Consider the following 57671-nt stretch of genomic DNA (forward strand, 5'->3'; position numbering starts at 1 on the left):
GTAGACGAGCGGCAGCTTGACGGTGACGGCAGTGCCCTCGCCCAGCCTGCTTTGTACCGTCAATTCGCCGAGATGCAACGCCACGAGGCTCTTCACGATCGAAAGCCCGAGACCGGTGCCTTCGTGACGGCGCTGATAGGTCTTGCCGGCCTGGAAGAACGGCGCGCCGATGCGGTTGAGGTCGTCGGGAGCGATGCCGACCCCGGTATCGCTGATGCATAGCGTCAGCTGCGAACCGGAAACCGCAGCTGCCACGTGAACCTGACCGCCGCGCTCGGTGAATTTGATGGCATTGGCGACAAGGTTGAGCACGATTTGCTTGAAGGCCCTGGGATCCCCGGTCATGATCGGCAGGTCCTGCGGCGCGTCGGTGACGAGGTCGATACCGCTTTCCCGCGCCTTCAGCGCCAGCAGATTGCAGCAATGGAGCAGCGAGGCGCGCGGCGCGAACGGCTCCGATGCAATCTCGAAATTTCCCGATTCCATCTTCGACATGTCCAGGATGCCGTTGACGACCGAGAGCAGATGCTGCCCGGAATCGTTGATGAGCTGAGCGTATTCCTTGCGCTGGGCCGCGCCCAGCATCAGGGCCTGCTCCTGCGCGATCATCTCGGAGAAGCCGATGATGGCATTGAGCGGCGTGCGCAGCTCGTGGCTCATGGTGGCGAGGAAACGCGTCTTGGCGGCATCGGCAGCTTCCGCCGCGCTGCGCGCCTGATCCAGTGCCTGCTCGAAAAGCTTCCGATCGGTGACGTCGCGCATCACGGCGACGACCTCGGCCTCGTGGGTGGAATCACGACCGATACCCTGACGGCCCGGATCCCGTTCGAGCGGGCGGCAGCGCATCTCGACCCAGATGAAATCGACCTGACCGCGCTCGGAGTCGCCAGGCTCCCGCCGCAGCCGGAACTCGACGCTGCGCACGTCGCCGCGTGCCGCGTCGGACAGAGCCGTGAGATAGGCCGGCCGATCGGCGACATGGACGCGGTCGAAGAGGCCGTGGCCGAGCAGCCCTGCCACCTGCGTGCCGAGCATGGACTCCGCCGCCGGCGAGATGAACTGTACCGCGCCGCTGCGCTGATGGCGCGAGATCACATCGCTCATGTTCCGCGCCAGCAGGCGGTAACGCTCTTCCTCGCGTGACAAGAGCGCCACTCCGGTGCGCGCGAGCGACTCCGCGCCAAAGGCGAGGCCCGCGGCATAAAAGGTTGCAGACGCAACGCCGAAGGCCATCAGCACGGCGCGCTCGGCAGCGCTCGGCTCGGCCACCGGCAGCCAGCCGAATTGGCTGATCAGGATCAGCATGCCGGCGCAGGACAGCGCGAGCACCGAGGCAAAGGCAACGACGCGACGCGAGGCCGACAGCGCAGCTTCGAGGGGAACCACGATGAGCCAGACCGCGGCGAATGATTCGATGCCGCCCGTCGTGACCGCAACCGCCATGATCAGGCCGGCGAGCGCCAGCGAAGACAGCACATGCGCGCCCTCAAAGCGGCCGGTGCGCGACAAGAACCAGGACAGCGTGATTGGCGCGATCAGCCAGGCAAAGGCGGCGACCTCGATCGCACCGGGTGCGCCGCGCATGGCGAGATAGAGCGGGAATGCGGCGAAGGCTGCGAGGCTGCCGAGCAGCCGCGGCGCCATGAAGGCACGATGGCGCGCTCGCATCAGCGCATCGTAGCGCGCGGAGGGATGCAGCAGCGCATCGAGACAATCGCGGATGATACTCAAAACTGTCACGGGTCTCGCGCTTCGACTCAATCGTCTCTTGGAAGACGCGCCGGAACGCCTCCTTGTCGTTGAGCCACCGTGTCAGAGCGACCTTAAACGAGTGCTAAGGCGCCACCGCATGTGGCCGGACATCGCCCCATCGCGTAGCTTTTTAGACGATTTGGAGATGTCTTCATTAGGGATGGTGAACACAGGGTTTCACCTCGCCGCGCATGGTTTCGAATTGGTGGATGCGGGGCTGCCACGGCAAATCACGGGCGCGAACGTCAATCGAAAATTTACGACACCGCCGATTGCGAAGAATTCTGCGTAAATTTTCCGCGAATTAAGCTCAAGGCAATCACTTGCGATTTATCGAGGCTTGCTAGGTCCGGCCTCCGCGGGAGATCGCCGCGGGCGGACTCTAACAGACAGGTCGCAGGATGCGCTTTCTGCTTCGCATCACATTCTGGCTCGGGCTGGTGCTTGTGCTCCTGCCGCGGGACAAGACGCCCGAATCGGAGAAGCTGCCGCAGATCGGCGCCGCCGACGCGGTGCAGGCTGCGACCGCGGCCGTCTCCGACATGACCCAGTTCTGCAAGCGCCAGCCGGCGGCCTGCGAGGTCGGCGGACAGGCCGCGACCATCATCGGCCAGCGAGCCCAGGACGGCGCGAAGAAGATCTACCAGATCATCAACGACAAGAAAGAGCAGATCACGAACGAGAAGAACGAGAAGACCGACAAGAAGGCGCCCGACCATACCGGCTCAATCGCGATGGCCGGCGAAGGCGACATTGCTGCGAGCGAGGCGCCGCGCGACACCCTCAGCCAGGACGACCTCGCGCTGGAATGGCGCGGACCCGAAGCTGCGAATTAGCACCCAACCCTATCGATTTCACGGCTCCGCGTCCCTATATTGGCTGGAATGGAACTATTGGCCAGCATGACGACAATCGACGAAATCAGGGACAATTTCGAGCTTCTTGACGAGTGGGACGACCGCTATCGGTATGTCATCGAACTCGGCCGCACCCTGGAACCGATGTCGGAGGCGGAACACTCCGCCGCCAACAAGGTGCAGGGCTGCGTCAGCCAAGTCTGGCTGCAGAAGCTGGTCGACCGCAGCAACGGCGAACTAACCCTGAAATATCGCGGCGACAGCGACGCCCATATCGTGCGCGGGCTGGTCGCGATCGTGCTCGCGCTCTATTCGGGCCGAACGCCGCAGCAAATCCTCGATACCGATGCGATCGCGGTGTTCAACGAGTTCGGTTTCCGCGATCATCTGACGCCGCAGCGCTCCAACGGCCTGCGCTCGATGGTCGAGCGCATCAAGACCGACGCGAAAGAGGCACTCGCGGAAGCGTCGTAGAAATTTACTTCCGCTTCCGCTGCTGCTGCCCCAAACCCATCTGCTTGGCCAGCTGCGAGCGCGCCACCGCATAGTTCGGGGCGACCATCGGGTAGTCGGCGGGCAGGCCCCATTTCTCGCGGTATTGCTCCGGCGTCATGTTGTACTGCGTGCGCAGATGGCGCTTCAGCGACTTGAAGCGCTTGCCGTCCTCCAAACAGACCAGATAGTCGGGCGCGATCGACTTCTTCAGCGAGACGGCCGGCTTGGCCGGCTCTAGCGGCGCGGTCTCGGTACGGCCTGACGACACCCGCACCAGCGCGCCATGCACCTGGCTGATCAGGTTCGGAATCTCGGTCGCGGGCGTCGGATTGTTGCTGAGATAGGCCGACACGATGCTCGCGGTCAGCTCGATGAAATTCTTCGCTCCCGCGTCCGACATGCATCCATCCCTTCTCCGGCCTGCGTCTCACCGGATTGACGATGCCAAAGTATTCCGTGTCAAGAATACATTGGGCTGAAACAGGACAACTGACGACGATGCCGTGATTACTGGGAACGGCGTTGCTCTACTTGAGCCGGGCGACCTCAACCGCGCTGATCGAGATGGGCGCGGAGTTCGTCGATCGAGGCAAATCGCATCATCCCTTCCGGCATCTGCGCCTCGATCGAGCCGTCGGAATAAAGTGAATAGGCCATGCCGTCGACGACGCCGGATTTGAGGACCGTCACGGGTGCGGGCTCGACAGGCGGCGGCGGTTCGGGCGCAGGAGTCGGGGCGGCTTCCGCAAAGGTCGAAGGCGAGCGCGGCGGCGGGCGGCGCGAGCCGCCTGGCGGCTCCGGCGGGCGTGTGCGGTCCGGCTTCGGCCAGGCAACATCAAAGCTCGCGGGCGGACTGTCAGCGGCTCCGCTCGACTCCTCGGGCGGCAGCGCACTTTCAGTGCCTTTCGTCTCTGCGCGCTCACGCTCCTTGCGTGAGGTCGAGGCGAACAGCAGGTTGCGCCGACGCGGCGCTTCAGGCGCGGCGGGCGGCGTAGCGGCTTCCGGCTCCTGCGGTCCCTCGGCGCGCGGCCGCTCGCGCGCAGCAGCTTCGCTCTGCCAGGGTGGCGGGCTTGCCGGCGGCGGCGCAGGCTCGCCCCTCGCAGCAGCGACCGGCTCGGGCGCGAGGCCGTCAGGCAGGGCCAGGCCGGGCAGCACGGGCCTGACCCGAACCTCGGACGGCGCGATCGCACCAGCCAGCCGGCGCGCGATACCCTTCAGCTCGAGCAGCACCAGATGCATGCCGACCAGTAACATTCCGGAGCAGACGCCAATGGTGCCGGCGATTATGAGGGTCCCGCCGAGGCTGAATTCCCTGATGGTCAGGCCGGAAATGATCGCAAGGAGACCCGCCAGGACGGCGCAAATCCCCACGATCAACAATGCCAAGTTCATCGAACTCACCCCCGGGGGCCGCGCATCCACACGCGACAACCGCTACGCCACGATACCGTCATACGATGTTCCACGCCAACGGCGAATTGAGGGCCGTGTTCCCAAGGGGAAGGAAATCAGGGACTTATTCACATTCCCTTCAGCTCCGGCTCACTACTGCTATGGCTGCTCTCAGGCAGGCGGAATTGCTGCATCGCATCAGGAATTTAGCCATAATGGCCAATTACTTGGTAATGGAACTGCGCTATAGGGAATCCGGGGAGCAGGCCCGCGCGCACCAGTTGGGCCTAGAGGGGATTCCGGGGCACCGATAGCCATGACATCGATCACGACCTCGGCGATCGAGACGCCCCTGCGGCGCTCGGTCGAACGGACTTGCGACGATCTCGCCATGCTGGTGCTGGCTGCGGTTGCCGTCATTGCAGGCCTGACCTTCCGAGACTACGGGCTCGGCTGGGACGATTACACCCACGCTGAATATGCGGACTTGCTGCTGCGCATGTTCGGTTCCGGCTTCAAGGATACCGCGGCGCTCTCCTTCGCCAATCTCTACATGTATGGCGGCGGCTTCGACATGGTCGCGGCCCTGCTCCACAAGGTCATCCCACTCGAGTTGTTCGAGACGCGACGCCTGGTCGGCGCCATCGTCGGCGTGATCGGGCTTGCCGTGACGTGGCGGCTCGGCCGCCGGATCGGGGGTCCCCTTGCCGGTCTGGCCTCTCTCCTGCTGCTCGCGCTCTGCCCGATCTTCTATGGCCACATGTTCATGAACCCGAAGGATGCGCCCTTCGCGGTGTCCATGATCATCCTGATGCTGGGGCTCGTCCGCCTCGCCGAGGAGTATCCGCAGCCATCGCCGCGCACGATCCTGATCGTCGGCTTGGGCGCAGGCCTGTCGCTCGGTTGCCGCGTTCTCGGCGGGCTCGCGCTTGTCTACGCCATCATTGGCTTCATACCGCTGTTCCTTGAGGAATTGCGCAACGAGGGCTTTCGCGAGTCTGTCCGCCGCTTCGCCCATGTCATCTACGTGCTGCTGCCCGGCCTCGTGCTCGGCTACCTCGTAATGGGGCTGATCTGGCCGTGGTCGATCATGGAGCCCGCCAATCCTTTCGAGGCGCTGACCTACTTCTCGCACTTTTTCGAGAAACCCTGGAAGGAGATGTTCGACGGCGCGATCGTGTCCGTGCCCGACATGCCCTGGTCCTATCTGCCCACGCTGTTCGCACTCCAGTTGCCCGAGGTGATGCTGGTGCTGATGGCGGGCGCCGTAGTCGGCACCTTCGCCATGCTCCTGCACCGCAAGGTCCCCGCGCGGCGCAAGACCATCCTCCTGATGCTGACGCTCGCCGCGACCCTGCCGCTCGTGATCGCCATGGTGAAGCGGCCGGCGCTCTACAACGGCATTCGCCATTTCGTCTTCGTGATCCCGCCGATGGCTGTGCTCGGGGGTGTCGCCTTCGCCTGGACGATGGAGCGCCTGCGCGCCAATCACCGCACATGGCAGCCGGTCGTACTCGCGACCTTCTGCTTCGGCCTGGCGCTCCCGCTCGCCGAGATGATCCGGCTGCACCCTTATCAGTACACCCACTTCAATCACATCGCAGGCACCGTCCGCGGCGCGGACAACCGTTTCATGCTGGACTATTGGGGCCTCGCGCTGAAGCAGGCCTCCGACGAACTGCGCGAACAGCTCGTCGAGCGCCAGGAAGTGCCGCCCAGCAGTCGCAAATGGAAAGTCGCGGTCTGCGGTCCGCAGCGCCCGGCCCAGGTCGCGCTCGGCCCCGACTTCACCATCGGCTGGGACTCCAACGCGGCCGATTTCGCCATGACGCTCGGCGAGTTCTACTGCAAGGGCCTCACGGCGCCCGTCATGGTCGAGATCAAGCGCGACGACGTGGTGTTCGCCCGCGTCTATGACATCCGCGGCCGCAGCATTTCCAGCCTCCTGTCGATCCCGGCGCCGTAGCAGTTTTCTCCGGGCCGTATCGCTTCCGCCTTCACTCTTCGAGCTACGGCGGACAAGCATGCGGGCTGCGCGCGACAGCCAAGCTCCCCGCGCCTTGCCGCAAACTTCGACCAAGACTACGCTTCGCTCCGCAACAACGAAGTTCGGAGAGACCAGCCATGTCGCCAGCAGAAGCCCGTCTGAGGGAAGTGCCGTCCAACATGACGGAGGCGGAGTGGCAGCAACGGGTCAACCTCGCCGCCTGCTATCGCCTCGTCGCGCTGTACGGCTGGGACGATCTGGTCGACACCCACATCTCCGCGCGCGTGCCCGGCCCCGAGCATCACTTCCTGATCAATCCCTACGGGCTGATGTTCGAGGAGATCACTGCTTCCAGCCTCGTCAAGGTCGACCTGCACGGCAACCAGCTCTCCGAGAGCGAATACAGCATCAACCCGGCCGGCTTCACCATCCATTCGGCGATTCACGAGGTGCGTGAGGACGCCATCTGCGTGCTGCATCTCCACACCCTCGACGGCACCGCGGTGTCGAGCAGCGCGGAGGGCCTGTTGCCGCTGAACCAGACCGCGCAACTGGTCACCCACGACCTCGCCTATCACGACTATGAAGGCATCGCGCTCGATCACGACGAGCGGCCGCGGCTCCAGAAGGATCTCGGCGACCACAACCACATGCTCCTGCGCAACCACGGCACCCTCACGGTCGGCCGCTCGGTCGCCTCCGCTTTCGAACGCATGTATCATCTCGAGCGCGCCTGCTCGATGCAGGTGCGCACCCGCGCGCTGGGCACGCCGGTCTACCCGGTCGATGGCACCGCGATCGACAAGAACACCGAATTGCTGTCGAACCGCGACCGCGCCGAGCTGCGCGCGACCAACCTGGTATGGCCGCCCTTGCTGCGCAAGCTCGACCGCGTCAACCCCGGCTACAGGTCTTGAGATATCCGTGACCTGGTGTAGAATAGCTCCAACGAACCTCTACGCCTTTTGGAATGAAACGCCGCCCAATCCCGGGCGGCGTTTTTATCTGGCAGCCAATCCGCTCGTCGTGCGCGGGCTTGACCCGCGCATCCATTGCAGAATGATCTGGCCTGATGGATTGCCGGGTCAAGCCCGGCAATGACGCCGCTGATGCCGACCTCTTACTTCACCTCCGCGAGCGCCGCGAGAATGCGGGCCCAGGAGCGGATGCCCTTCTGGAAGCTCCGCAGGTCGTATTTCTCGTTCGGTGAATGGATATTGTCATCGTCGAGACCAAAACCCACCAGCAGCGAGTCGAGGCCCAACGTGCGCTTGAAGTCGGCGACGATCGGGATCGACGCACCTGAGCCCATCAGCACCGTCTCCTTGCCCCATTCCTCCGTCAGTGCCTTGCTGGCGGCGGCGAGCGGCTTCATGCTCCAGTCGAGGGCGACAGCGGGCGCGGCGGAATGGTCGCCGAACTCGACCTTGCAGTCGCCGGGAATCCGCGAAGTCACATAATCGCGGAAGGCCTTGCGGATCTTCTGCGGGTCCTGGCCCTGCACGAGGCGGAACGAGACCTTCGCCGAGGCATGCGAGGGGATCACCGTCTTGGAGCCCTCGCCGATATAGCCGCCCCAAATCCCGTTGACGTCGCAGGTCGGACGCGTGGACGCCTGCTCGATCAGGAGCCGGCCCTTCTCGCCGGCGGGAAGCGACAAGCCGACGGGCTTGAGGAACGTGTCGGGCGTGAATTCGAGCTTCTTCCACTGTGCCAGGATGTCAGCGGGCGTGTCCTTCACTCCATCATAGAAGCCTGGAATGGTGATACGGTTGTCATCGTCGAACAGGCCGCCGAGAATCTTCGTAAGCACCCGGATCGGGTTCATCGCGGTGCCGCCGAACACGCCGGAATGCAAGTCGCGATTGGCAGCGGTAATCTTCAGCTCCTCGTAAAGCAGGCCACGCAGCGAAGTCGTGATCGCCGGCGTGCTGGGATCCCACATGCCGGTGTCGCAGACCAGCACGTAGTCTGCTTTGAATTCGTCCTTGTTGGCTTCGATGAAAGGCACGAAGTTCTTCGAGCCGACCTCCTCCTCGCCCTCGATCAGGAAAGTGACGTCGATCGGCAGCGAGCCCGTGACCTTCTTCCAGGCGCGGCAAGCCTCGACGAACGTCATCACCTGCCCCTTGTCGTCCTCAGCGCCGCGCGCGACGATGATCTTGCGGCCATCGGCATGATCCGCGACGGCGGGCTCGAACGGCGGACGGTGCCACAGATCGAGCGGATCAACCGGCTGAACGTCGTAATGGCCGTAAAACAGCACGTGCGGCCGCCCGCCCGCTCCGGTCTTGCCGACTACGGCGGGATGGCCCGCGGTCGGCCGTACCTCGGCGGCTACACCGAGGCTGGCAATGTCCTTGGCGAGATGCTCGGCCGCAGCCTTGCAATCGTCCGCGAAGGCCGGGTCGGCCGAGATCGACTTGATCCGCAACAAGGCGAACAGGCGCTCCAGACTGTTGTCGAAATCCTTGTCGATGTGGTCGAGCACGGATTGGAGCTGCGTGTTGGACATTGGCGTGTTCCTGATTGCGGGGTCTCGATATGTCTGCGCTTTTAACGCCGGCGCCGCGCCAGGACCAGTCACGACACGACGCAGCAGACCAGCGAACGCCGGAGGACCCCTGACGCGGCCTGTGAGTGCGCCGAAAGCAGCCGGCTGCCACGGGTCGAGCGCCGGCTCTAGCGGCCTCTCAGCTTCGCCGCAGCAATCCGCCAAGCGCACCGCGGACCAGCGTGCGGCCGATCGAGCCGCCGAGCTGGCCGCCGACCGACTTGCCGATGTTGGCAGCCATCCCGCCGATCACCTGGTTGGTGACCGATCGCGTCACGTCCCGCGCAATGACCTGGCCGGTCGAAAGACGGCCGCGCTTGACGTTGGTGCCGAAGATGGTGCCGACGATCGAGCCGATCTGACCCAGGATACCGCCGCCCCCGCCTGCCGGACCATTCGCCGTGGCCGCCGTGGCGGCGATGCGCTGCTGGAGCATCTCGTAGGCGGACTCGGAATCGACGGCGCTGTCATATCTGCCCTTCACCGGACTTGCAGCCATGATCGCCTGACGCTCGTCCGGCGTGATCGTTCCGATGCGGGCCGACGGCGGCCGGATCATCACCCGCTCGACCATCGACGGCGTGCCGTTGCCCTCGAGGAAGGACACCAGCGCCTCGCCCTTGCCAAGCTCCGTGATCACCTTGGCAGTGTCGAGCTTCGGATTGGGCCGGAAGGTCTGCGCCGCAGCGGCGACGGCCTTCTGGTCGCGCGGGGTGAAGGCGCGCAACGCGTGCTGCACCCGGTTGCCCAATTGTCCGAGCACGCGGTCGGGCACATCGATCGGGTTTTGCGTCACGAAGTAGACTCCGACGCCCTTGGAGCGGATCAGGCGGACCACCTGCTCGATCTTGTCCAAGAGCGCCTTGGGCGCATCGTTGAACAACAGGTGCGCCTCGTCGAAGAAGAACACCAGCTTCGGCTTGGCCAGATCGCCGGCTTCGGGCAGCTCCTCGAAGAGCTCCGACAACATCCAGAGCAGGAATGTCGCGTAAAGCCTGGGGTTCTGGAGCAGCTTGTCTGCGACCAGGATGTTGACCATGCCGCGGCCGTCGCGGTCGGTCCTCATGAAGTCCTTCAGCATCAACGCCGGCTCGCCGAAGAACTTGGTGCCACCCTGGTTCTCCAGCACGAGGAGCTGGCGCTGGATGGTACCGACGGTCGCCTTGGTGACGTTGCCGAACCCCTGAGCGGCCTTGCGGATCGGTTCGAGCGGATCCTCCTCAGCGTCCGCACCCTTCTTTCCGCTGCCCGGCACGATGGCATCGAGCAGCGCACGCAGATCCTTCATGTCGATCAAGGTGAGGCCGTTGTCGTCGGCGACGCGGAAGGCGACGTTGAGAACGCCTTCCTGCACATCATTGAGGTCGAGCATGCGCGCGAGCAGGAGCGGCCCCATTTCCGTGACGGTCGCGCGCACGGGGTGGCCCTGCTCTCCGAACACGTCCCAGAACACGGTCGAGAATTGATCCGGCTGAAACCTCAGTCCCATTTCGGTGGCGCGCTTGAGGATGAAGTCCTTTGCTTCGCCGATCTGACAGATGCCGGAGAGGTCGCCCTTGATATCCGCAGCGAAGACCGGAACACCGGCGCGCGCAAATCCTTCCGCCATCACTTGCAGCGACACGGTCTTGCCGGTTCCGGTTGCACCCGTGACGAGGCCGTGGCGATTGGCGAGCGCCAGCGTCAGCCAAGCCTGCTCGTCTCCCTTGCCGACGAAGATCTTGTCGTCGGTATCGCCGAGCTTGCTGTCCTGTGCGGTCATTATTCTCTCTGATCTCTCTGCCGAGCTCGCCTATTGAAACTCGGATGCTCCAGTTCCGCAGTTTAGCGCATATCGGGCACCAATTTAAACCGTCCAACGCGGCCCAAGGATGCGAGATCGCCGGACACGAGCGGACGACATCAGCCGAAAGTAGGACCAACGCGTTCGCAACGCGGCAATTTTTCGCCGATTCGATCTCGCCTCTTGCACGGCTGCAACACTTTTCGCGCGTTCGAAGATGAATCGCGCGGTGCGTGCGTTCATCGCTTGAATTTCACATTGCACCGGCTCAAGATCATCTTCGAAGTAAAACTCCGGCATGTAAACCGGTGAGGGGCGGGCCTTATGGACGAACTGATCGGACGGCTGGCGACAAACGCCAGCATAGATGGTGCTGTGGCCGAAAAGACCGTCGGCATTATCCTGGGCTTCCTCCGCAGCGAGGGCCCTTCCGACAGCGTGCAGGCCCTGATCGACCAGATCCCCGGAGCGGAAGCTGCGATCGAGGCGTCCAGGAGCGGCGGCGGCCTGTCGCGGCTGATGGGCGGCGGCTTGATGGCGGTCGGCACGCGCCTGATGGGCCTGGGCCTTGGCATGTCCGACATTCAGAAAGTCGCCCGTGAACTTTTCCGCTACGGCCGAGACAAAATCGGAGCGGATCAGATGGGCAAGATCATCGCGGGGACGCCGGGCCTCAGCCAGTTCGCCTGAGCGACGCTTTTCACATCGAGTATCATGACATATCCGATCTCAGAGATTGAGGGCCTGCCGGCCTTTGCCGCCACCAAGCTGAAGGCGCAAGGAATCCGCACCACCGATGCGCTGCTCGAGGCGGCCTCCACCGTGAAGGGCCGCAAGGCGCTTTCCGCCAAGACCGGCATCAGCGAGCAGCAATTGCTGGAATGGGCCAACGTCTCCGACTACATGCGCATCCCCGGCATGGGCAAGGCCAAGGTCGGCCTGGTCCGCGCCGCAGGCGTCACCACCGTGCGCGAACTCGCCTATCGAAATCCAGCGAGGTTGGCGCAGAGCATGCGCGAGGCCAACGAGAAAAAGAAGCTCGTCCGTGTCCTCCCCTCCGAGAAGTCGGTCGGCGACATCATCGCGAAGGCCAAGAAGCTGCCGCCGAAGATCACGTACTAGCGCGGAATGGCTTTACGTTGAATCGATCGCCGCGGGTGGTTCAGCTCTCCCGCCTGCGGGAGAGGTCGGTGCAAAGCGCCGGGAGAGGGAGTGCACCTCCGTCCCTGCGAGCAAGCCTCAGCCCATCATGCGTTAGCGGGGTTGTTCCGATCCCATCTTGTCCAACGGCCGTGCGTTCCTTCTCCGCATCCCGCGGGAACGTCCGGCCACGGCCGAACGGCCTCCACTCCCGTCTTGACTCCCCCTGCCCGACCGCGCAAAGCGGGCCGCATGAATGCCTCGCCCTCTCCTTCCGTCCCGCCGGCCGGCTCGGCAGGGTTAGATGTGCTGCGGACGCTGCTCGAACGACCGCTTCCTGCGGTGATGGGCGTGCTCAACATCACCCCCGACTCCTTCTCCGACGGCGGCAAGTTCATCGCGCCCGAGCAGGCTCTCGCACGGGCCCGGGCCATGATCGATGCCGGCGCCGACATCATCGATGTCGGCGCGGAGTCCACCCGACCGTACAAGGGCGCCCGGCCGGTCACCGCAGAAGACGAACTGGCGCGATTGAAGCCGGTGCTATCCGGCGTGGCGGCACTCGGTGTGCCCGTCTCGATCGACAGCATGAAGGCCGAGGTGGTGGCGTTTGCGCTCGACCAGGGCGCGGCCATCGCCAACGACGTCTGGGGCCTGCAACGCGACGCCGAGATGGCGCCGCTGATCGCCGCAAGGGGCGTCCCCGTCATCGTCATGCACAACCGCGACAGCGTCGATCCCGCCATCGACATCGTCGCGGACATGAAGACATTCTTCGATCGCTCGCTCGCTATCGCCGCACAGGCCGGCATCGCGCGTGACAAGATCGTGCTCGATCCCGGCATCGGCTTCGGCAAGACCGCCGAGCAGAGCATGACCGCGCTGGCGCGCTTGCGCGAACTCGACACTTTCGGCCTGCCCATCCTGGTCGGCGCCTCGCGCAAGCGCTTCATCGCCTCGGTGTCGCCGTCGGAACCGCCGGAGCGGCTCGCCGGTTCGATCGCGGCACATCTGATCGCCGCGCAGCGCGGCGCCAAGATCATCCGGACCCATGACGTCGGCGAAACCCTGCAGGCGCTGCGGGTGGCGCATGCCATCGAGAGCAAGCCATGACCGATACGATCTTCGTCAAAGGCCTGTCGATCCATGCCCGCCATGGCGTGATGGATCATGAGACGGAAGTCGGGCAGCGTTTCGTCATCGATCTCGAACTCCATACCGACCTGTCGGAGCCGTCGCGCAGCGACCGGCTCGCGGACACGGTGTCCTACGCCGACGTCGTGGCGACGACCACTGCGGCGTTCAAGAACACCAATTACAAGCTCCTGGAGCGCGCGGCGGGCGCGGTGGCCGATGCCATCCTGTCAAATTTCCCGCGCATCCGCGCCGTGAAGATCACGGTGCACAAGCCGCATGCGCCGATCGCCGCGATTTTCGACGATGTCGGCGTCATGCTGACACGCGCGCGGCATCCCTGACCATGGCAAGCGTGCTGATCGCGCTGGGCGGTAATGTCGGCGATGTCCGCGCGACGTTCCAGAAGGCGATCGCCCACATCTGCGGCATGGCGCAAGTCGCTCTGATCGCGCGCTCCTCGGACTATGCCACCCCGCCCTGGGGCGACGCCGAGCAGGAGTCCTTCATCAATGCCTGCATCGAGATCGAGACCGGTCTCGATCCACACGCGCTACTGTTCGTGCTTCAGAAAGTCGAGCAGAAGTTCGGCCGCACGCGGGACAAGGAGCGGCGCTGGGGGCCGCGTACGCTCGATCTCGACATGATCGCCTATGACGATGTCAGCTTGCAGAAGCCCGACCTGACGCTGCCGCATCCGCGCCTGTTCGAGCGCGCCTTCGTGCTCGTGCCGCTGGCCGAAATCGCGGCGGACCGCGTCATCTCGGGCATTCGTGTGCGTGACGGCCTCGCCAGCGTCTCGGCGCAAGGCATTGAGCAGCTTCCGGATACCGGTTAACCAAAAACAACCGTTTGCAGGGACGGCCTGCCGTGGCAATTTCGCCCGCGAACAACGAGACGTTTGGGAGCCCCTCGCCGCATGACCTCCGTGACTGACGACCTGCCGCTGGCGGCGGATTTTCCCAAGGCCACCGTTGAGGACTGGCGCAAGCTCGTTGACGGCGTGCTGAAGGGCGCGCCATTCGAGAAGCTGGTCGGCAAGACCTATGACGGCATCAAGATCGATCCGCTCTATCCGCGCGCCAAGGGCGTCGCTCCCGTCGTGGGGCGACCGGCCGCCGCTGCCTGGCAAATCATCCAGCGGATCGACCATCCCGATGCGGCGCTCGCGAATGCGCAAGCGTTGCAGGATCTGGAGAACGGCGCGACCGGGCTCGCGCTGGTGTTCGCCGGCGCCAATGCTGCGCGCGGTTTCGGCCTGGAACCCTCGGCCGAGGCGATCGCAAAGGTTCTGAAGGACGTTCATCTCGATGCCGGCATTGGCCTCGAGCTCGAGATCGGACCGCAATCGCGGATGGCCGCGATCCATGTCGCGGAATATGTGAAGAGCAAGGGGCTCGATCCCGCGGCCTGCAACATCCGCTTCGGCTTCGACCCGTTCGCGGCCGCGGCGGTGTGGGGCCACAGCCCCTACACGTGGGATGAGATCGCCCCCGCCGTCACCGATGCGATCAAGGGCCTTGCCGCGCTCGGCTTTGACGGACCGTTCGCGTCCGCCGACGGGCGCGTGATCCATGATGCCGGGGGCTCCGAGGTGCAGGAACTCGCCTTCGTGCTCGCCTGCGGGGTTGCTTATCTGCGTGCGATCGAAGGCGCCGGCATTCCGCTCGAGCAGGCGCAGGGCATGGTTTATGCGCGGCTCGCCGCCGATGCCGACCAATTCCTCACGATGGCTAAACTCCGCGCGCTTCGGCTGCTGTGGGCGCGCATCGAGCAAGCCTGCGGGCTCACGCCCAAGCCGCTGTTCATTGCCGCCGATACGGCCTGGCGCATGCTGACGCAGCGCGACCCTTACGTGAACATGCTGCGCGCGACCATCGCGACATTCGCCGCCGGGCTCGCCGGCGCCAATGCGATCACCGTGCTGCCGCACACTCTGGCGCTCGGCCTGCCTGATCCGTTCGCGCGGCGCGTGGCGCGCAATACGCAACTTCTGCTGCTGGAAGAAAGCAACCTTGCCAAGGTCAGTGACCCGGCGGCAGGCGCAGGCGGCATCGAGACGCTGACGGCGCAGCTGTGCGACGCCGCCTGGACACTGTTCCAGGAGAGCGAGACGGCCGGCGGCGCCTTCGCGGCGCTTCAGCAGGGCGTGTTCCAGAGCAAGGTGGCGGCCGCGCGAAAGGCCCGGGACGCCAACATCGCAAAACGCCGCGACGTGCTGACCGGCGCCAGCGAGTTTCCAAATCTGCAAGAGAGTGAAGCCACCATCCTGGAAGCGACACCGGTCACGCTCGCCCCCTACGGCGAGCAGAAGTACAAGTTCGATGCGCTGCCGCCGATCCGGCTCGCGGAACCGTTCGAGGCGCTGCGCGACAAATCCGACGCGGCGTTGAAGGCGCGGGGCGCGCGGCCAAAGGTGTTCCTGGCCAATCTCGGCACGCCGGCCGACTTCACGGCGCGCGCGACCTTCGCCAAGAGCCTCTTCGAAGCCGGCGGCATTCAGGCGGTGGACAGCGAGGGTTTTGCCGATCCGGCCAAACTGGCAGCCGCTTTCAAGGCCTCGGGCGCGCAGCTTGCCTGCCTCTGTTCCAGCGACAAGGTCTACGCCGATCAGGCGGAACCTGCCGCCTGCGCCCTGCAAACCGCAGGCAGCAGACATATCTACCTGGCGGGCCGCCCGACAGATGCCGAGGCGGCGCTGCGGGCCGCCGGCGTCACGGGTTATGTCTTCGCCGGAGGCGATGCGCTTGCCACGCTGCAGGACGCCTACCAACGGATGGAGCAGGCATGACCGAAACCAGCAAACCCGTTCTCACCGGCGGCTGCCAATGCGGCGCCGTGCGCTTTGCAGTCATGACGGCGCCGACCAGGATTTCAATCTGTCACTGCCGGATGTGCCAGAAGGCGGCCGGTGCGCCATTCGCCTCCTTTGCCGACATCAACAAGAACGATTTTGCCTGGACCAGAGGACAGCCCTCGTTCTTCCGCTCCTCCACGATCGCCGAACGCGGCTTCTGCCCTGCCTGCGGCACGCCACTGAGCTTCGGCCGCATCGACGGCGACCGCATCGAGATCATGACCGGCGCCTTCGACCGGCCTGACCGCGTGGTGCCGACGCGGCAGTTCGGCACCGAATCCCGCCTCGGCTGGGTGGTCGGCATCGCCAATCTGCCGAGCCAGACCACACAGCAGAATTACGGACCGGAGAAGATGGCGACCATCGTCAGCCATCAGCATCCGGACCATGATTGAGCGCCCTATGATATGGTTGAAGCCATGAGCCGCATTCCCAATTTCGCCGATGTCGCTTTCGAGCGAGCTGCCACGGCCGTCCCCATCGGAAACGCCGAGCCCTGGCTGACGCCGGAGGGCATTCTGGTGAAGCCTGCCTATGGCGAGGCCGATCTCGCCGGACTCGATTTTCTCGAAACGTATCCCGGCATCGCGCCCTATCTGCGCGGCCCCTACCCGACCATGTATGTCAACCAGCCCTGGACGATCAGGCAATATGCCGGCTTCTCCACGGCCGAGGATTCCAACGCGTTCTACCGCCGCAATCTCGCGGCGGGCCAGAAAGGCCTTTCGGTCGCCTTCGATCTCGCCACCCATCGCGGCTATGACAGCGACCATCCGCGTGTCGGCGGTGACGTCGGCATGGCCGGCGTCGCCATCGATTCCATCTACGACATGCGCACGCTGTTCGCTGGGATCCCGCTCGACCAGATGAGCGTGTCCATGACCATGAACGGCGCGGTGCTGCCGATCCTCGCGCTCTACGTCGCCGCCGCCGAGGAACAGGGCGTGCCGCCGGAAAAGCTCTCAGGCACCATTCAGAACGACATTCTGAAAGAGTTCATGGTGCGAAACACCTACATCTATCCGCCTGCGCCCTCGATGCGGATCATCTCGGACATCTTCGCCTACACCTCGCAGAAGATGCCGAAGTACAATTCGATCTCGATCTCCGGCTATCATATGCAGGAGGCCGGCGCGACGCAGGACCTGGAGCTTGCCTACACGCTCGCCGACGGCGTCGAATATTTGCGAGCCGGCCTTGCCGCCGGCTTGGACGTGGATCGCTTCGCGCCGCGGCTGTCGTTCTTCTGGGCGATCGGCATGAACTTCTTCATGGAGGTCGCCAAGCTGCGCGCCGCGCGCCTGCTCTGGGCGAAGCTGCTCAAGCCGTTTAATCCGAAGGACCCGCGCTCGCTCTCGCTGCGCACGCATTCGCAGACCTCGGGCTGGTCGCTGACCGCGCAGGACGTCTTCAACAACGTCATGCGCACGACAGTTGAGGCCATGGCGGCGACGCAGGGCCACACCCAGTCGCTGCACACCAACGCACTCGACGAGGCACTGGCGCTGCCGACCGACTTCTCCGCGCGCATCGCCCGCAACACCCAGCTCTTCCTGCAGCAGGAGAGCGGCACCACCCGCGTCATCGATCCCTGGGGCGGCTCCTATTATGTCGAGCGGCTGACGCGCGACCTCGCCGCCAAGGCCTGGGGCCACATCCAGGAGGTCGAGGAACTCGGCGGCATGGCGAAGGCCATCGAGGCCGGCGTGCCGAAGCTGCGCATCGAGGAGGCCTCGGCAAAGACCCAGGCGCGCATCGACGCCGGCAGGCAGGCGGTGATCGGCGTCAACAAATACAAGCCGACCGACGAGGTCCCGATCGAGATCCTGAAGGTCGACAACACCAATGTCCGCCGGCTTCAGATCGACAAGCTCAAGCGGCTCAAGTCCGAGCGCAACCAGAAGGACGTCGACGCCGCGCTCGCCGCGCTGACGCGCTCGGCCGGCGAAGGCAACGGCAACCTGCTCGCGCTTGCGATCGACGCAGCACGCGCGAAGGCGACCGTCGGCGAAATCTCTGACGCATTGGAGAAAGTGTTCGGCCGCCACCGCGCCGAAATCAAATCCATCACAGGCGTCTACAAGCGGGAGGCGTCCAGCATGGGCAACCAGGTCGAGAAGGTTCAGGCGCTGATCGATGCCTTCGAGGAGGCCGAGGGTCGTCGCCCGCGCATCCTGGTCGCCAAGATCGGCCAGGACGGCCACGACCGCGGACAGAAGGTGATTGCGTCGGCTTTCGCCGATATCGGCTTCGACGTCGACATCGGGCCGCTGTTTGCCACCGCCGATGAAGCCGCGCGGCAGGCGGTCGAGAACGATGTCCACATTCTCGGCGTCTCCTCCCTCGCCGCCGCCCATCTCACCGCCGTGCCGGAATTGAAGGCCGCGCTGAAGAAGCAGGGCCGCGACGACATCATGATCATCGTCGGCGGCGTGGTGCCGCCGCAGGATTACGACGCGCTTTATGCCGCAGGAGCCGAGGCCATCTTCCCACCAGGGACCGTCATCGCTGACGCGGCGGAGGAGTTGATCCGCAAGCTGAATGCCCGGCTCGGCCATAGCGAGGCGGCGGAGTAGCCGTCGCCCTCGAGCGTCCGGCAAGAAGGATTTGCGTCATGTTTCCCGCGCCAACGTTCATGCGCGCCGTCGCTGCAGCCGCCGTTTGCTGCGCGCTCTCCGGCTCCGCCCACGCCGCCGATCCCAAACCCGCCGACGTCGTCAAGACCAGGAGCATCGAGGCGCGGGTTTTCCTCGACGACAGGATCAAGGCGGATGCGGCGCTCGCAGCGAATTGCCTCGCCGAAGGCAGGAAATGGCTCGACAAGAGTGCGGCCGAGGCAGCAGCCTCGCGCAAGGAGGATCCGCAGTTCTTCAAGGACGGTGGCTGGGACTTCGAGCGCAAATATGAAATCCGCTCCGTCGTTGCCGACCGCTACATCAGCGTCCTCCGCAACGACCACATGAACACGCGCGGCGCGCATCCCAATTCCGACGTGAACACCATTCTGTGGGACAAGGCCGACAACAAGCGCATCTCCATCCGCCCGTTCTTTGCCGAGACAGCGGACAACGGAGCCACCATGAAGGCGATGGTGAAGGCCGTAATTGCCTCGCTCAAGGCCGAAAAGGAAAAGCGGGGCACCAGCGAGACCGCGACTGACGAGTGGTTCAAGGAGGTCGCGCCGAGCCTGCTCAAGATCGGCGCGGTGACGCTGGCGCCTTCGACCGAAGCTGGCAAAAGCTCCGGCCTGACCTTCCACTACCCACCCTATGCTGTCGGATCCTACGCCGAAGGCGAATATGTCGCGTTCGTGCCGTGGGAGACGCTGAAGCCTTATCTCACCGCGGAAGGCACCCGCATCTTCGGCGGCAGGCGCCCGAAGGGTGACGCGGACGGGCGATGAACGATGGCTAGCTGGATCGCGGGCGCGTCCGAGCCAGTCTCCGCGCCAGCGAGTCCGTCCAATCGGGAATCCAGGAGGCAAACAACGCCTGCCAGCGATCGGCATCCGCGGGTTCGGTATCGAGGGCGACCGACCATTCGATCAAGGTGCGATCGCCGGCAATGATCGGGCGCAGGCGCATGGTGCCTTGGTAACGCACCGGCGCCGGACTCCGGCCGCCGTCGTTTTCCGGATATGGCAGCGCTTCGAGACCGGCATAGGTCAAGCTATGCTGCCGGTCCGAGTGATCGACAAGGCGCTGGCGAATCCAGCTTCCGAGATAACAGAAGCGCCTGATCGCACCCACTTCGTCGCCGCGCTTGTCGTCCTCGATGACGCTCTCGCTCACGCCGTCGATATAGGCGGGATAATTGTTGAAGTCGCGGATCAGCGACCAGACTTGGTCCAGCGGGTGGTCCAGCACGGCGCTGAAATAGGCTTGGGTCATCGGTGGCTTGCCTTTGGTTTCGGTTACGCACCGAGTTTGGTTTCTTGCGCGGGCAAAACCCACCCGGTTTCCGAAGGCCGGGTTGGATGCCCAACTTTCACATGCAGCACGCGATCTCGTTGGTAGCGCTATCTTGCGGCGGCTCTGCAAAGCCGACTAGAATGACGCCATCGACAAGAGCGCCCGGCATCACGGGCGCCGCTGGGAGGCATTCAAATGTCCAAGATTTCGCGCCGCACCTTTGCGGCTTCCTCGGCCGCCGTCGCGGCATCCGCCGCTTTCGGCTTCAAGCCTGCGCTCGCACAGGCCTATCCGGCCCGGCCGGTCACGGTGATCGTGCCCTGGGGCGCCGGCGGAGGCACCGACGCCACCGCGCGCATTGTCGCAGCGCTGCTCGAAAAGGATCTCGGTCAGCCCTTCAATGTGGTCAACCGCACCGGCGGTTCCGGCGTGGTCGGCCATAGCGCGATCGCGACCGCCCAGCCCGACGGCTACACCATCGGCATGCTCACCGTCGAAATCTCGATGATGCACTGGCAGGGCCTCACGGACTTGACGCCCAAGAGCTACACCCCGCTGGCCCTCATGAACGAGGACCCGCCGGGCATCCAGGTCTCCTCCTCCTCGCCGTACAAGACGGTCAAGGAACTTGCCGACGCCATCAAGGCGGCGCCTCCCGGCAAGTTCAAGGCGTCGGGCACCGGCCAGGGCGGCATCTGGCATCTGGCCCTGGTCGGCTGGATGCAGGCGATGGGTCTGCCCGCCAATCAAGTGGCTTGGGTGCCCTCGAACGGCGCGGCACCCGCGATGCAGGACCTCGCCGCCGGCGGCCTCGACCTCACCACATGTTCGGTGCCCGAGGCGCGCGCCATCATCGAGGCCGGCAAAGCCAGGAGCCTCGCCATCATGGCACCGGCCCGCAACCCGATCTTCAAGGACGTGCCGACACTGAAGGAGGCGATGGGCATCGACTACGCGACGGGCGCCTGGCGCGGCATTGCCGGGCCAAAGAACCTGCCGCCGGAGATTGCAACCAAGCTCACAGCGGCGCTGAAGAAGGTCTACGATTCCGCCGAGTACAAAGACTTCATGAGCAATCGCGGCTTTGGCACCGTATGGGGCGATGCCGCTCATTTCGCCGGCTTCATGGACAAGGGCGATGCCCAGATGGGCGAGGCGATGAAGGCGGCGGGCCTGAGCAAGGCGTGATCTGGCATCGCGACGCTCTGATCGCCCCTCCCCGCCGGCGGGAAGAGCGAGTGCGCTTGCCAGAATTCTGACAGGACTTTTCTCATGCGTCTTCCCGACTCCGTCACGGGATCGTTTCTCGTCGTGCTCGGCGTGGCCGCCGCCTATGGCGGCTACATCTTGCCGCCGGTGCCGGGCCAGCCGGTCGGCCCGAACGTATTTCCACTGGTGATCGGCTGCGGTCTTGCACTGTGTGGGCTCGCGATCGCGTTCGGCATTGGCCATTCCTTCGAAGAGGAGGAAGAGTTGGTCCCGTTCGAGGACGGCCAGGCGGCCGCACCGCCGCCGCAAGGCAAGCTCTACGGCCTGCGCGCGTTGTTGCCGCCAGCGTTGCTGCTGTTCTACGTCTTTGCCGCGGACCGGCTCGGTTTCATCATCACCGCGGCAATCATTGTCTACATCACGTCGACCGCGCTCGGGGCGAAATGGAAGCTGGCGCTGCCGCTCGCGGCGCTCTCGCCCTTCGCCATCCACCTCATCTTCGGCAAGCTGCTGCGCGTGCCGCTGCCGGCCGGCCTGCTGCCGACGCCCTGGTGATTGATGTTGAAGACCCTGATTGATGCGTTCGCGCTGATCTCCACCTGGGAGGTCATCATCTCCATATTCGCGGCCTCGGTGTACGGGCTGGTGATCGGCTCGCTGCCGGGCCTGTCGGCGACGATGGCGACCGCCCTGCTCGTCCCCGTCACCTTCTACCTGTCCCCGATTGCGGCGATCGCAACCATCGTGGCAGCCTCGTCGATGGCGATCTTCTCCGGCGACATTCCCGGCGCGCTGCTCCGCATCCCCGGCACGCCCGCTTCTGCCGCCTATGCAGACGAGGCCTATGCCATGACGCGCAAGGGCCAGGCCGAGCTCGCGCTAGGCGCCGGTGTCTGGTTCTCCGCGGTCGGCGGCATCGCCGGCGTGCTGTCGCTGATGATCCTGGCGCCGCCGCTCGCCGAGATCGCGCTGTCGTTCTCGACCTTCGAATATTTCTGGCTGGCGCTGCTCGGCCTGATGTGCGCCACCCTGGTGGCGCGCTCCTCGCCGGTGAAGGCGATTGCCGGCATGTTCATCGGCTTGCTCGTGGCCTGCATCGGCATCGAGAATCCCGGCGGCATTCCGCGCTTCACCTTCGGCCTGACCGATCTGTTCGGCGGCATCGAGCCGATCCCGGCGCTGGTCGGGGTGTTTGCAGTCGCGCAGGTGATGCGCGCAATGCTGGCGCCCGAGCCGCCACCGCTGCCGCGACGAAAATTCGGAAGCATCCTGGCCGGCCAATGGAGGCTCACGAAGCTGTATCACTGGCAGATGACGCGCGGGAACATCGTCGGCATCATCATCGGCGTGCTGCCGGGCGCCGGCGCCGACATGGCCGCCTGGGTCTCCTACGCGATGTCGAAGCGGTTCTCAAAGGAGCCGGAGAAGTTCGGCACCGGCCATGTCGAGGGCCTGGTCGAGGCCGGCGCCAGCAACAACGCCAGCATCGCCTCGGGCTGGGTGCCTTCGCTGCTGTTCGGCATCCCCGGGGACACCATCGCGGCGATCGCGATCGGCGTGCTCTACATGAAGGGTCTCAATCCGGGCCCGACGCTGTTCACCGAGAAAGCGTCGAGCATGTACGCGATCTATCTGATGTTCATCATCGCCAACATCATGATGATCCCGCTCGGCATCGCCATGATCCGCGTCGCAGCCTACATCCTGCTGGCGCCGCGCGCGGCCATCATGCCGGTCATCATGCTGTGCTGCGCGGTCGGCTCGTTCGCGATCGGCAACAACATGTTCGGCGTCGTCACCGTCGCCGCCTTCGGCGTGATCGGCTACGTCATGGAGACGAACGGCTATCCCGTCGCGGCCATGGTGCTCGGCATCGTCATGGGAACGATGGTCGAGCAGTCTTTCGTGACCTCGCTGATCAAGTCCGATGGCAGCATCCTGCCGTTCTTCGAGCGCCCGGTCGCCGCGATCCTCGCCGCCATGGCGATCGGCGCGCTGCTCTGGCCGGTGATGGTGTGGGTATGGCGCAAGGTGAAGCGGCCACAGGCCGCGGCGGCAACATCCCGGTGATTCCAGGCCAGCAGCCCTCGCCTGCCCCGCCGGGGCGTTGTAAAGCAGGGCATGATCGAGAAGAAGGCTTCGCTGGACATCAAGACCCTTGCCCGCGACTTGCGCGCCGGCAGCCGTGCTGCCCTTGCCCGCGCCATCACGCTTGTTGAGAGCCGGCGCGGCGATCATCAGGCACTCGCACGTGAGCTGGTGCAGATGCTGTTGCCCGACACCGGCAAGGCATTCCGCGTCGGTATCACCGGCTCGCCCGGCGTCGGCAAATCCACCACGATCGATGCACTCGGGATGTATCTGATCGCACAGGGCCACAAGGTCGCGGTGCTCGCGGTCGATCCGTCCTCGGCGCGCAGCGGCGGCTCGATCCTCGGCGACAAAACGCGGATGGCACGGCTGTCGGCGTCCGCGGATGCCTTCATTCGCCCCTCGCCGTCGTCTGGCACGCTCGGCGGTGTCGCCGCCAAGACGCGCGAGGCCATGCTGCTCTGCGAGGCCGCCGGCTTTGACGTCGTGCTGGTCGAAACCGTCGGCATCGGCCAGTCCGAGACGGCGGTCTGCGACATGACGGACTTTTTCCTCGCACTCATGCTGCCGGGTGGCGGCGACGAACTTCAGGGTATCAAGAAGGGCCTCGTCGAACTCGCCGACATGATCGCGATCAACAAGGCCGACGGCGACAACCTCAAGCGCGCCAAGATCACCGCGGCCGACTATCGCAGCGCGCTGCATATTCTCGCCCCGAGGTCCGAGCATTGGCATCCCCCGGTCGAGACCTATTCGGCACTCACCGGCGATGGCATCGCAACGATATGGCAAAAGGTCCTCGATCACCGGAAAGCGATGAACGCGTCCGGTGATTTCGCCGCGCGGCGGCGCGATCAGCAGGTGAAGTGGATGTGGTCAATGCTGGAGCAGCGCATGCTGGCGCGGCTGCGCAGCGAGGCATCGGTGCGAACGAAAGTCCGGAAGATCGAAGCCGAGGTTGCCGACGGCCACCTCACCCCCGCCCTCGCAGCCGAGCGGATTCTGGAGTTGCTGCAATGACCGGCCTGCGCATTCTCCTCACCGGCTTCGGCCCCTTCCCCGGCGCGCCCTATAATCCGACCGAGCCGCTCGTGGCGCGGCTGACCCGGCTGCGCCGGCCGGCGCTCGACGATGTCGCGATCTCGAGCCACATCTTCCCGGTGACTTACGCCGCAGTCGACCGGCAATTGCCTGAGGTGCTCGCGGAGGTGAAGCCGGATGCGCTGCTGATGTTCGGCCTCGCCGCACGGACGCCTTACCTGCGCATCGAGACTCGTGCGCGCAACGCCGTTACCATGCTCTGGCCCGACGCCGCCAACACCCGCTCGAGCAAGCGCGGGATCGCCGGCCACGCCGACGCGATGACGTTCGGGCCGCATACGGCGAGGCTGCTGCGCGCGGCGTGCCTCACCGGCATCGACGCGCGCGCCTCGCGCGATGCCGGCGCCTATCTCTGCAATTACCTGAGCTGGCGCGCAATCGAACGCGTCAGGGCTGGCGGGCCACAGCTTGCGGCGTTCATCCATATTCCCCTGCTTGCGCGCGGCGGCGCGGTACGGCGCAAAGGAGCGCCACGCATCACGCTGGAGGAACTGGTGGACGCAGGGGAAGCCATGCTGATGGAGACGGTTCGGCTGGCAAGGAAGACACGCAGCCCGCTTGCGTAAACATTTAACCCTACCGCGAACAATTCTCACGATCCCCGCCGCCCTGCGCTACCTAGTCGGCGCGGACACCCTCCCGCGTCCGCCGGAGGACGCGTCATGGACCTCAATCGCCGTCATCTCATCGGAGCCTCGACTGTCGGCGTCGCCGGCGCTCTGACCATGCCTGCCGACGCTGCGCGCGCCGCGCCGCTGACGTCGCTGCTCGGCCGCGACGCCACGCAATACGGCGTGCGGCCCGGCAGCAACGAGGACCAGACGCGCGCGTTGCAGCGCGCCATTGACGAGGCCGCGCGGACGCAAATGCCGCTCGCCTTGCCTCCGGGCATCTACCGCAGCGGATCTCTGCGCCTGCCGAACGGCGCACAACTGATCGGCGTGCGCGGCGCGACCAGGCTGGTCTTCACCGGCGGGGCCTCGATGATCCAGAGCGACGGCTCCGATGCGATCGGCCTCACCGGTATCACCTTCGACGGCGGCAACATCCCGCTGGCGACGCGGCGCGGGTTGATCCATGTACTCGGCGGGCGCGACGTTCGCATCGCCGATTGCGAGATCACCGGTTCGGGCGGCAACGGCATCTGGCTCGAGCAGGTCGCGGGCGACATCTCCGGTAACATCTTCACCAGTATCGCGGTGACGGCGGTGGTCTCATTCGACGCCAGGGGCCTCAGCGTTTCCCGCAACACTATTCTCGGCACAAACGACAACGGCATCGAGATCCTGCGCACGGCGATCGGCGATGACGGCACGCTGGTTGCCGATAACCGCATCGAGAACATCAAGGCCGGTCCGGGCGGCTCCGGCCAGTACGGCAATGCCATCAACGCCTTCCGCGCCGGCAACGTGATCGTGCGTGGCAACCGCATCAGGAACTGCGATTACTCGGCTGTGCGCGGCAATTCGGCCTCGAACATTCACATCACAGGCAACAGTGTCAGCGACGTGCGCGAGGTGGCCCTCTACTCCGAGTTCGCGTTCGAAGCCGCGGTGATCGCCAACAACATTGTAGACGGCGCAGCCGTCGGCGTATCCGTCTGCAATTTCAACGAAGGCGGCCGCATCGCGGTGGTCCAGGGCAACATCATCCGCAACCTGATCCCGAAGCGGCCGATCGGCACTGCGCCGGACGACGACGCCGGTGTCGGCATCTACATCGAAGCGGATTCATCTGTGACCGGCAATGTGATCGAGAATGCGCCGTCCTACGGCATCGTCGCCGGCTGGGGAAAGTATCTGCGCGACGTTGCGATCACGGGCAACGTGATCCGCAAGGCGCTGGCGGGTGTCGGCGTCTCCATCGTGCCGGGCGCCGGCACCGCGCTCGTGAACAACAACATGATCTCGGAGACCCCGCGGGGCGCCGTCGTCGGTCTCGATCACGCGCGTGCCGTGACACCGGATCTGTCGGCCGACGGCGCACAGCGATTCGCCCAGGTGGTGCTCGGCGGCAATGCGGTGCGAAGGTAGGCATGGCTGACGGACGGGCCGTTCATCCTTCGAGGCTCACTCCGCGGTGCTCTGCAGCCGCGAAGTTCGAGCCTCAGTGATGACAGGGGAGAGCCCCTCTCCCGCCGCCCTAGAACGCGTTCCTGAGCAGCGGGTACTTCGCTTCCAGGCCGTCGAGGCTGAAGGTGAATTCGACCACGCGCTCGGGGGCCGCGACGATCTCCTCGGCCGGCGGGGCGAATTGCGGCAGCAGCGCTGCCATAGCCGCAGGGGCGGCCTTCGGCAGCTGCGCGGCGGGCGCTGCTGCCGGCGGCCTCACTTCCGGCGCGGTGAACGGCGCCATGGCGGCAGGCGCGAGCGGCGACCGTATGGCAGGTGCGGTGAGCGCAGGCTTCGCAGCGGGAGCCTTGAGCGGTGGCATCTCGGGGGGCGCGGTGAACGAGGCCGCTGCGGCAGGCGCAGATGCGACACGCGGCGCGATCGGAGCTTCGGCCATCTCGGCCAGAATGTCCGGCTTCGGATCGAGCCTGACCGGCACGGCGGTTTCGAGAGCAATGTGGACGGCCTTGGGCTGCATGATCTGCCCCTGTTGCGCCCGAGGAAACACGCGCGGCATCGTCGCGGGCGACCAGCCGAATGCAGGCGTTACGCTCGCAGCCGCCTCGGCGACATCCCCGCCAGTCGCAAGCGCGCGCCAAGTCTGGACGGCACGCTTGGCTTCCTGGATGTTTTCGAGAAACGCGATCTCAGAATGATAACGGCGCCAGCGCCCGGTCTCGAACATCTCGGAGAGATGTTGCAGGCGCTGCTCGGCAAGAGCGCACCAGCGCGCCGCGATGTCGCGGCCTGCGACCGCGTCGCGAATAAACTCTTGGCGATGTGTCATGAACCAGCCCGTCGTGAGAAATTACGGACGCGGGGACGCAACGCACACGAATCAATTTAGACGCGACATGAATATTTTGTGGAAAAGTTTTGACTTGTCCAGCAACGACACGAGCTCCGTCATCAAACACCGTAGTCGTGCGGATTTTTCCTAGGGTGTCGGAGTCAAGCTTCGCACAAGCATACCGGAGTTGCGGCGCGTCGGGCGAACCTCAGCGACCGACGCCCTACCGCTCCTCAGCCGACAGAACGAATGCGAGGCCTGTCAAAATGGGATGCCAAAAGAAAAGACCCGTCCGGGGGGACAACCGGACGGGTCGAGCCATATGGGCGCTTGGGGTGGATGGGCGCTCGCGCCTGATATGACTGATGGGGAGGGATGACCGCTCCCACATAATTTGGTCGTGGCAGCTGGCTGAACGTTCAATGCAGGGTTCGCTTTTTTGAGCTCGGCCGGGCGCGCATCTTTGTCGCAGCCGCTATCGAGTGGCCGGCCTATCCATCTGAGAAATCGCGGATTTATCGTCCGAGCTCGACAGCGAGGGCTGCTCGATCGCACGGCTGCCGGGCGCATCGCGACGCTTGTCGGCGTCTTCACGTTTTGTTGTACCGGACGCGGCCGCGACCGGCGTCGCGCTGTTGGCGGGAACGGCCATGACCGCGGCAAATGCGTCGGTCTGACCGTCGCCGAAAAGCTCGTCGCGCCCGGGTGAGCCGAGGTCACGCGCGGTCTTCGCCAGCGTCATGCGCAGCGCTTCCGGCTTCAAGGCATGGTTGCGCTCGAGCAGCAGCGCGGCGACGCCGGAGACATAGGCGGCTGAGAATGAGGTCCCCGACGTCATCTGGTATTTGCCGTCCGGTGCCGGCAGGAAGATGTCGACGCCAGGGGCTGCGACCGCGATGTAGTTACCGCGATTGGAGGCGGAGAACAGCTTGTCCTGCTGATCCGTCGCGCTGACCGCGATCACATTGGGATTCGCGGCCGGATACAGCGGCGGAGATTTCGCACCGGCATTGCCGGCGGCCGCGACCAGCACGAGACCTCGCGCGGCCGTCGCGGCGATTGCGCGCTCGATCACAGCGTCCTTCGGACCGGCGAAGCTCATATTGACGATCTGCGCACCGTGCTCGGCGGCGTAGTTCAGCGAGCGCAGGATGATGTAGGACGAACTCTCGGTGCCGCCGTTGGCGCCGCCGAAGGCCCGGATGGCGATGATGCGCGCCTCGGGCGCGCTGCCCATCAGACGGGCGTGCGCCGCGATCGCCCCGGCGATGCCGGTGCCGTGGACGTGCGGCCCCTCGGCACTGCCGAGCGCGTCGAAATTGTCGGCGATGGAATTGGCGAGTTCGGGATGCCTGGTGTCGATCCCGGAATCGATCACGGCAATTGTGACATTGGCGCCTTGCGCCAGCGTATGCGCCTGCGGCAGCCGAAGCTTTGTCAGCGCATATTGCGCAGGATCTCCCTCGGTCGTCCGCGACGATTTCTGGTCCTGGAGCGCATATCGGAAGTTCGGCTGGAGCGAGCGCACGCTGGCGTCCGCGGCGAATTCGCGCCGCACCGTCTCGTACGGCCGGCCGTCAGTGATACGGAACAGGCCGAACGTCGCCCCGATCAGCGGGAAATTTTCGGAAGCGACGCGGGTCAGGCCGTGGCGACGCGCCAGCTCGTCGGCCTCGGTCGTCGACAGCGCACCGTCGATCTCGGCGACGAATTCGCCGGCAATGCTGCGAGAGGTGACCACGGCCGGCGTGTTGTTGCCACGCCCCTTGCCGGCGCTCTTCTTGGCTGATTTGCCCGCGCCCTCGCCGCCTGCATTCGACTGGCCAGAGCATTCGCCGTCGGCCGCGCGATGGGGAGCGGTACAGGCCGGATAGAGGTTCGGCGAGTAGCGCGCATGGGGCAGCACCGGCGTCGTCGGCCGTACGCGCGACGTCGTGGCATTGGGAATGGTCGCCATCGTTCGCGGGCCGCGATCGACGCTGACGGCACGCGCAGCCACATTCGGGCTGACCCGCGGGGCAATGCTCGGAGAAATGGTCGGCGTGCGCGAGGGAACGCTGATCGTTGGCGTTCGCATGATCGCCTGCGCCTGCGCCACGTCGAAGCCGAGGCAGGCGGCGACCAGAAGCGCGGCTCCGACCGACGAACCGTAGGCCACGGCGCGTACCTTCGTCTTGGACTGGCCCGTCATCGGCTTGAGCGGCGCGCCTAGGGTGCCGCGACGGCGAGGTTGACGAACTTCTCTCGCTGCATCCTGCCGAGCAGCGAAGCGAGCTCGTCCTGGTTCATCGCCTTGTCGAACTGGAGGCGGAACATGCCGCCCTTCGCGTCGCCGATGATCGAAGCCTGGTAGCTGTCGAGCAGTGCGGTGATGTCGGCGACGCGCGCCTCCGGCGTGAAGCGTACCAGCGCGCGCGCCGGCGCGGCCGCGCTGCCGAGCTCGCGCGTGACCGGCGCGCTGGTCGAGAGCGAGGCCGTCTGGAAGGTCGCCGGCTGGTTCTTCATCAGCACCGCGCCGATGATCCCGGCCTGCAGCACGAGCGCGACTGCGCCGAGGCTCGCCGACCAGGCCAGCGTGCGCGGCGACAGGCTCGCGAAGAAGACGGCGATGCGCGCCGAGAGCGGCAGCGAGCCGGCCGCCCGTGCCGGCTCGGCATCGATCGCGGCGAACAGCTTCTGCATTGCGCGCGCCGACGGCGCACCCAGGCTCTCGTTCAGATGGATGGTTTCTTCATACTCGCCGCGGATCGCGGCATATTGTTTGGCAAGTTCGGGATCGCGCGCCAGCGCTTCCTCGACACGGCGGGAATCGCGCGGATTCAGCGTGCCAGCCGCGTGCCACGGCAGCATCAGTTCAATCTCACTGGGCTCTTGCTCCAGCATCTTCTTGCTCAATGCCATCATGGCCAGCCTCGCTCAACGCCGGCTGCCTTCAGCAGTTCGGCCAGTTTCTTGCGCGCATAGAACAAGCGCGTCTTCACAGTGTTCTCCGGTATTCCGACGATTTCGGCCACCTCTTCCACGGACTTCTCGTGGTAGTAGACGAGATCGACGATTTCCCGGTGCTCCGGCGAGAGGCCCGTCAGACACTCCCGCAACGCCTCACTGGTATCCTTCTTCTGCACCACCGTTTCCGGATCGTCGGACGTATCCTCGATCGCGTTGGCGGCTTCTTCGTCCAACTCGAAATCCTTCCTGCGCCGGAGCGCAGACAGGGCCTTGAATCGGGTGATTGCCAGCAGCCAGGTTGAAACGGCGGATCGGCCCTCGAACTTGCCGGCCTGACGCCAGACGTCGAGAAACACCTCGCTGATGAGGTCTTCCGCCGCCTGCTCGTCACGCACGAGCCTCAGTCCGAACCTGTAAACCCTGACATGGTGCCGCCCGTACAGCACCTGCATGGCGAGCCGGTCACCTTGAGCGATCCTGGCGATGAGGATCTCGTCCGAAGCCGCCTGTGTCACACTCAATGGCCGTCTCGCAAAGTTGGTCGGGTCGATGCGGCGGACGGTTCGACCGGGGGTGCAAAATTGTTCAGACTACCGCAGTCATACGGAGAACAGTGTGAGCTAGGCCACATACGCGCTCTTCTTGTGCCACCCGCGTCGATCAACGCCGCCGGTCAGAATAGGTAATATGATACCGAGTTATTTCCCTGCAGAATGCCTGGGCACAGGCCACCCGGCTCGTCCGGTTCCATAGCACTCTGCACCACGTTTGTCGCACCAACCCGTGATTTGGCTCGACCGCATCGCACACTTTGATCGCCCGTGGATTCTCGCGCTGGCTGATCAGCTTGTTCGGTGCTGCGTTTCGGATTCGGTTTCAAAGGATACCAAACCTAAAGGCTTGGCACGTAGATTCTTGCGCTGACATCCACCACTGGCGGGACCATGAGCACGGCCGCGACGTCCTTTCCCGAGAGGAATGCCGCAGAGGTCGCGGATCTCGTCCTCGCGCCCGAGTCCGCGGCCCCTGAAGTCAGGGCCCGCCGGGCCCGGCAGCGCCGCCAGATGTATATCGGGCAGGTCGCGAGCTATTCGCTGGGCGCCTCGGTCCTGCTGCTCTACGCCTATGACGGCACGATCTCCATGGGCGTCCCGTCGCTGTTCTGGCTCGGCGGTCTGCTGATCATTGGAACGTTCACGGTGTTATCGGAAGCCGGTTTCGGTGACCGTTTCGAGGATCATTACCTCACCGTCTACCAGATCTCGGCGCATATGGCGCTGCAACTGGTGTTCCTGCTCGCGGTGCCGACCGTGGGGGTCGCCTTCCTCGCGGTGTTGTTCCTGATTTTCGCGTTTGGCACGCTGCGCATGACGTCGAGCCAGGCGGTGCTCACCTGGGGGCTTGCCACCTGCGGGCTTGCCTTGGTTTTCTTGGGATCTGACCTGCCGATCGGACTGCCAGTCACGACCCGGCTGCAGAGAGCCGCCTCGATGCTCTGCTTCGCGCTGGTGATCGGCCAGTGCGCTTTCCTCGGCCTGTTCGGCGCCACCCTGCGCAAGATACTGTACCGGCGCAGCATTGAACTGAAGGCCGCCTATCAGCGCATCGAGGAATTGGCCGAACTCGATGAGCTTACCGGCTGCTATAACCGGCGCTGCATCATGCGGCTTCTCGAACTCGAGATCGAGAAGTCGCGGCAGGCATCCACGCCCTTCGCGATCGCGCTGATCGATCTCGACTGGTTCAAGCGCATCAACGACGCCCTTGGCCATCCGGTCGGCGACGAGGTGCTGCGCACTTTCGCGATCACCATTTTTGCCAACATCCGCCCGACTGACAGCTTCGGCCGCTACGGCGGAGAGGAATTTCTGCTGCTGCTGCCGGGTACCGACGGTGAGGTCGCCTCGCGCATGCTCGAGCGGTTGCGCGGCATCGTCGCCGACCTCGACTGGAGCGCATTTTCCCCGGGTATGCACGTCACGATTTCCGCCGGCGTCGCGACGCTGCGCGACGTTGATACTGCCGACACGTTTCTCGCGCGCGCCGACCGCGCGCTCTATTCCGCCAAGGCGCAAGGCCGCAACCACATTGCAACGAGCTGACCAATCCATTTTCTCCCGGTGCGACAGAATGCGCCGCGGAGCCGAACGCTCCAGGACAGGGCAATGAAATCCAAGATCGCGAAACAATCCGAAAACCTGCTCGAGGAATTGCAGACTGCGCTCGCGCACGGCACTGTCGCGCGCCGGGTCGAGACGCTGCGCCGCGTCACCGATCTCTTCGTGGGTAACGCGGTGGACTATTCCGACGACCACATCCGCGTCTTCGACGATGTGTTCCAATGCTTGATCGAGCAGATCGAGACCTCGGCGAGGGCGCGGCTCGCCGACCGGCTCGCACCGATCGCGGCGGCCCCGCCGAATATCATCCGCACACTCGCCCTCGACGAGGTCATCGAGGTCTCCGGACCGGTGCTGACGAAGTCGGAGCGCCTGGATGAAGCAACGCTGATCGAGATCGCGCGGAGCAGGGGCCAGCCGCATCTCAAGGCGATCTCGCTGCGGCGGGTGCTGTCGGAAGCGCTGACCGACGTGCTGGTGACACGCGGCAACCAGGACGTGGTGCAGTCGACCGTCGGAAATCCGGGCGCCCGGCTCTCCGAAGGAAGTCTCACCGACCTCGTCACGCGGGCCGAACGCGATGACGACCTCGCCGCCTGCATCGGCCTCCGGCCGGACCTGCCGCGCCACCACTATCTGAGGCTGGTCGCCAAAGCATCATCGAGCGTGCGCAGGAAGCTTGCGTCCGCGCATCCCGAGCTCACCAACGAAGTATCGCGCGTGGTCCAGGAAGCGGCGCAGAGGGTCCGAATCGCCGCCATGACGAAGCAGACCGAGATGGCGCGCGCGCTGGTGAAATCGCTGCACGAGGACGGTCGCCTCGACGAACTTGAGGTCACCGCCTTCGCCGAGCAGGGCAAGTTCGACGAGGCCAATGCAGGATTGGCGGCACTCGCCGGCGTCGCGGTCGAGACCGCCGAGACTATGATGATCGAGAGCCGCACCGAAGGCGTGATGATCCTCGCCAAGGTCGCGGGCATGTCCTGGCCGTGCGTGCGCGCCATCATCGCCATGCGCGAGAAGCTCTCCGGCGGCGCGCAGGCGGACATGCTGACACTGCGCGACACCTACGAGGCACTGCGCTCGTCGACCGCGCAACAAGTGCTGCGATTCCATCGCATGCAGCTGGGCACGACGCCGGCGGCGTGAAGCCGGCGGCGCTAGTAGCGAAGAACTTTGGATCCCGCCAGCGCCCCGATCGCCGTTACGATCGCGGTCGCCAACGTGTACCAGGTCGCGACGAACAGCGGCGAGTCGTCGGTGCAGTGCGAGGCATAAAGGGTCGCAGCCAAGCCGGCCGACACCAGGCCGGCGAGCGCACCGGCCAGCGCAGGACGCGAGGGCGCGCCGTGGCGCAGGCCGAACAGCGCGCCTGCCAGCAGCGGCAGCGACATGGCGGGGATCGCGACCAGGCACACCCTGGAGTTCTTGCCCATCAGGCGCATCGTCATCGGCATGGCCGGCGCCATCATCGCCTCGCCGCCGATCGCTACGGCAAGGAGCCCGACGGGAAGCAGCAGCAGCCAGCCCCAGCCGCGCAGCAGGGCTTCGGGACGCGACAAATGCAGGCTGATGATGATTGCGGGGATTGCGAGCGACAGGGTCACCGCGAACTTCATGTCGAAGAACGGATTGCGCATGGCGCTCATCAGGTCGGCGCGCACGCCGAAGAACGTTGCGAAGATCAGGATCGACAGCGGCGCGGCCACCAGCAGCGCCATCGTCAGCACGGCGCCGACGCGCGGCGCGCGATGGGCGTTGTCGGCCGCGAGCGAGCGGATGAGTTGATCGGTGTCCATGACTAGGCGTCCCGCAGTTTGGCCGTCAGCGCCGCAAGTCCGCGATGCAGCGCGACCCGCACCGCACCCTCACTCATCGAGAGCTTTGCCGCCGTGTCCTTGATCGAGGCGGCCTCGACTGCGATCGATTGCAGCACGTCGCGCTGTCGTTGCGGCAGGGTGCCCAATTGGGCGGCGACCTCGCCGGCCGAAGCGGTCTCCTGCGGCGCCTCGCCCGGCAGCGTCTCGGCGAAGTCGTCGATGTTCACGAACACGCGCCTGCCGCGCCGGCGAAGCGCGTCGATCAGCTTGTTGCGGCCGATCGCAAACAGCCAGGGCGCGAAGGGGGCTTCGCTGTCCCAGGTGTGCCGCTTCAGATGCACCGCCAACAAAATCTCCTGCACGATATCCTCGGCCTGGTCTGGAGGCTGACCCGCCCGCGCCAAGCCGCGCCTCGCGGCAGCGCGCAGCACAGGCGTGACTGCCTTCAACAAGCGCTGATACGCCGCGTCATCGCCAGCCATGGCCGACCGCATCAGGCCGGTCCATTCGTCTTCACGTCCGCGCACCCGCGCCCCTCATCATGCAATTCGGCTGCTCATTCAATTTGTTACGCAGGCGGCCGGAATTATCACGAATTCGTGATGAAGTCCCGAACCTCGCGGCCGATGTAGTCGTAACATTGCTAAGGCTCATAACACCGATCGGCCCATGCCGCATCGGCCAGCCAGCCGCAAGGGGCGGTCTGCCCCGTTTTTGGCGGGTCTAACCCGAAGATTCCCATTTTCTGCCCCGCTGTCGTCACGCCCAAGGGTCTCTGTTCACTCCTGGGACGGGCGGAATTGGGGAGATCGTCGACATGATGAAAGCCAGCGCGCGCGCGGCCCTGATCGTTGTGGCCGGGCTTTTCTTGCTGTTCGGGGGCGTTGCACAGGCGGCGCCGAGTTCGGCGGCCGGCAACAAACCGGATAGCGCGGAGAAGCAGGCCGACACGGCCAAGCACCGGCGCCACGATTCGCGCCGCACCGGCAGCAACAAGGCGGTGAAGAACTCCGTCAGCAAGGCCGGCAAGAAGGACACTGCCGCAAGGACCGACGAGGCCAAGGCTGACGGCAAGACCGAGGGTGTCAAGACCGACGGTGAGGGGCCGGCATCGAACCAAATGCCGCCGGAGGTCGCCAATGCCAATGCGCAGCTCGCTGACGACACGCCGACCGCAGCTGCCGCCTCGGCGATGACGAACCGGGCCAACGACAATGTCCAGGCGGCAGCGGATAATACCAATGCCGCGGCCCCGGAAAGCCAGGTCGTCGCACCCGATCAGCTCAACGACATCGATCGCGCCGTGCAGCAGGAAAACCCGCCGGCGCAGAAGGCGGTGCTTGCCGCAACCGAGGCGCAGCCTCGGCCCGCCCCGGTGATGGCAAGCAGCCAGCAGAGCTCGGCCTGGGACCAGAGCTCCCTGATCGGCAAGATCTTCATCGGCGTCGGCACGCTGCTGACGCTGGCCTCTGCCGCGCGGATGTTCATAGCCTGATTGCCAGTTCCGCCAGGACGCAAACAGGACGCGCACAGCCCGCGCGTCCTGCCTCCGGCCCCCCTTGAAGCCCACCGCGCCAGCGGGCACATTGCCCGCTCAATCAAAAGCGTGGGTGGAGCATGAGCACGTTTGAACACATTATCGTCGAGAGCAAAGGCGCGGTCGGCATCATCAAGCTGAACCGGCCGAAGATGCTCAACGCGCTCTCATTCGGCGTCTTCCGCGAGATCGCTGCCGCGGTCGACGATCTCGAGGCCGACGATGCCATCGGCTGCATCCTCGTGACCGGCAACGAGAAGGCCTTTGCCGCCGGCGCCGACATCAAGGAGATGCAGCCCAAGAGCTTCATCGACATGTTCTCCGAGGACTTCGCCGCGATCGGCGGCGACCGCATCGCTCGTTGCCGGAAGCCAACCATCGCCGCGGTCGCCGGTTATGCGCTGGGCGGCGGCTGCGAGCTCGCCATGATGTGCGACTTCATCATCGCCGCCGACACGGCAAAATTCGGCCAGCCCGAGATCACGCTCGGCACCATTCCCGGCATCGGCGGTACCCAGCGCCTGACGCGCGCGATCGGCAAGTCCAAGGCAATGGACCTCTGCCTCACCGGCCGGATGATGGATGCGGCCGAAGCTGAGCGCTCGGGCCTCGTCAGCCGCATCGTCTCGGCTGACAAGCTGATGGACGAAGCGATGGCGGCAGCCGAGAAGATTGCCGCGATGTCGCGCCCTGCGGCCGCAATGGCCAAGGAGGCGGTGAACCGCGCATTCGAGACCACGCTTGCCGAGGGCATGAGCGTCGAGCGCAACCTGTTCCATTCGACTTTCGCGCTCGAGGACCGCTCCGAAGGCATGGCTGCCTTCATCGAAAAGCGCAAGCCGGTGAACAGGAATCGGTAAGGCGCGCAACCGGCCATGCTCGTGTAAGGCTCTGCCGCGTTCCCGTAGAACCCTGTGACGGAGCTGCAACAAGCACGGATTTCATGGGGGTTTTCCCCGCGGCAGTTTGCCTGCGGGACCTCGGCTGGTTAAACAGTTAAGAGGACCGCCATCGGCGGGGGCGAATAGCCAGGGTTTGTGGAATTACATGATTGGGCGTACCGCCAGAGCTGGTCGCGTGCTGACGCGGCATCGATCGGGCGTGGCTCCCGTGCTTGCGACATGGACCACGCTGGCGCTCTCCTGCGCCCTCGCCTCTCCCGCCTGGGCGGAGGCCCTGCCCGAGGCGCTCGCCAAGGCCTATCAGACCAATCCGCAGCTCAATGCCGAGCGTGCGCGCCAGCGTGCGACTGACGAGAACGTACCGCAGGCGCTTGCCGGCTACCGGCCGCAGATCTTGGCCAGCCTCAGCGCCGGCCTGCAATCGGTGCGCAATCTGCTGCCCGACAACACCATCCAGACCGCCAACCTGAAACCCTGGATCATCGGCGTCACCGTGACGCAGACCCTGTTTAACGGCTTCCGCACCGCCAACAGCGTGCGGGCCGCGGAACTCCAGGTGCAGTCGGGCCGCGAAGCGCTGCGCAATGTCGGCCAAGGCGTACTGCTCGACGCCGTCACCGCTTACACCAACGTGCTCGCCAACCAATCGCTCGTCGAGGCACAGCGCTCCAATGTCGCCTTCCTGCGCGAAACACTTTCGGTGACCCAGCGCCGCCTCAATGCCGGCGATGTCACGCCGACCGACACCGCCCAGGCCGAGGCCCGTCTCAACCGCGGCCTTGCCGATCTCAACGCGGCCGAGGTCGCGCTCGCCGTCAGTCAGGCGATGTATGCACAGGTGATCGGCAATGCGCCCTCGCAGCTTCGCCCCGCCGAGGCCGTCGACCGCTATCTGCCGAAGAGTCGCGAGGACGCGATGACGAAGGCGATCCGACAGCATCCGGCGGTGATGGCCGCCAGCTTCGACGTCGATGTCGCCTCCACCAACATCCGCATCGCCGAAGGCACATTGCTGCCGAGCGCGACCATCCAGGGCAGCGCGAGCAAGAGCCGCAACAACGACCCGACACTCGGCACCTTCGCCGAAGACCAGGCTTCGATCGTCGCCAACGTCACTGCGCCGATTTACGATGGCGGCCAGGCCGCGGCGCAGACCCGGCAAGCCAAGGAGATCACGGCGCAGAGCCGGCTCGTGCTCGACCAGGTGCGCAACCAGGCTCGCGCTGCGGCGGTGAGCGCCTGGGTCGCCAATGAAGGCGCCAAGGTCGCGGTCTCCGCCTCGGAGTCCGAAGTGAAGGCCGCGACGGTCGCGCTCCAAGGCGTGCAGCGCGAGGCCGCCGGAGGACAGCGCACGACCGTCGACGTGCTGAACTCGCAGGCCGATCTGATCCTGGCCAAGGCCCGCCTGATCGGCGCACAACGCGACCGCGTGATCGCCTCCTACACGCTCCTCAGCGCCATCGGCCATCTCGACGTCAAGACGCTGAACCTGAACACGCCGGACTATCTGCCCGAGGTGCACTACCATCAGGTCCGCGACGCCTGGCACGGCCTACGCACGCCATCAGGGCAGTAGGAGCCGAAACTTCCCTCTCGCTCCTGCGAAGGAACCATCACAGCTTCGACTCCTGGCGTGTAGAAGCCGCATAGAGCCTTGCTGGCGTGCTATCATTGCTCGGCAACGAAGCAGGAGAGAGACACCATGCTCTGCCAACGCGGTTTCCTGTTCGCCTTCTCGCGGCCGGAGTAACCATGATCGACCAAGTCCACGCCCGTGCGGCACAGCCCGCGACGCGGGTCAACTTCGACGTGCCGGCGCATGCCTGCGACTGCCACACCCACATCCACGGCGACGTCGGGAGATTTCCTTTCTTTGCCGGGCGCGTCTATACGCCGGAGCCGGCGAGCCCCGAGGAAATGACTGCGCTGCACAAGGCGCTGCATATGGAGCGCGTGGTGATCGTGACGCCGAGCGTGTACGGCACCGACAATTCTTCGACGCTGTTCGGCATGAAGGCGCGCGGCGCGACCGCGCGCGGGGTCGCTGTGATCGACGACAAGACGACGGAGGCCGAGCTCGACACGATGCAGGCAGACGGCTTCCGTGGCATCCGCATCAATCTGGCGACCGACGGCATCAGCGATCCCAACGTCGGACGAAGCCGCTTCACGGCGTCCGTTGAGCGCATGAAGACACGCGGCTGGCATGTGCAGCTCTACACGACATTGCCGGTGATCTCGGCGATCAAGGATCTGGTGCTGGCTGCACCGGTGCCCGTCGTGTTCGACCATTTCGGCGGCCTCGAGGCCCCGCTCGGACTGGAGCAACCCGGGTTTGACGACCTGATAGCGCTCGTGAAGTCCGGCAAGGCTTATGTGAAAGTCTCGGGCGCCTATCGTTCGTCCAAGCTGGCGCCGGACTACCAGGACATGGTTCCCTATGCCCGCGCGTTGATAGCGGCGAACGCGGACCGCATCGTCTGGGGCACCGACTGGCCGCATCCGGATTCAAGCCACGTCGAGGGACGCAAGCCCACCGACATTGCGCCGTTCTATCAAATCGACGACGGTCGGTTGCTCAACCAGCTTCCGGTGTGGGCGCCGGATGCGGACGTGCGTAAGAAGATCCTGGTCGATAATCCGGCGCGGCTCTACGGCTTCTGACGATCAGCGCGCCCGGCGGGAGAAAAACGAGATCAGCACCGGCAACGTCAGGAGGATCACCACCGGCGCCAGCATCATGCCGGTGACGACGACGACCGCGAGCGGCTTCTGCACCTGCGAGCCGATGCCCTCCGACAGTGCCGCCGGCAACAGGCCGACGCCCGCGACGACGCACGTCATCAGCACGGGCCGGAGCTGAAGCTCGCCGGTGCGCACCACCGCACTCATGCGGTCCATACCCTCTTCGATGAGCTGGTTGAACTGCGACAGGATGATGATGCCGTCCATCACGGCGATGCCGAACAGCGCGATGAAGCCGATCGCCGCGGAGACGCTGAATGCCGTGCCCGAGATCAACAAGCCCAGCACCCCGCCGAAGATCGCCATCGGGATCACGCTCATCGCAAGCAGCGTATCGGTCATCGAGCCGAAATTGAACCAGAGCAGCACGCCGATCAGCACCAGCGAGATCGGCACTACGATCGACAGCCGCCGGATCGCGTCCTGGAGATTGCCGAACTCGCCGACCCACTCCATGTGCGAGCCCGGCGGCAGCTGCACCTGATCGGCGATCTTGTCCTGAGCCTCGCGGATGGCGCTGCCGAGATCGCGCTCGCGCACCGAGAACTTGATCGGCAGATAGCGCTCCTGCTGCTCGCGATAGATATAGGCCGCGCCCGAGACGAGGCTGATGGTTGCGACCTCGCTTAAGGGGATCTGCGTAACCATGCCGTTCGGCCCGGGCGCGCCGATCCGCAAATTCTGGATCGCCTCGGCACTGCGACGATATTCCGGCGCGAGGCGAACAATGATCGGAAAGTGGCGGTCGCTTCCCGGCTCATAGAGATCGCCGGCGGTGTCGCCGCCGATCGCGACCTTGATGGTGGCATTGATGTCGCCCGGCGCAAGGCCGTAGCGCGCCGCCTTGGCGCGGTCGATGTCGATTTGAACGGTGGGCTGCCCGAGCGAGGTGAACACGGCAAGATCGGTCACTCCCTGCACGGTGGCCAGGACCGATTTGATCTTGTTGGCGGTGTCGGTGAGCGCCTGGAGATCGCTGCCGAACAGCTTGATCGAGTTCTCGCCTTTCACGCCGGAGACGGCTTCGGAGACGTTGTCCTGAAGATATTGCGAGAAGTTGAACTCGACGCCGGGGAAGCTGTCATCGAGCTGCTTGAGCAGCTGCGCGGTCAGCTCCTCCTTGTCGCGGGTGCCTGGCCACTGGCTCGCGGGCTTGAGCGGCGCGAAGAACTCCGCATTGAAGAAACCGGCCGCGTCCGTACCGTCATCGGGACGGCCGTGCTGCGATACGACGGACTCGACCTCCGGCCGGGCGCGGATCACCTTGCGCATCTCGTTGACGTAGGAATTGCCTTCCTGAAGCGAGATGGTCGGCGGCAACGTGGCACGGATCCAGAGATTGCCCTCCTCCAGCTTCGGCAGGAATTCGAGGCCGAGCAGGCGGGCGAGCGCCACCGTCAGCAACACGAGTCCGACTGCACCGCCGAGCACGATGTTGCGATTGGCGACGGCCCAATTGAGCAGCGGCGAGTACAACCGGTGCAGGATCAGCATCACCTTGGTTTCGGTTTCCTCGACATGCGCGGGCAGGATGATCGCGGACAGCGCCGGCGTAACAGTGAAGGTCGCGAGGAGCCCGCCCGCGAGCGCATAGGCGTAGGTGCGGGCCATCGGCCCGAAGATGTTGCCCTCGACCCCGGAGAGCGTGAACAGCGGCAGGAACGCTGCGATGATGATCGCCGCGGCGAAGAAGATGGAGCGTGAGACGTCGGCGGCGGCGCTGAGGATGGCATGGCTCTTCATGCCGAACAGCGTCTCGGACGACATCTGTTCGGATTCCGCGATCGGCGTGGTTTGCGTCAGGCGGCGGAAGATCGCCTCCACCATGATGACGGTGGCGTCCACGATCAGGCCGAAATCGATCGCGCCGACCGACAGCAAGTTCGCCGATTCCCCGCGCAGCACCAGGATGATCACCGCGAAGAACAGCGCAAACGGAATTGTGGCGCCGACGATCAGCGCGCTGCGTAGGTCGCCGAGGAAGATCCATTGCAGCAGCACGATCAGCAGGATACCGACCACCATGTTGTGCAGCACGGTGTGCGTGGTGAGCTCGATCAGGTCCCCGCGGTCGTAGATGCGCTCGATGCGCACGCCGGGCGGCAGGATGCTGGAGTTGTTGATCTGCTGGACGAGTTTGTGGACGCGCTTGATGGTCGGCGAACTCTGCTCGCCGCGGCGCATCAGGACAATGCCTTGCACGATATCGTCGGCCTCGTCGAGGCCGGCAATGCCGAGACGTGGTTTTTGGCCGACGGTGACGGTTGCGACGTCCTTGACCAGCACCGGATTGCCGCCGGTCTGCGCCACCATGGTGTTGGCGAGGTCGTCGATCGAGCGGATCAGGCCGACGCCGCGCACCACGGCCGATTGCTGGCCGATGTCGATGGTGTTGCCGCCGACGTTGACGTTGGAATTGCCGACGGCCTGGAGCAACTGCGGTAGCGTCAGTCCGTTGGCGACCAGCTTGTTGAAGTCGGCCTGAATCTCGTAGGTCTTGCTCCTGCCGCCCCAGCCGGTAACGTCGATGACGCCGGGCACGGCGCGGAAGCGGCGTTGAAGGATCCAGTCCTGAACAGTCTTGAGGTCGAGCACGCTGTAATTGGGCGGCCCGACCAGACGATAACGGAAGATCTCGCCGATCGGGCTGAGCGGCGAGATTTGCGGCTGCACGTTGCCGGGTAGCGGCGCGAGTTGCGCCAGGCGATTCAATACTTGCTGCAACGCTTCGTCATAGGTGTAGGCGAACGAGAACTGAATCTTGACGTCAGAGAGACCGTAGAGCGAGATGGTCCGGATGGTCGTGATGTTCTTCAGGCCCGCGACCTGGGTCTCGATCGGGATCGTGATGTAGCGCTCGATCTCCTCCGCCGACAGGCCCGGGCTCTGCGTCACGATGTCGACCATCGGCGGCGTCGGATCGGGATAGGCCTCGATGTTGAGCCGGTTGAATGCGATCAGACCGCCGATCAGCACGGCGGCGAACAGGCCGACCATCAGGAAGCGCCGGTTGACGGCAAGGGCAACGAGACGATCCATTCAGGTCTTCAATTCTCTTGAATCGTCGATCAGCTGCCGGACGCCGCGCGGTCGATGAAAAGGCTGCCTTTGGTCACGATCTGCTCGCCGGGCTTCAGGTTGCTGGTGACCTCGACCAGGTTGCCGTTGATGAGACCGATCTTGATCTGGCGCAGCTCGACCGACTTGTCCTCGCGCGCGACCCAGAGGCGAACCTTGTCCGCCTCAAAGATCAACGCCTGCTTCGGCACCGCCGGCGCGGCGCGGCCGCCGGCCGAATAGATCGTGACGTTCGCGAACATCTCCGGCTTGAGCAGTCCGTCCTTGTTGTCGATGGTGGCGCGGACGAGCAGGCGGCGGGTGGTCGCATCGATCGCGGCGGCGACGTAGTTGATCTTGGCGGTGAGCGGCCGGCCCGGCAGCGCCATCACGTTGACGATAATGTCCTGGCCGATGCAGATCGCCGCCGCATCGCTCTCGCGCACAAAGGCGGTGAGCCAGACCGTGGAGAGATCGCCGATCACGAACACCGGATCGCTGGCACCGGCGCTGACATATTGTCCGGGGCCGATCTTGCGCTGCACGACCGTGCCGGAGATCGGCGAATGGATCGTGATCTCCGGGTTGATGACGCCCTTGTCCCGGAAGGCCTTGATGGTCTCGTCGGTGAAGCCGAGGATGCGCAGCTTGTTGCGCGCAGCTTCCAGCGCCGTCGCCGAGGAGCGCATGTCGTTCCGCGCCTGGACCTGCGCCGCCTCCGCCAGCTGATAGTCCTTCAGCGGAATGGCATGGCCTTCATAAAGGTCCTTGGCGCGCTTGAACTGGATGTCGGAAAGCTCGAGCGCCGAGTTCGCCTTGTTCTGCGAGGTCATCGCCGCGATGAAATCGTTCTGGGCCTGCACGGTGTCGGCGGCTTCGATCGTGAGCAGCGGTTGACCTTGCTTCAGCATCTCGCCCGGCTTGGCTAGCAGCCTGGTGACCCGGCCTGCATAGGGCGAGAACACCGGCGTCGAGCGATCCTCGTCGATCGCGACCTTGCCCTCCGTGACATACTCGGCGCGGAAGCTCCTGGCCTTCACCGGCTCGATCGTCAACGTCGCCCATTCAGATGGCGTCGGCGTAAAGGTCTGCGCATTCTTGCGCGACTGACTGGAGATCTCTGAATGTTTCTTCTGCTTGGCAGACGAATACAGCAAGCCATAGGCGCCAGCACCGGCGAGAGCCAGCAGAACTACGGATGCAATCATCCGTCGCTTTGTAAGCAGCTGCAATCTCTTGGTCTTTTCGACTACCATGAAGCCCGGTCGCGTCTGCAGCGATCTCGGCAAATGATTGCCGGATCGGTCGCGGCTAATAGTGCCGAATTCTGATTGCAAACAACCCAAAAAGCGCAGGACGCCTCGCGATTGGCGTTAAAATTTTGCGACATGTCAGCTTCATGTAAGCTTCGCAACTGCCGTTTGGGCGAATAACTCCAAGCGGCATCGCCAGACGGCTCCGGTGCGCCGGTGTCTTCGACAGCAGCGCCGAATGCTGCATTGCGTTCAACGTGCCGAGCCTGATGATATGCTCTCGATGAATGCAGCATGCACGGCCTCGCCCCCCCAAAGAGACTTCGGATCGTGTCGCTACGCTCGCAATGTCGAAGTGGAAAGTTCAGCACGTCGTCCGAAACAGCTACACTCCCGGTTACCAACAACAAGGAAACCAACAATGGACCTCGGTCTCAAAGGCAAGAACGCCATCGTCCTCGGCGGCACGCGCGGCATCGGGCGGGCAATCGCGGCGACGCTGGCCGGTGAAGGCGCCAATGTCGCGGTGTGCGCGCGCAACGCGGATCAGGTTGCGGCAACGGTCTCGGAGCTGAAGGCGCGCGGCATCAACGCCACCGGAAGCCCTGTCGACGTCACCGACGGCGCGGCGCTGAAATCCTGGATCGAGGCTGCAGCAAAGGAGCTCGGCGGCGTCGACTTGCTGTTCTCCAACGCCGGTGCAATGGCGCAGGGTGGCGATCCCGCATCCTGGGAGCAGAATTTCCGGCTCGACGTGCTCGGCGCGGTGCATGCGTTCGATGCCGCGCGGCCGTTTCTCGAAGCCAGCGGCGCAGGCAAGGGCGATGCCGCCTTCGTGATCATCTCGTCGATCTCCGCGGCGCAAGCCGATACCGCAAGCTCCTACGGTCCGATCAAGGCGGCCCTGATCCACATGGCCAAAGGACTGGCGCGGCAATATGCAAAGAAGAAGATTCGCGTGAATGTCGTTTCGCCCGGCACCGTTTATTTCAAGGGCGGCGTTTGGGAGATGATCGAGAAGAACATGCCGGAGCGCTACAAGGATGCGATGAACCGCAATCCGACAGGCCGGATGGCGACCCCGCAGGAAATCGCAAGCGCGGCGGTGTTTCTGGCAAGCCCCGTGTCGGGGTTCACGACCGGATCCAATCTCGTCGTGGATGGCGCGATCTCGAACCGGGTGAACTTTTGAGGAGTTGGTTCGCGAGGCAGGCTCTGCCGTCATGGTCGACTTGACCCGGCGATCCACGCGATGCCGAGCAATGGGATGCCCGGGGCAAGCCCGGGCATGACGACCGAGGGCGTCGCACGCGATCCCTCAACAAAGCTGTCATTGCGACCGTAGCGAAGCAAATCCAGGCTGTTTCCGCGGAGGGATTATGGATTGCTTCGCTGCGCTCGCAATGACGAGTGTGGCGACAGTCGTGCATAAATTCGTGCATAATCTCAATGAAAATCCCGCGACGGCGGCAGGATGCGGACGTTGCGGGGATGGCGGATTTTCTGCGCAGGCATGTCTGCGAGCGCGCGAGGGTCTTCGTTGAGTGGTTCGACCACGGTGGCGCCTGCCGGCAGCGGATGCTTGCGGCTTAGCGCATCGTTTGCAAGACCGACCAGATCATGCGAGCGGTCGACCATGCGCTGGGCAATGAGATGCGTCACCTTCTCGGGACTGCTCTGGATGTAGCCTTCGACCAGGATGAGGCGTGCGCCCATCACCTCCTTGCGGTACTGCTCCATGATCTTGGGCCACACCACGACGTTGGCGATGCCAGTCTCGTCCTCCAGCGTCATGAACACCACGCCGCTGGCGCTTCCCGGCCGCTGGCGGACCAGGACCACGCCGGCGCAGCGGACGCGGCGCCGCTCGTTCTCATGACTGATCTCCTTGCAGGCGACGATGCGCTCGCGCGTAAACAGCTCGCGCAAGAACTCCATCGGGTGGCCCTTCAGCGACAGGCGGATGGTCTGGTAGTCCGCGACGACCTGCTCGGCGCGCGGCATCGCCGGCAACGGCCTTGCGCCTTCGTCCGGCTGCTCGCGCGCGGCCGCCGCCTCGAACAGCGGCAGCGGCACGTCGTCGGGCAGCCGCCGCACCTGCCACAGCGCCTCGCGACGGTCGAGCCCCAGCGAACGGAAGGCGTCGGCATCCGCCAAGAGGATCAGTGCGCGCTTGGGCAGGCCGGTGTCGCGGGCGAAATCTTCGAGCGAGGTGAAGGGACGGCGGTTGCGGGCGGCGACGATGCGATCGGCCCAGTCCCCTCTCTTGTCATTCCGGGCCGATGCGTCAGCATCGAGCCCGGAGCCCAGTCCTCCAGGCAAATGCGGTTCGATGGATTCCGGGCTCGCGCCAAGTGGCGCGCCCGGGAATGACGACTGGGAGCGCTTCAACCGCTCCTCATCTTCATCCAGCCAGTGAAAGCCGTCGATCTGACGGAAACCCAGGCGAACGGCGCAGTATCTACCACTCCCCTGCTCCAGCGTGTTCTGCACAAAGCTATAGGACACGTCTATGTCGCGCACCTCGACGCCGTTCTTGCGGGCGTCGCTGACGATCTGCGCCGGGGCGTAAAAGCCCATCGGTTGCGAGTTCAACAGACCGCAGCAGAAGGCGTCGGGGTGATGGTACTTCAGCCACGAGGAGATGTAGACGAGTTGCGCAAAGCTCGCGGCGTGGCTCTCCGGAAAGCCGTAGGAACCAAACCCCTTGATCTGCTCGAAGCAGCTTCGGGCGAAGTTGGGATCGTAGCCGCGCGCCACCATGTTGCCGACCAGCTTTTCTTCGTATTGACCGATGGTGCCGACATTGCGGAAGGTCGCCATCGAGCGGCGCAGGCCATTGGCTTCCTCGGAGGTAAATTTTGCCGCCTCGATGGCAATGCGCATCGCCTGCTCTTGAAATAGGGGAACCCCCTTCGTCTTGTGCAGGACCTTGTAGAGTTCGTCCGCGGGGCCATGCTCAGGCGACGGCGAGGGATAGCTCACCTTCTCAAGTCCGTTCCGCCGTCGCAGATAAGGATGCACCATGTCGCCCTGAATCGGTCCCGGACGCACGATCGCGACTTCGATGACGAGATCGTAGAAAGTCCTTGGCTTCAGGCGCGGCAGCATGTTCATCTGGGCGCGGCTCTCGACCTGGAAAACGCCGAGCGACTCTCCTCGCTGCAGCATTTGATAGACTTCGTCGTCATCCTCCCCCTTGATATCCGCAAGCGCGTAACGCTTACCCTTGTGCTGATCGATCAAGTCAAAACATTTCCTGATGCAGGTCAGCATGCCCAGCGCGAGCACGTCGACCTTCATCATGCTGAGCGCATCGACGTCGTCCTTGTCCCATTCGATGAAGGTGCGGTCGTCCATCGCGGCGTTGCCGATCGGAACATAGGTATCGAGCCGGTCCTGCGTGAGCACGTAGCCGCCGACATGCTGGGAGAGATGGCGTGGAAATTCGATCAGCTCGGTCGCAAGCTCGACCGCGAGGTTGATCATGGGATTGTTGGGGTCGAGTCCGGCCTGCCTGACCTGCATGTCGTTGAGGCCCTTGCCCCAGCTGCCCCACACCGTATCGGCGAGTGCGGCGGTGACGTCCTCGGTCAGGCCGAGCGCCTTGCCGACGTCGCGGATGGCACTGCGCGGACGATAATGGATGACGGTGGCGATGATCGCGGCGCGATGGCGGCCATAGCGGCGATAGACATATTGCATCACCTCCTCGCGTCGCGAATGCTCGAAATCGACGTCGATGTCGGGCGGCTCCAGCCGCTCCTTGGAGATGAAGCGCTCGAACAGCAGATCGACCTTGGTCGGATCGACCGAGGTGACGCCGAGCACGTAGCACACGGCCGAGTTCGCCGCCGATCCTCGTCCCTGGCACAAAATGTTCTGGCTGCGCGCGTATTGGACGATGTCGTGCACGGTGAGGAAGTAATGCGCGTATTTCAGCTCGGCGATCAGCGCGAGTTCCTTGTTGAGCGTTGCGCGCAGCTTGTCGCCGATCTTACCGTCGAAATATTTGTCGACGCCCGCCCAGGTCAGATCCTCCAGATGCCCTTGCGCGGTCTTGCCCGGCGGCACCGGCTCATCCGGATACTGGTATTTGAGCTGGTCGAGCGAGAAATCGACCTTGCCCGCAAAACGCATGGTCTCCGCGATCGCATCAGGGAAATCGCGAAACAGCCGCGCCATTTCTCGCGGTGTCTTCAGAAAACGCTCGGCATTGGCTTCCAGCTTCTTCCCAACCGCCGCGATCGTGGTCTTTTCCCGGATGCAGGTGAGCACATCCTGGAGAGGCCGGCGGCGGGGATCGTGATAGAGCACCTCGTTGGTCGCGAGCAGCGGCACTTTGGCTCTTGCTGCGAGATCGTCGAGCCGCGCCAGGCGACGCCGGTCGTCGCCGCGATAGATCAGGCTCGCCGCCAGCCACACACCCGCGGCACGGCTATCCCTAAGCTTTGCGAGAACATCCAGCGCCTGCGGGTTGTCGAAGCGATGCGGCAGGGTCAGGACCAGAAGCTGACCTTCCGAAAACTCAAGGAGGTCGGCGAAGGTGAGACGGCATTCGCCTTTCTCGATCCGCGTGAGGTCGTCGCCGCGCTTGCCCCGGGTGAGAAGCTGGCAGAGCCGGCCATAGGCCGCGCGGTCACGCGGATAGACCAGAATGTCGGGCGTGCCGTCGACGAAGACGATGCGCGCGCCGATCAAAAGCTTCGGCTTGTGCAGCACCTCATCATTGTCGAGTTCCTTGTAGGCCCGCACCACGCCGGCGAGCGTGTTGTGGTCGGCAATGCCGATCGCGGAGATGCCGAGAATGCTCGCCTGATGAACATAGGCGCGCGGGTCCGAGCCGCCACGCAGGAACGAGAAGTTCGTGGTGATGCCGATCTCGGCATAAGCGGGCGAGATCATGCGAAAAGACCGTGCACATACCAGCCGGGAGAAGCGGGCTTGCCGTCGCCGTCGAACACTTCCCCCTCGTAGAGACCGTCGCGAAAGATCCAGAAGCGCAGGCCTTCGGCATCCTCGATGCGGAAATAGTCCCGCGTCAGCTGCTTGCCGTCCTGCCGCCACCACTCCATCGCGATGCGCTCGGGCCCTTCCACCCGCACCACTGCATGCAGCGCGCGCCGCCAGGTGAATTGATGCGGCGGACCATCCGGCACGGTCGCGAAAGGCACCTTGATCGGCTCCGGCTTGTCGAACAGCCGCAAGGGACGCAGCGGCGGCTCGCTCTCGGTGCGCGCCGGCCATGTGGCCTGCATGGCGGCGGCGAGATGATGCTGCGCCTGTGCGGCGAGCACCGCACACTCGGGGATATGAGTGTCCTGCGGCAGATGTACGACGACACGCTTTCCGCCGATGCGCGCGGCGATGCGGTCGATCAGCGCAGCAAGCTCGTCATTGTCATGGACATGGGCATCGAGATCGCGCTGCTCCTGTACCACGATCTCGGTGCGGCTCGCCGACAGCCGTATCATGTCGAAGCCAAAGCCGGGGTCCAGCGGATCGGCGAGCGCATCGAGACGCTCGCGGAACAGCCGGTCGATCACGGCGCTTCGCGTCACCGGACGTCCGGTCTCGACCGTGATCGCGCGCACCGCGCCATCGGTGCGGAAGAACGCGGCCTCCAGACGCCGCGCGCCCTTGCCCTGCTTCTCCATGGATGCGATCAGCGTGTCCGCCAGCCGCGACAGCGTCATCGCGATCATAGTGTCGGTCGCGATCGGTTCGGCAAAGCGCTTCTCGACGATGTAGTCGGGCAACGGCTTGCGCGGGCTGATCGGCGCATCGCCCTGCCCCAGCGCATGCGCGAGCAGCGTGGAGAAGCGCGCGCCGAACCGCGCCGTGATCTCGCTCGGCGCGCGCGAGGCGACATCGCCGATGATTTTCAGACCGGCGCGGCGCAGACCGGTGGTGATCGCCTCGCCCGCCCCTAGCGCGGACACCGGAAATGAACTGATCGCGACCGCCTCCTCGCCATCGGCCACGATGGTGCCCGTGGCCTGCCGCGTCAGCGTGCGTGCACAGACCGAGGTGCCGGCAATCGCGGCACTGACGGCAAAGCCCTGCCGGCCGAGCGCCCGGACCAGCGTCCGCAACAGTGCGGCTTCGCCGCCGAACAGATGTGCGCAGCCGGTGATGTCGAGGAACAGCCCGTGCGGCGGATCGAGCGCCACCAGAGGTGTGAAGCGGTCGCACCAGTCGGCGATATCGCTGAGCGTCTTCGCATCGGCCACGGTATCGGCGTCGAACACCTTCAGGTCAGGACACATCGCACGCGCATTGGCCAGAGGCTGGCCAATGTACAGGCCGAGGCGCTCGGCGGCCTCGTCCAGCGCATGAATCAACAGCGCATTGTTGTCCTTGATGACGACGATGCTCGGCTCGTTACTCTTATGCAGACCGACTTTCCCAAAGAACCGTTGGATCCGATCGATGGGCAGGCGCGGCAGCCACAGGCTGAGAATACGTCGACGGCTCATTGAACTGGCACTCATCACAATTCCATTCCATGATCCACCGGCCGCACGGGCCATGACGATTGCGGAGGAGTTCAGCATCGAAGCGTGGCGCACCCCAGGCACTCCATGCTGCCCCCGGCGGCGAATGCGCCGCGCGCAGCATCCATCGTGTCTCCGCGGTCGAGGGCAGCGGCTGCGCGGCCATGCGCAACATCAGGCCGACGACGCCGGAGCCTTGCGCGGCCAGCGTCAGCTTGCGGCTCGCCACCGGATCGAACTGCTTGATATCGCCCCAGAGCTCGAGCACGACAGCGCCCAGTGCGTCGCAGGCAAGCGCATCGGCCGAGGTGCGCAGCGCGCTCTCGACATCGGCGGCACGCACCATCACCACGCGACGCGGATCGAGGCCGAGTTCGGCGAGTCCGCTCATCGACAGCGCGCCGGTTTCGATATCCGAAAAATCCTGCCGCACCCACAGCAGCGGCCGACGCGCTGAGACGCGCCCCGCAAGTCCCATGACAAACCCTGTCGCGGCAGCACCCTGACGTCCTTCGCAAAACACCTCGTGGATCGCCGCGCGCGCAAGCCCGCCCTTCAGCGCGCTGTCCGCCTCGCTATGGCCGAGCGCGACGCGCTCGTGCTGATGCACGACCGCGGTCTCGATGCGCTCGATCTGGCCGCGCAAGATTGCAAGCGCGCTTCCACGTGCGGAGGCGCATGATCCGCCAAAGTGTGAGCGGTTTGGCGACAAGATCATGTGCCCTCTTAAAAAGAAGAGCGCGATCGGACGCAAAACCGGCGACCACTTTTGCTGATCGCGCTCTGCATGCCCGCCGCTCCTCAGAAATTTGATGCCGTGGTCTTCAAAAGAAGAACCAGCAGCTGGCCCATTTGTTCATGATATGTTCTAATATAAAGCTAACGGTCGCCACAGAGTCAATCGAATTGGCGCACTTTCAGATTCACGAGCTGAATCAAGAGGATTCCTCCATGGACGTACAACGCAAGCTGGAGATTCTGGCGGATGCCGCCAAATACGACGCGTCCTGCGCCTCCAGCGGCACCGAAAAGCGGGATTCCAGTGATCGCAAGGGCATGGGCTCGACCGCGCCCGGCATGGGGATCTGCCATTCCTACGCGCCGGACGGCCGCTGCATCTCGCTGCTCAAGGTGCTGCTGACCAACGCCTGCAATTACGATTGCCTCTATTGCGTCAACCGCGCCTCCTCCAATGTACCGCGCGCCCGCTTCACCATCGACGAGATCGTCAAGCTCACGCTCGACTTCTACCGGCGCAATTACATCGAAGGCCTGTTCCTCTCCTCCGGCATCATCCGTAGCCCTGATTACACGATGGAGCAGGTCGTCAGCGTCGCGCGCAAGCTGCGCGAAGAGCATCATTTCCGCGGTTACATTCACCTGAAAACCATTCCCGAAGCCGACGATGCGTTGATCGCGGAGGCCGGCAAGTATGCCGACCGCCTCTCCATCAACATCGAGATGCCTGAGGAAACCAGCCTGCAGCAATTCGCGCCGCAGAAGAATGTTCGCGCGATCCGCCGCACCATGGGCCGGTTGCGGCTGAAGCTAGACGAGGCCGAGGACAGCCATAGCGCAAAGACGAGAGCCAAGCCGCAGCGTTTCGCACCCGCTGGCCAGAGCACGCAGATGATCGTCGGCGCAGACGCGGCCTCCGATCAGACCATTCTCCACACCAGCGCCAATCTCTACGGCGCCTACCGGCTGCGGCGCGTTTATTACTCCGCCTTCAGTCCGATCCCCGACGCCAGCCGCGCTTTGCCTCTGGTACAGCCGCCCTTGCTCCGCGAGCATCGGCTCTACCAGGCCGACTGGCTGATGCGGTTCTACGGCTTCGACGTCGGAGAGATCGTCGATGGCAGCGCGATGCTGCCGCTCGACATCGACCCCAAGCTCGCCTGGGCGCTGCGCCATCGCGACCGCTTCCCGCTCGACGTCAACCGCGCCAACCGCGAAGAGCTGCTGCGCGTGCCCGGCTTCGGCACCAAGGCGGTCGAACGCATCATTGCGACGCGGCGCACCACCACGATCCGCGTGGCCGATCTCGCGCGGCTGCACGTGCCCCGCAACAAGGCACTGCCGTTCATCATCCTCAGCGACCACCGCCCCTCTCCGCATCGTCTCGATGCCGCCGGACTGATCGAACGGTTCAAGCCAAAAGCGACACAGCTGGGATTTGGCTTCTGATGCAATACATCATCCTCGACACCGAAACCGATTTCGACGGCTGGCGCAAAGCCGCGCGTAGCCTCGTGCTTCACCACGTGCGGCCCAGCGACGTCACCTGGAGCGTGCAAGGCCGTGAAGCGGAGTTGTTCGCACCGCCCTCGCCATCTCCGATCCTCGAGGTGAACGACGCCACCTTCACCGTCTCGACAAAGTTCATCGAGCTTGCGAAGGCCGCAATCCTGCATCGCGATGCCGAGCGCTTTGCGGTCCTCTATCGGCTGCTCTGGCGATTGAAGGACAATCACGACCTCATCGAGGTCGCGACCGACCCTGATGTCGCACAGGTCACTGCCATGGCGAAGGCGGTCTATCGCGACGAGCACAAGATGCATGCCTTCGTGCGCTTCCGCGAGATCGGCCGGGAACGCCAGGCGCATTACGTCGCATGGTTCGAACCGGATCATCACATCGTCGAGCTCGCCGCTCCCTTCTTCGCCAAGCGCTTTGCCGACATGCCCTGGTCGATCCTGACGCCGGACCTCTGCGCGCATTGGGATGGCCATGCACTTTCATTCACATCCGGTGTCAGCAAGAGTGAGGCTCCGAGCGAAGACCGGCTCGAGGAAACCTGGCGGCGCTATTATGCCAGCATCTTCAATCCGGCCCGCCTCAAGCCGAAGGCGATGCAGGCCGAGATGCCGAAGAAATATTGGAGGAACCTGCCGGAGGCTTCGATCATTAAGCCTTTGATCGAGGATGCCGAGCGCATGACCGGTGCTATGATCGCCAATGCCGCAACCGATCCGCACAAGCCTCAAAAGCGACCGGAGGCTCCGATGAAACGCAAGACTGTCGGCGACGATCTCGAAGCGCTTCGCGAGGAGGCTGCGCATTGCCGCGCGTGCCATCTCTACAAGGATGCGACCCAGACCGTGTTTGGCGAGGGTCCGAAATCCGCCAATATCATGCTGGTAGGCGAGCAGCCCGGTGACAAGGAAGACCTCGCCGGCCATCCCTTTGTCGGTCCGGCCGGCCAGATGCTCGATCGCGCGCTGGAGGAAGCCGGCGTCGACCGCAAGAAGGTCTATGTCACCAACGCGGTCAAGCACTTCAAATTCGTGCCGCGCGGAAAAATCCGCCTGCATCAGAAACCGAACACACCTGAGATCCGGGCGTGCCGACAATGGTATGAGCGGGAAGTTGCGGCACTCCAGCCCGATCTCATCGTTGCAATGGGCGCCACTGCCGCGCAAAGCGTGTTCGGCAAGATCACTCCGATCGGCAAGAACCGCGGCCGGCTCATCGACCTTCCCGACGGTCGCAAAGCGCTCGTGACGGTGCATCCCTCATATCTGCTGCGACTGCCGGATCCGGAAGCCAAGGTGCTGGAGTATCGACGCTTTGTCGAGGATTTGAAGATCGCCGCCGGCTTACAGAGGAAGTCCGCACGAGCTGCGTAAATACGCGCAGAAACGGCTTCACGCATCGTCGGCGATGCGATCTCTCAAACAACAAAGGGCTCGTGGAATGCACGGGCCCTTTCATTGATGCTTCCAGCTCGACCTTAGGACGCCGCCAGCTGCTCCTCGACCAGCTTGACCCAGTAGGACGTGCCGTAGACGATCGCCTCGTCATTGAAATTGTAGGCGGGGTGATGCAGGCCGGCGCTGTCGCCGTTGCCGCAGAAGATGAAGGCGCCGGGCCGCGCTTCCAGCATGTAGGCGAAATCCTCGCCGCCCATCAGCGGCGCCATCTCGTGAACATTGGCTTCGCCCGCGACTTGCCCGGCAATGCGCCGCGCCACCTCGGTCTCCGCCGCGTGATTGTTCACGATGGGATAGTTGCGCTTGTAGCGCAGGTCGATCTTGGCGCCAGTGATCTGCGCCACGCCTGCGACCACTTCATGCACGCGCTTCTCGACCAGCTTGCGCACCTCCGGCGACAGCGTGCGGATGGTGCCTCTCAGCGTCGCCGTCTGCGGAATGACGTTCCGAGCGTTTCCGGCGTGAAATTCGCAGATCGAGATCACCGCCGATTCGAGGGGATCGACGCTTCGCGCGACGATCGTCTGCAGGGCCGTGATCACCTGCGCACCGACCAGCACGGAATCGACGCATTTGTGCGGGCGCGCGGCGTGGCCTCCGAGGCCCTCGATCATGATATCGACCTCGTCGGTCGCCGCCATGATCGGACCCGGCCGGATCGCGAATGAGCCGATCGGGATGCCGGGCCCATTGTGCATGCCATAGACCTGCTCGATGCCGAAGCGCTCCATCAGGCCGTCCTTGACCATTGCCGCGCCGCCGGCGCCGCCCTCTTCGGCCGGCTGGAAGATCACGACGGCATCGCCGGCAAAGTTGCGGGTTTCGGCGAGGTAGCGGGCGGCTCCCAGCAGCATTGCAGTGTGGCCGTCATGGCCGCAGGCGTGCATCTTGCCAGGGATCTTGGAGGCGTAAGGCAGGTTGGTCTGCTCTTCGACCGGCAGCGCGTCCATATCGGCACGCATCCCGATTACTTTGAGACCCTCGCCGGGCGGCTTATTGCCCTTGATGACACCGACCACGCCGGTCTGGCCGAGCCCGGTCACGACCTCATCGCAGCCGAACTCGCGAAGCCGGTCCGCGACGAATGCTGCGGTGCGGTCGACGTCATATAGCAGTTCGGGGTGCTGGTGGATGTCCCGTCGCCAGGCCTGGATGTCGGGCTGAAGGTCGGCGACGCGGTTCACGATGGGCATGGAGATCTCGACATTATGGGAATGCAGGATTGTCTATCATGCAAGCGCCGGTCCACCCAACTGCCGGGGATCGGGGGAGCCCCGCCTGCTTCGCATGGCCGGACTTGTCCCGATCCGCTGCGTCTGCGTATTAAGCGGAACGCAAAATGACCATCCGGGTGGAGCAGAATGCCAAGACGGCTCGAAGGTGAGTTTGACTACATTGTCGTCGGAGCCGGTACGGCGGGCTGCATCGTCGCGAACCGGCTGTCGGCCATGCCAAGCAATCGCGTTCTCGTCCTCGAAGCCGGTGGCGACGACAATTGGATCTGGTTCCACATCCCGGTCGGTTATCTCTTCGCGATCGGCAATCCCCGTTCGGACTGGATGTTCAAGACCGAGGCCGAGCCAGGCCTGAACGGCCGATCGCTCGCCTACCCCCGCGGCAAAGTGATTGGCGGCTGCTCGGCAATCAACGCCATGATCTCGATGCGCGGACAGGCTGCCGACTACGATCACTGGCGCCAGCTTGGGCTGACCGGCTGGGGCTATGAGGACGTGCTGCCGCTGTTCAAGCGGCTGGAGGACCACTTCCTCGGCGCGAGCGAGCATCACGGCGCCGGCGGCGGCTGGCGTATCGAGGCACCGCGGCTGTCATGGGCCATTCTCGACGCAGTCGGCGACGCCGCCGAGGAGATGGGCATCAAGCGCATCCCGGACTTCAACACCGGCGACAACGAAGGCACCAGCTATTTCCACGTCAACCAGAAGCGCGGCCGCCGCTGGTCGTCGGCCCGCGGCTTCCTCAAGCCCGCGTTGAACCGCCCCAATCTGCGGCTCGAGAAGCACGTCCTGGTCGATCGTCTCATCATCGAGCAGGGCCGCGCCGTCGGTGTCCGCTTCATCCAGAACGGCCAGATCATCGAGGCGCGTGCGAAGCACGGGGTGATCCTCTCGGCAGGGTCGATCGGCTCGGTGCAGGTGCTGCATCGTTCTGGCATCGGACCCGCCGACTGGCTGTCGCCGCTCGGCATCGACATCGTCATGGACAAGCCCGGTGTCGGGCGCAACCTGCAAGATCATCTGCAGCAGCGCGCGATCTACAAGGTCGAAGGCGTGCGCACGCTGAACGAGACCTATTACAATCTGCTCCGCCGCGGCCTGATGGGACTCGACTATGCCTTCCGTCGCCGCGGCCCGCTGACCATGGCGCCGTCGCAGCTCGGCATCTTCACGCGCTCCGATGCAACGCGCGCCCGCGCCAACATCCAGTTCCATGTGCAGCCGCTGTCGCTCGACAAATTCGGCGATCCGCTGCACCGCTTCCCCGCGATCACTGTCAGCGCCTGCAATCTCCAGCCCACCTCGCGCGGCACCGTGCGACTGCGCGCGGCAACGCCGGAGGAGAAGCCGATCATCGCGCCAAACTACCTGTCGACCGACGATGACCGCCAGGTCGCCGCCGACGCCATCCGCACCACGCGACGCCTGATGCAGCAGAAGGCGCTGGCCAGGTACCGCCCCAGCGAATACCTGCCCGGCCCCTCCGTCGGCGACGATGACGCCTCGCTCGCAAAAGCCGCCGGCGACATCGGCACCACGATCTTCCATCCCGTGGGCACGGCGAAAATGGGCGCGGCGAACGATCCGATGGCGGTGGTGGACGAACGGCTGCGCTTCTACGGCCTCGACGGTCTGCGCATCGTCGATGCCTCGATCATGCCGACCATCACGTCGGGCAACACCAATACGCCGACCGCGATGATCGCGGAGAAGGGGGCGACGATGATCCTGGAGGATGCGAAGTAGCATCTTGCCACCATGATCCATCGGCGCTTTTCGATCGGTACTGCCGGCGCAGAGCTCGCCATGCTGCAATGGGGCGAGCGCGGAAAGCCCCCTGCGCTGCTCTTACATGGCACCGGCTTCGTCGCCGACGTCTGGGACGAGGTCGCACGCGCACTTGCCTCAACCCACACCGTGTACGCGCTCGATCGCCGCGGCCATGGCGCCAGCCATAAGCCCGGCGCCTATCAATTTCTGGACTATGCAGAGGATGTCTGCCGGGTGGTCGACGCGCTCGATCTCCACGACATCTACGCAATCGGCCACAGCGCGGGTGCGACGGATCTCCTTCTCGCGGCGAGACTCTTGCCCGGTCGCTTCACACGCCTGTTCGCGATGGAACCGACCATCATGGATCCGCGCGCGGCGCGCGCCGGCGGATTGAGCGAGGAATCCCAATCCCTCGTGGCGGGCACGTTGCGCCGACGCGCCGAGTTCGACAGTGCCGACGCCGTGCTCGAACGCTACCGCACAGCGCCGGCCTTTGCTGATTGGACCGAGACCTCGCTACGCGCGTATGTACGCCACGGCTTCGTACCGCTCGGCGATGGCCGCATCCGGCTCTGCTGCACCCCCGAGATCGAATCCGCGATCCTGCGTCCGATCTTTGAGGCGATGGAGCAGGTGTATATTGGGGACGCTCGCGGCAACCCGTTCGCCTGGCTGACGGAGATCGAATGTCCTGTGCGCGTCACGACCGCCGCAAAGTCGGATGCGATCTACAAGGAGATGGCGCAACGCGCCGTGTCGCTGATTCCCCGCGTCAGCACGCAGGTCTTTGATGGCGCGGGACATTGCGTCGCGCAGGAAATGCCAGAACGTGTGGTGGAAGCCGTGCGGGACTACGCGAAAGCCGGCACCTGATTTTGCTGGCGGCCCGCAATCCAAGCCTGCTGA

48 protein-coding genes (1 of these 48 cut by a window edge) are annotated in these 57671 nt (G+C 64.6%); 30 read left to right on the forward strand and 18 right to left on the reverse strand.

What is annotated here, in order from left to right:
• Positions 1 to 1740, reverse strand: partial view of a PAS domain-containing sensor histidine kinase gene (locus tag ASG57_RS28505; protein ID WP_057198517.1) — the 5' portion only. 132 nt of this gene lie to the left of the window's left edge; only the first 1740 of its 1872 coding nucleotides appear in the window; the start codon lies at positions 1738 to 1740; the stop codon falls past the left edge of the window.
• Positions 1741 to 2153: 413 nt separating this feature from the next.
• Here ASG57_RS28505 and ASG57_RS28510 point away from each other — a divergent pair, with 413 nt between their 5' ends.
• Positions 2154 to 2588 carry a DUF5330 domain-containing protein gene (locus ASG57_RS28510; protein ID WP_024339801.1) on the forward strand — a complete coding sequence of 145 codons (435 nt, stop codon included), beginning with the start codon at positions 2154 to 2156 and terminating at the stop codon, positions 2586 to 2588.
• Positions 2589 to 2654: 66 nt separating this feature from the next.
• Entirely contained in the window at positions 2655 to 3083 is a 429-nt protein-coding gene (locus ASG57_RS28515; RefSeq protein ID WP_024339800.1) for a SufE family protein, read from the forward strand.
• A 4-nt stretch (positions 3084 to 3087) separates the two neighbouring features.
• Here the strand turns inward: ASG57_RS28515 and ASG57_RS28520 are convergent, their stop codons facing one another.
• Positions 3088 to 3504, reverse strand: a complete 417-nt coding sequence (locus ASG57_RS28520) for a Ros/MucR family transcriptional regulator (RefSeq protein ID WP_007608200.1) — start codon at positions 3502 to 3504, stop codon at positions 3088 to 3090.
• 146 nt (positions 3505 to 3650) lie between these two features.
• Positions 3651 to 4496, reverse strand: a complete 846-nt coding sequence (locus ASG57_RS28525) for a hypothetical protein (protein ID WP_024339799.1) — start codon at positions 4494 to 4496, stop codon at positions 3651 to 3653.
• Between the two features lie 316 nt (positions 4497 to 4812).
• Here ASG57_RS28525 and ASG57_RS28530 point away from each other — a divergent pair, with 316 nt between their 5' ends.
• Positions 4813 to 6462, forward strand: coding sequence for an ArnT family glycosyltransferase (locus ASG57_RS28530; protein ID WP_024339798.1), 1650 nt, complete (start codon positions 4813 to 4815; stop codon positions 6460 to 6462).
• Between the two features lie 158 nt (positions 6463 to 6620).
• Positions 6621 to 7400: a class II aldolase/adducin family protein gene (locus ASG57_RS28535; protein WP_024339797.1), complete on the forward strand. Its 780-nt coding sequence runs from the start codon at positions 6621 to 6623 to the stop codon at positions 7398 to 7400.
• Between the two features lie 203 nt (positions 7401 to 7603).
• Here the strand turns inward: ASG57_RS28535 and ASG57_RS28540 are convergent, their stop codons facing one another.
• Both ASG57_RS28540 and ASG57_RS28545 read right to left on the reverse strand, forming a co-directional pair.
• Positions 7604 to 8998: a M20/M25/M40 family metallo-hydrolase gene (locus ASG57_RS28540; protein ID WP_024339796.1), complete on the reverse strand. Its 1395-nt coding sequence runs from the start codon at positions 8996 to 8998 to the stop codon at positions 7604 to 7606.
• Between the two features lie 178 nt (positions 8999 to 9176).
• A complete protein-coding gene (locus tag ASG57_RS28545; RefSeq protein ID WP_024339795.1) occupies positions 9177 to 10799 on the reverse strand; it encodes a helicase HerA-like domain-containing protein in 1623 nt (540 codons plus the stop codon).
• 345 nt (positions 10800 to 11144) lie between these two features.
• Between ASG57_RS28545 and ASG57_RS28550 the strand changes: the two genes are divergently transcribed.
• From ASG57_RS28550 to ASG57_RS28590, 9 genes are all read left to right on the forward strand, one after another.
• Positions 11145 to 11510, forward strand: coding sequence for a hypothetical protein (locus tag ASG57_RS28550; RefSeq protein WP_024339794.1), 366 nt, complete (start codon positions 11145 to 11147; stop codon positions 11508 to 11510).
• 24 nt (positions 11511 to 11534) lie between these two features.
• Entirely contained in the window at positions 11535 to 11942 is a 408-nt protein-coding gene (locus tag ASG57_RS28555; protein ID WP_024339793.1) for a DUF4332 domain-containing protein, read from the forward strand.
• Positions 11943 to 12212: 270 nt separating this feature from the next.
• Positions 12213 to 13073: a dihydropteroate synthase gene (gene folP / locus ASG57_RS28560; RefSeq protein WP_024339792.1), complete on the forward strand. Its 861-nt coding sequence runs from the start codon at positions 12213 to 12215 to the stop codon at positions 13071 to 13073.
• Positions 13070 to 13438, forward strand: a complete 369-nt coding sequence (folB, locus tag ASG57_RS28565; RefSeq protein WP_024339791.1) for a dihydroneopterin aldolase — start codon at positions 13070 to 13072, stop codon at positions 13436 to 13438. The genes folP and folB overlap by 4 nt, the downstream gene beginning before the upstream one ends.
• 2 nt (positions 13439 to 13440) lie before the next feature.
• A complete protein-coding gene (gene folK, locus ASG57_RS28570; RefSeq protein WP_024339790.1) occupies positions 13441 to 13932 on the forward strand; it encodes a 2-amino-4-hydroxy-6-hydroxymethyldihydropteridine diphosphokinase in 492 nt (163 codons plus the stop codon).
• Positions 13933 to 14013: 81 nt separating this feature from the next.
• Positions 14014 to 15885 (forward strand): methylmalonyl-CoA mutase family protein, encoded by a 1872-nt coding sequence (locus tag ASG57_RS28575; RefSeq protein WP_024339789.1) that lies wholly within the window; start codon positions 14014 to 14016, stop codon positions 15883 to 15885.
• The gene (locus ASG57_RS28580; RefSeq protein ID WP_024339788.1) at positions 15882 to 16346 is read left to right on the forward strand and encodes a GFA family protein; all 465 of its coding nucleotides are present in this window, start codon (positions 15882 to 15884) and stop codon (positions 16344 to 16346) included. Before ASG57_RS28575 ends, ASG57_RS28580 begins: the two co-directional genes overlap by 4 nt.
• A gap of 24 nt (positions 16347 to 16370) precedes the next feature.
• On the forward strand, positions 16371 to 18527 hold the full coding sequence (gene scpA, locus ASG57_RS28585) for a methylmalonyl-CoA mutase (RefSeq protein WP_024339787.1): 2157 nt from the start codon (positions 16371 to 16373) through the stop codon (positions 18525 to 18527).
• A gap of 59 nt (positions 18528 to 18586) precedes the next feature.
• Positions 18587 to 19354 carry an RsiV family protein gene (locus ASG57_RS28590; protein ID WP_057198540.1) on the forward strand — a complete coding sequence of 256 codons (768 nt, stop codon included), beginning with the start codon at positions 18587 to 18589 and terminating at the stop codon, positions 19352 to 19354.
• Positions 19355 to 19361: 7 nt separating this feature from the next.
• Here the strand turns inward: ASG57_RS28590 and ASG57_RS28595 are convergent, their stop codons facing one another.
• Positions 19362 to 19841, reverse strand: a complete 480-nt coding sequence (locus tag ASG57_RS28595; RefSeq protein ID WP_024339785.1) for an SRPBCC family protein — start codon at positions 19839 to 19841, stop codon at positions 19362 to 19364.
• 216 nt (positions 19842 to 20057) lie between these two features.
• Between ASG57_RS28595 and ASG57_RS28600 the strand changes: the two genes are divergently transcribed.
• The 6 genes from ASG57_RS28600 to ASG57_RS28625 all read left to right on the forward strand — a co-directional run bounded on the left by ASG57_RS28600 (position 20058) and on the right by ASG57_RS28625 (position 26296).
• Positions 20058 to 21050 (forward strand): tripartite tricarboxylate transporter substrate binding protein, encoded by a 993-nt coding sequence (locus ASG57_RS28600; protein WP_024339784.1) that lies wholly within the window; start codon positions 20058 to 20060, stop codon positions 21048 to 21050.
• Positions 21051 to 21134: 84 nt separating this feature from the next.
• Positions 21135 to 21626, forward strand: coding sequence for a tripartite tricarboxylate transporter TctB family protein (locus tag ASG57_RS28605; RefSeq protein WP_024339783.1), 492 nt, complete (start codon positions 21135 to 21137; stop codon positions 21624 to 21626).
• Positions 21627 to 21629: 3 nt separating this feature from the next.
• Complete coding sequence (locus tag ASG57_RS28610; protein ID WP_024339782.1) at positions 21630 to 23141, forward strand: tripartite tricarboxylate transporter permease; 1512 nt, start codon at positions 21630 to 21632, stop codon at positions 23139 to 23141.
• A 51-nt stretch (positions 23142 to 23192) separates the two neighbouring features.
• Complete coding sequence (gene meaB / locus ASG57_RS28615) at positions 23193 to 24182, forward strand: methylmalonyl Co-A mutase-associated GTPase MeaB (protein ID WP_024339781.1); 990 nt, start codon at positions 23193 to 23195, stop codon at positions 24180 to 24182.
• On the forward strand, positions 24179 to 24829 hold the full coding sequence (locus ASG57_RS28620; RefSeq protein ID WP_024339780.1) for a pyroglutamyl-peptidase I: 651 nt from the start codon (positions 24179 to 24181) through the stop codon (positions 24827 to 24829). The genes meaB and ASG57_RS28620 overlap by 4 nt, the downstream gene beginning before the upstream one ends.
• 96 nt (positions 24830 to 24925) lie before the next feature.
• The gene (locus tag ASG57_RS28625) at positions 24926 to 26296 is read left to right on the forward strand and encodes a TIGR03808 family TAT-translocated repetitive protein (RefSeq protein ID WP_024339779.1); all 1371 of its coding nucleotides are present in this window, start codon (positions 24926 to 24928) and stop codon (positions 26294 to 26296) included.
• Positions 26297 to 26405: 109 nt separating this feature from the next.
• On the opposite strand, the gene ASG57_RS28630 is transcribed toward ASG57_RS28625, so the two are convergent.
• From ASG57_RS28630 to ASG57_RS28645, 4 genes are all read right to left on the reverse strand, one after another.
• Positions 26406 to 27161, reverse strand: a complete 756-nt coding sequence (locus ASG57_RS28630) for a TIGR03809 family protein (RefSeq protein ID WP_051160674.1) — start codon at positions 27159 to 27161, stop codon at positions 26406 to 26408.
• A gap of 478 nt (positions 27162 to 27639) precedes the next feature.
• Positions 27640 to 29355 carry a S8 family serine peptidase gene (locus ASG57_RS28635; protein ID WP_057198519.1) on the reverse strand — a complete coding sequence of 572 codons (1716 nt, stop codon included), beginning with the start codon at positions 29353 to 29355 and terminating at the stop codon, positions 27640 to 27642.
• A 17-nt stretch (positions 29356 to 29372) separates the two neighbouring features.
• Positions 29373 to 30068, reverse strand: coding sequence for a hypothetical protein (locus tag ASG57_RS28640; RefSeq protein ID WP_024339776.1), 696 nt, complete (start codon positions 30066 to 30068; stop codon positions 29373 to 29375).
• Entirely contained in the window at positions 30065 to 30634 is a 570-nt protein-coding gene (locus tag ASG57_RS28645) for a sigma-70 family RNA polymerase sigma factor (protein WP_024339775.1), read from the reverse strand. The genes ASG57_RS28640 and ASG57_RS28645 overlap by 4 nt, the downstream gene beginning before the upstream one ends.
• A 423-nt stretch (positions 30635 to 31057) precedes the next feature.
• Here ASG57_RS28645 and ASG57_RS28650 point away from each other — a divergent pair, with 423 nt between their 5' ends.
• Together ASG57_RS28650 and ASG57_RS28655 are read left to right on the forward strand one after the other, a co-directional pair.
• Positions 31058 to 32215: a GGDEF domain-containing protein gene (locus ASG57_RS28650; protein ID WP_024339774.1), complete on the forward strand. Its 1158-nt coding sequence runs from the start codon at positions 31058 to 31060 to the stop codon at positions 32213 to 32215.
• Between the two features lie 63 nt (positions 32216 to 32278).
• Positions 32279 to 33382 (forward strand): DUF2336 domain-containing protein, encoded by a 1104-nt coding sequence (locus ASG57_RS28655; protein WP_024339773.1) that lies wholly within the window; start codon positions 32279 to 32281, stop codon positions 33380 to 33382.
• Between the two features lie 11 nt (positions 33383 to 33393).
• On the opposite strand, the gene ASG57_RS28660 is transcribed toward ASG57_RS28655, so the two are convergent.
• Entirely contained in the window at positions 33394 to 34032 is a 639-nt protein-coding gene (locus tag ASG57_RS28660; protein ID WP_057198521.1) for an NrsF family protein, read from the reverse strand.
• Between the two features lie 2 nt (positions 34033 to 34034).
• Entirely contained in the window at positions 34035 to 34580 is a 546-nt protein-coding gene (locus ASG57_RS28665) for a sigma-70 family RNA polymerase sigma factor (RefSeq protein ID WP_024339771.1), read from the reverse strand.
• A 290-nt stretch (positions 34581 to 34870) separates the two neighbouring features.
• On the opposite strand from ASG57_RS28665, the gene ASG57_RS28670 reads away from it, so the two are divergent.
• From ASG57_RS28670 to ASG57_RS28685, 4 genes are all read left to right on the forward strand, one after another.
• Positions 34871 to 35548, forward strand: a complete 678-nt coding sequence (locus ASG57_RS28670; RefSeq protein WP_024339770.1) for a hypothetical protein — start codon at positions 34871 to 34873, stop codon at positions 35546 to 35548.
• A gap of 122 nt (positions 35549 to 35670) precedes the next feature.
• On the forward strand, positions 35671 to 36450 hold the full coding sequence (locus tag ASG57_RS28675) for an enoyl-CoA hydratase (protein ID WP_024339769.1): 780 nt from the start codon (positions 35671 to 35673) through the stop codon (positions 36448 to 36450).
• Between the two features lie 187 nt (positions 36451 to 36637).
• Positions 36638 to 38068, forward strand: a complete 1431-nt coding sequence (locus tag ASG57_RS28680; protein WP_024339768.1) for a TolC family outer membrane protein — start codon at positions 36638 to 36640, stop codon at positions 38066 to 38068.
• 176 nt (positions 38069 to 38244) lie between these two features.
• Positions 38245 to 39156 (forward strand): amidohydrolase family protein, encoded by a 912-nt coding sequence (locus ASG57_RS28685; RefSeq protein ID WP_057198523.1) that lies wholly within the window; start codon positions 38245 to 38247, stop codon positions 39154 to 39156.
• A gap of 3 nt (positions 39157 to 39159) precedes the next feature.
• On the opposite strand, the gene ASG57_RS28690 is transcribed toward ASG57_RS28685, so the two are convergent.
• Both ASG57_RS28690 and ASG57_RS28695 read right to left on the reverse strand, forming a co-directional pair.
• Entirely contained in the window at positions 39160 to 42276 is a 3117-nt protein-coding gene (locus ASG57_RS28690) for an efflux RND transporter permease subunit (protein WP_024339766.1), read from the reverse strand.
• A gap of 29 nt (positions 42277 to 42305) precedes the next feature.
• Entirely contained in the window at positions 42306 to 43550 is a 1245-nt protein-coding gene (locus ASG57_RS28695; RefSeq protein WP_024339765.1) for an efflux RND transporter periplasmic adaptor subunit, read from the reverse strand.
• A 418-nt stretch (positions 43551 to 43968) separates the two neighbouring features.
• On the opposite strand from ASG57_RS28695, the gene ASG57_RS28700 reads away from it, so the two are divergent.
• On the forward strand, positions 43969 to 44739 hold the full coding sequence (locus ASG57_RS28700; protein ID WP_024339764.1) for an SDR family NAD(P)-dependent oxidoreductase: 771 nt from the start codon (positions 43969 to 43971) through the stop codon (positions 44737 to 44739).
• A gap of 254 nt (positions 44740 to 44993) precedes the next feature.
• On the opposite strand, the gene ASG57_RS28705 is transcribed toward ASG57_RS28700, so the two are convergent.
• From ASG57_RS28705 to ASG57_RS28715, 3 genes are read right to left on the reverse strand one after another with little or no spacing between them, the layout of a single operon-like run.
• The gene (locus ASG57_RS28705) at positions 44994 to 48452 is read right to left on the reverse strand and encodes an error-prone DNA polymerase (protein WP_024339763.1); all 3459 of its coding nucleotides are present in this window, start codon (positions 48450 to 48452) and stop codon (positions 44994 to 44996) included.
• On the reverse strand, positions 48449 to 50041 hold the full coding sequence (locus tag ASG57_RS28710; protein WP_035698208.1) for a Y-family DNA polymerase: 1593 nt from the start codon (positions 50039 to 50041) through the stop codon (positions 48449 to 48451). The genes ASG57_RS28705 and ASG57_RS28710 overlap by 4 nt, the downstream gene beginning before the upstream one ends.
• A complete protein-coding gene (locus ASG57_RS28715; RefSeq protein ID WP_024339761.1) occupies positions 49938 to 50762 on the reverse strand; it encodes an ImuA family protein in 825 nt (274 codons plus the stop codon). The genes ASG57_RS28710 and ASG57_RS28715 overlap by 104 nt, the downstream gene beginning before the upstream one ends.
• Before the next feature lie 233 nt (positions 50763 to 50995).
• Here ASG57_RS28715 and ASG57_RS28720 point away from each other — a divergent pair, with 233 nt between their 5' ends.
• Together ASG57_RS28720 and ASG57_RS28725 are read left to right on the forward strand one after the other, a co-directional pair.
• Positions 50996 to 52231: a putative DNA modification/repair radical SAM protein gene (locus tag ASG57_RS28720; protein WP_024339760.1), complete on the forward strand. Its 1236-nt coding sequence runs from the start codon at positions 50996 to 50998 to the stop codon at positions 52229 to 52231.
• A complete protein-coding gene (locus tag ASG57_RS28725; protein WP_024339759.1) occupies positions 52231 to 53673 on the forward strand; it encodes a UdgX family uracil-DNA binding protein in 1443 nt (480 codons plus the stop codon). Before ASG57_RS28720 ends, ASG57_RS28725 begins: the two co-directional genes overlap by 1 nt.
• A 104-nt stretch (positions 53674 to 53777) precedes the next feature.
• Here ASG57_RS28725 and ASG57_RS28730 read toward each other — a convergent pair whose 3' ends face one another.
• A complete protein-coding gene (locus ASG57_RS28730; RefSeq protein WP_024339758.1) occupies positions 53778 to 54950 on the reverse strand; it encodes a M20 aminoacylase family protein in 1173 nt (390 codons plus the stop codon).
• Between the two features lie 168 nt (positions 54951 to 55118).
• On the opposite strand from ASG57_RS28730, the gene ASG57_RS28735 reads away from it, so the two are divergent.
• Both ASG57_RS28735 and ASG57_RS28740 read left to right on the forward strand, forming a co-directional pair.
• Complete coding sequence (locus tag ASG57_RS28735; protein ID WP_024339757.1) at positions 55119 to 56738, forward strand: GMC family oxidoreductase; 1620 nt, start codon at positions 55119 to 55121, stop codon at positions 56736 to 56738.
• A gap of 12 nt (positions 56739 to 56750) precedes the next feature.
• Positions 56751 to 57638 (forward strand): alpha/beta fold hydrolase, encoded by an 888-nt coding sequence (locus ASG57_RS28740; protein WP_024339756.1) that lies wholly within the window; start codon positions 56751 to 56753, stop codon positions 57636 to 57638.
• The last annotated feature ends 33 nt before the right edge of the window (positions 57639 to 57671 follow it).

The sequence above is a fragment of the Bradyrhizobium sp. Leaf396 genome (assembly GCF_001424605.1).
Taxonomy (GTDB): Bacteria; Pseudomonadota; Alphaproteobacteria; order Rhizobiales; family Xanthobacteraceae; genus Bradyrhizobium; species Bradyrhizobium japonicum_C.

Bases quoted from the DNA above. Each gene is read 5' to 3' on its own strand.
- ASG57_RS28535 (WP_024339797.1), top strand. From the start codon at position 6,621: ATGTCGCCAGCAGAAGCCCGTCTGAGGGAAGTGCCGTCCAACATGACG.
- ASG57_RS28740 (WP_024339756.1), top strand. From the start codon at position 56,751: ATGATCCATCGGCGCTTTTCGATCGGTACTGCCGGCGCAGAGCTCGCC.
- ASG57_RS28635 (WP_057198519.1), bottom strand. From the start codon at position 29,355: ATGACGGGCCAGTCCAAGACGAAGGTACGCGCCGTGGCCTACGGTTCG.
- ASG57_RS28550 (WP_024339794.1), top strand. From the start codon at position 11,145: ATGGACGAACTGATCGGACGGCTGGCGACAAACGCCAGCATAGATGGT.
- ASG57_RS28675 (WP_024339769.1), top strand. From the start codon at position 35,671: ATGAGCACGTTTGAACACATTATCGTCGAGAGCAAAGGCGCGGTCGGC.
- ASG57_RS28640 (WP_024339776.1), bottom strand. From the start codon at position 30,068: ATGATGGCATTGAGCAAGAAGATGCTGGAGCAAGAGCCCAGTGAGATT.
- ASG57_RS28710 (WP_035698208.1), bottom strand. From the start codon at position 50,041: ATGAGTGCCAGTTCAATGAGCCGTCGACGTATTCTCAGCCTGTGGCTG.
- ASG57_RS28655 (WP_024339773.1), top strand. From the start codon at position 32,279: ATGAAATCCAAGATCGCGAAACAATCCGAAAACCTGCTCGAGGAATTG.
- ASG57_RS28720 (WP_024339760.1), top strand. From the start codon at position 50,996: ATGGACGTACAACGCAAGCTGGAGATTCTGGCGGATGCCGCCAAATAC.
- ASG57_RS28680 (WP_024339768.1), top strand. From the start codon at position 36,638: ATGATTGGGCGTACCGCCAGAGCTGGTCGCGTGCTGACGCGGCATCGA.
- ASG57_RS28660 (WP_057198521.1), bottom strand. From the start codon at position 34,032: ATGGACACCGATCAACTCATCCGCTCGCTCGCGGCCGACAACGCCCAT.
- ASG57_RS28605 (WP_024339783.1), top strand. From the start codon at position 21,135: ATGCGTCTTCCCGACTCCGTCACGGGATCGTTTCTCGTCGTGCTCGGC.
- ASG57_RS28625 (WP_024339779.1), top strand. From the start codon at position 24,926: ATGGACCTCAATCGCCGTCATCTCATCGGAGCCTCGACTGTCGGCGTC.
- folK (WP_024339790.1), top strand. From the start codon at position 13,441: ATGGCAAGCGTGCTGATCGCGCTGGGCGGTAATGTCGGCGATGTCCGC.
- folP (WP_024339792.1), top strand. From the start codon at position 12,213: ATGAATGCCTCGCCCTCTCCTTCCGTCCCGCCGGCCGGCTCGGCAGGG.
- ASG57_RS28670 (WP_024339770.1), top strand. From the start codon at position 34,871: ATGATGAAAGCCAGCGCGCGCGCGGCCCTGATCGTTGTGGCCGGGCTT.
- ASG57_RS28580 (WP_024339788.1), top strand. From the start codon at position 15,882: ATGACCGAAACCAGCAAACCCGTTCTCACCGGCGGCTGCCAATGCGGC.
- ASG57_RS28695 (WP_024339765.1), bottom strand. From the start codon at position 43,550: ATGGTAGTCGAAAAGACCAAGAGATTGCAGCTGCTTACAAAGCGACGG.
- ASG57_RS28690 (WP_024339766.1), bottom strand. From the start codon at position 42,276: ATGGATCGTCTCGTTGCCCTTGCCGTCAACCGGCGCTTCCTGATGGTC.
- ASG57_RS28650 (WP_024339774.1), top strand. From the start codon at position 31,058: ATGAGCACGGCCGCGACGTCCTTTCCCGAGAGGAATGCCGCAGAGGTC.
- ASG57_RS28730 (WP_024339758.1), bottom strand. From the start codon at position 54,950: ATGCCCATCGTGAACCGCGTCGCCGACCTTCAGCCCGACATCCAGGCC.
- ASG57_RS28530 (WP_024339798.1), top strand. From the start codon at position 4,813: ATGACATCGATCACGACCTCGGCGATCGAGACGCCCCTGCGGCGCTCG.
- ASG57_RS28700 (WP_024339764.1), top strand. From the start codon at position 43,969: ATGGACCTCGGTCTCAAAGGCAAGAACGCCATCGTCCTCGGCGGCACG.
- ASG57_RS28705 (WP_024339763.1), bottom strand. From the start codon at position 48,452: ATGATCTCGCCCGCTTATGCCGAGATCGGCATCACCACGAACTTCTCG.
- scpA (WP_024339787.1), top strand. From the start codon at position 16,371: ATGAGCCGCATTCCCAATTTCGCCGATGTCGCTTTCGAGCGAGCTGCC.
- ASG57_RS28540 (WP_024339796.1), bottom strand. From the start codon at position 8,998: ATGTCCAACACGCAGCTCCAATCCGTGCTCGACCACATCGACAAGGAT.
- ASG57_RS28685 (WP_057198523.1), top strand. From the start codon at position 38,245: ATGATCGACCAAGTCCACGCCCGTGCGGCACAGCCCGCGACGCGGGTC.
- ASG57_RS28715 (WP_024339761.1), bottom strand. From the start codon at position 50,762: ATGATCTTGTCGCCAAACCGCTCACACTTTGGCGGATCATGCGCCTCC.
- ASG57_RS28620 (WP_024339780.1), top strand. From the start codon at position 24,179: ATGACCGGCCTGCGCATTCTCCTCACCGGCTTCGGCCCCTTCCCCGGC.
- ASG57_RS28515 (WP_024339800.1), top strand. From the start codon at position 2,655: ATGACGACAATCGACGAAATCAGGGACAATTTCGAGCTTCTTGACGAG.
- ASG57_RS28575 (WP_024339789.1), top strand. From the start codon at position 14,014: ATGACCTCCGTGACTGACGACCTGCCGCTGGCGGCGGATTTTCCCAAG.
- ASG57_RS28545 (WP_024339795.1), bottom strand. From the start codon at position 10,799: ATGACCGCACAGGACAGCAAGCTCGGCGATACCGACGACAAGATCTTC.
- ASG57_RS28555 (WP_024339793.1), top strand. From the start codon at position 11,535: ATGACATATCCGATCTCAGAGATTGAGGGCCTGCCGGCCTTTGCCGCC.
- ASG57_RS28600 (WP_024339784.1), top strand. From the start codon at position 20,058: ATGTCCAAGATTTCGCGCCGCACCTTTGCGGCTTCCTCGGCCGCCGTC.
- ASG57_RS28735 (WP_024339757.1), top strand. From the start codon at position 55,119: ATGCCAAGACGGCTCGAAGGTGAGTTTGACTACATTGTCGTCGGAGCC.
- ASG57_RS28510 (WP_024339801.1), top strand. From the start codon at position 2,154: ATGCGCTTTCTGCTTCGCATCACATTCTGGCTCGGGCTGGTGCTTGTG.
- meaB (WP_024339781.1), top strand. From the start codon at position 23,193: ATGATCGAGAAGAAGGCTTCGCTGGACATCAAGACCCTTGCCCGCGAC.
- ASG57_RS28595 (WP_024339785.1), bottom strand. From the start codon at position 19,841: ATGACCCAAGCCTATTTCAGCGCCGTGCTGGACCACCCGCTGGACCAA.
- ASG57_RS28610 (WP_024339782.1), top strand. From the start codon at position 21,630: ATGTTGAAGACCCTGATTGATGCGTTCGCGCTGATCTCCACCTGGGAG.
- ASG57_RS28590 (WP_057198540.1), top strand. From the start codon at position 18,587: ATGCGCGCCGTCGCTGCAGCCGCCGTTTGCTGCGCGCTCTCCGGCTCC.
- folB (WP_024339791.1), top strand. From the start codon at position 13,070: ATGACCGATACGATCTTCGTCAAAGGCCTGTCGATCCATGCCCGCCAT.
- ASG57_RS28630 (WP_051160674.1), bottom strand. From the start codon at position 27,161: ATGACACATCGCCAAGAGTTTATTCGCGACGCGGTCGCAGGCCGCGAC.
- ASG57_RS28525 (WP_024339799.1), bottom strand. From the start codon at position 4,496: ATGAACTTGGCATTGTTGATCGTGGGGATTTGCGCCGTCCTGGCGGGT.
- ASG57_RS28520 (WP_007608200.1), bottom strand. From the start codon at position 3,504: ATGTCGGACGCGGGAGCGAAGAATTTCATCGAGCTGACCGCGAGCATC.
- ASG57_RS28725 (WP_024339759.1), top strand. From the start codon at position 52,231: ATGCAATACATCATCCTCGACACCGAAACCGATTTCGACGGCTGGCGC.